The 43,255-nt window shown below is 49.9% G+C and carries 41 protein-coding genes, 1 rRNA gene and 2 pseudogenes; 15 read left to right on the forward strand and 29 right to left on the reverse strand.

Features of this window, described 5'->3' with window-relative positions; genetic code table 11:
* Positions 1-151 precede the first annotated feature (151 nt).
* Positions 152-988: a formate dehydrogenase accessory sulfurtransferase FdhD gene (gene fdhD / locus A7Z29_RS20290; RefSeq protein ID WP_000753605.1), complete on the reverse strand. Its 837-nt coding sequence runs from the start codon at positions 986-988 to the stop codon at positions 152-154.
* A gap of 193 nt (positions 989-1,181) precedes the next feature.
* Here fdhD and fdnG point away from each other — a divergent pair, with 193 nt between their 5' ends.
* Genes fdnG through fdhE form a run of 4 tightly spaced genes read left to right on the forward strand, consistent with a single transcriptional unit; the run spans position 1,182 to position 6,705 of the window.
* Entirely contained in the window at positions 1,182-4,232 is a 3,051-nt protein-coding gene (fdnG, locus tag A7Z29_RS20305) for a formate dehydrogenase-N subunit alpha (RefSeq protein WP_011310337.1), read from the forward strand.
* 12 nt (positions 4,233-4,244) lie between these two features.
* Positions 4,245-5,147, forward strand: a complete 903-nt coding sequence (fdoH, locus tag A7Z29_RS20310; protein ID WP_000331377.1) for a formate dehydrogenase O subunit beta — start codon at positions 4,245-4,247, stop codon at positions 5,145-5,147.
* Positions 5,144-5,779: a formate dehydrogenase cytochrome b556 subunit gene (gene fdoI, locus A7Z29_RS20315; RefSeq protein ID WP_000829031.1), complete on the forward strand. Its 636-nt coding sequence runs from the start codon at positions 5,144-5,146 to the stop codon at positions 5,777-5,779. The genes fdoH and fdoI overlap by 4 nt, the downstream gene beginning before the upstream one ends.
* Positions 5,776-6,705 (forward strand): formate dehydrogenase accessory protein FdhE, encoded by a 930-nt coding sequence (fdhE, locus tag A7Z29_RS20320; protein WP_000027708.1) that lies wholly within the window; start codon positions 5,776-5,778, stop codon positions 6,703-6,705. The genes fdoI and fdhE overlap by 4 nt, the downstream gene beginning before the upstream one ends.
* A 215-nt stretch (positions 6,706-6,920) precedes the next feature.
* Here fdhE and A7Z29_RS20325 read toward each other — a convergent pair whose 3' ends face one another.
* From A7Z29_RS20325 to A7Z29_RS20345, 4 genes are all read right to left on the reverse strand, one after another.
* Complete coding sequence (locus A7Z29_RS20325) at positions 6,921-7,139, reverse strand: ribbon-helix-helix domain-containing protein (protein ID WP_001251287.1); 219 nt, start codon at positions 7,137-7,139, stop codon at positions 6,921-6,923.
* A gap of 419 nt (positions 7,140-7,558) precedes the next feature.
* Positions 7,559-7,837, reverse strand: coding sequence for a hypothetical protein (locus tag A7Z29_RS20335; RefSeq protein ID WP_105290737.1), 279 nt, complete (start codon positions 7,835-7,837; stop codon positions 7,559-7,561).
* A gap of 61 nt (positions 7,838-7,898) precedes the next feature.
* Entirely contained in the window at positions 7,899-8,111 is a 213-nt protein-coding gene (locus A7Z29_RS20340; RefSeq protein WP_085461411.1) for a hypothetical protein, read from the reverse strand.
* 84 nt (positions 8,112-8,195) lie between these two features.
* Complete coding sequence (locus A7Z29_RS20345; RefSeq protein ID WP_000192902.1) at positions 8,196-8,450, reverse strand: helix-turn-helix domain-containing protein; 255 nt, start codon at positions 8,448-8,450, stop codon at positions 8,196-8,198.
* 32 nt (positions 8,451-8,482) lie between these two features.
* Here A7Z29_RS20345 and A7Z29_RS20350 point away from each other — a divergent pair.
* A pseudogene (locus tag A7Z29_RS20350) lies at positions 8,483-8,845 on the forward strand (alpha/beta hydrolase fold domain-containing protein); the annotation flags it as partial.
* A gap of 62 nt (positions 8,846-8,907) precedes the next feature.
* On the opposite strand, the gene fabY reads toward A7Z29_RS20350, so the two are convergent.
* The 10 genes from fabY to yihU form a co-directional block, all read right to left on the reverse strand.
* A complete protein-coding gene (fabY, locus tag A7Z29_RS20355) occupies positions 8,908-9,849 on the reverse strand; it encodes a fatty acid biosynthesis protein FabY (RefSeq protein WP_001297068.1) in 942 nt (313 codons plus the stop codon).
* A gap of 44 nt (positions 9,850-9,893) precedes the next feature.
* Positions 9,894-10,331 (reverse strand): D-aminoacyl-tRNA deacylase, encoded by a 438-nt coding sequence (gene dtd, locus A7Z29_RS20360; RefSeq protein ID WP_000560983.1) that lies wholly within the window; start codon positions 10,329-10,331, stop codon positions 9,894-9,896.
* The gene (locus tag A7Z29_RS20365) at positions 10,328-11,200 is read right to left on the reverse strand and encodes a virulence factor BrkB family protein (RefSeq protein ID WP_000920722.1); all 873 of its coding nucleotides are present in this window, start codon (positions 11,198-11,200) and stop codon (positions 10,328-10,330) included. Before A7Z29_RS20365 ends, dtd begins: the two co-directional genes overlap by 4 nt.
* Positions 11,194-11,793: a glucose-1-phosphatase gene (yihX, locus tag A7Z29_RS20370; protein WP_010348287.1), complete on the reverse strand. Its 600-nt coding sequence runs from the start codon at positions 11,791-11,793 to the stop codon at positions 11,194-11,196. The genes A7Z29_RS20365 and yihX overlap by 7 nt, the downstream gene beginning before the upstream one ends.
* Before the next feature lie 140 nt (positions 11,794-11,933).
* A complete protein-coding gene (locus tag A7Z29_RS20375) occupies positions 11,934-12,821 on the reverse strand; it encodes an aldose 1-epimerase (protein ID WP_010348285.1) in 888 nt (295 codons plus the stop codon).
* Positions 12,811-14,160: an MFS transporter gene (locus A7Z29_RS20380; protein ID WP_001291199.1), complete on the reverse strand. Its 1,350-nt coding sequence runs from the start codon at positions 14,158-14,160 to the stop codon at positions 12,811-12,813. The genes A7Z29_RS20375 and A7Z29_RS20380 overlap by 11 nt, the downstream gene beginning before the upstream one ends.
* Positions 14,161-14,258: 98 nt before the next feature.
* On the reverse strand, positions 14,259-15,692 hold the full coding sequence (locus A7Z29_RS20385; RefSeq protein WP_105290738.1) for an MFS transporter: 1,434 nt from the start codon (positions 15,690-15,692) through the stop codon (positions 14,259-14,261).
* A gap of 69 nt (positions 15,693-15,761) precedes the next feature.
* Positions 15,762-16,772, reverse strand: a complete 1,011-nt coding sequence (locus A7Z29_RS20390; RefSeq protein WP_105290739.1) for a zinc-dependent alcohol dehydrogenase — start codon at positions 16,770-16,772, stop codon at positions 15,762-15,764.
* Between the two features lie 32 nt (positions 16,773-16,804).
* Positions 16,805-17,692 (reverse strand): aldolase, encoded by an 888-nt coding sequence (locus A7Z29_RS20395; protein ID WP_065227994.1) that lies wholly within the window; start codon positions 17,690-17,692, stop codon positions 16,805-16,807.
* A gap of 24 nt (positions 17,693-17,716) precedes the next feature.
* Entirely contained in the window at positions 17,717-18,595 is an 879-nt protein-coding gene (gene yihU / locus A7Z29_RS20400; protein WP_000190781.1) for a sulfolactaldehyde 3-reductase, read from the reverse strand.
* Positions 18,596-18,767: 172 nt separating this feature from the next.
* Between yihU and A7Z29_RS20405 the strand changes: the two genes are divergently transcribed.
* Together A7Z29_RS20405 and A7Z29_RS20410 are read left to right on the forward strand one after the other, a co-directional pair.
* On the forward strand, positions 18,768-19,664 hold the full coding sequence (locus A7Z29_RS20405; RefSeq protein ID WP_010348279.1) for a sugar kinase: 897 nt from the start codon (positions 18,768-18,770) through the stop codon (positions 19,662-19,664).
* A gap of 39 nt (positions 19,665-19,703) precedes the next feature.
* Positions 19,704-20,492: a DeoR/GlpR family DNA-binding transcription regulator gene (locus A7Z29_RS20410; RefSeq protein ID WP_000022286.1), complete on the forward strand. Its 789-nt coding sequence runs from the start codon at positions 19,704-19,706 to the stop codon at positions 20,490-20,492.
* 59 nt (positions 20,493-20,551) lie between these two features.
* Here A7Z29_RS20410 and A7Z29_RS20415 read toward each other — a convergent pair whose 3' ends face one another.
* From A7Z29_RS20415 to typA, 4 genes are all read right to left on the reverse strand, one after another.
* Complete coding sequence (locus A7Z29_RS20415; RefSeq protein WP_000956336.1) at positions 20,552-21,817, reverse strand: MFS transporter; 1,266 nt, start codon at positions 21,815-21,817, stop codon at positions 20,552-20,554.
* Between the two features lie 101 nt (positions 21,818-21,918).
* Positions 21,919-22,899 (reverse strand): sugar phosphate isomerase/epimerase family protein, encoded by a 981-nt coding sequence (locus A7Z29_RS20420; protein ID WP_105290740.1) that lies wholly within the window; start codon positions 22,897-22,899, stop codon positions 21,919-21,921.
* Positions 22,900-22,906: 7 nt separating this feature from the next.
* Positions 22,907-23,617, reverse strand: coding sequence for a GntR family transcriptional regulator (locus A7Z29_RS20425; RefSeq protein WP_000829798.1), 711 nt, complete (start codon positions 23,615-23,617; stop codon positions 22,907-22,909).
* A 216-nt stretch (positions 23,618-23,833) separates the two neighbouring features.
* Positions 23,834-25,657: a ribosome-dependent GTPase TypA gene (gene typA, locus A7Z29_RS20430; RefSeq protein WP_000570663.1), complete on the reverse strand. Its 1,824-nt coding sequence runs from the start codon at positions 25,655-25,657 to the stop codon at positions 23,834-23,836.
* Between the two features lie 372 nt (positions 25,658-26,029).
* Between typA and glnA the strand changes: the two genes are divergently transcribed.
* The 4 genes from glnA to A7Z29_RS20455 all read left to right on the forward strand — a co-directional run bounded on the left by glnA (position 26,030) and on the right by A7Z29_RS20455 (position 30,306).
* A complete protein-coding gene (gene glnA / locus A7Z29_RS20440) occupies positions 26,030-27,439 on the forward strand; it encodes a glutamate--ammonia ligase (protein ID WP_001271717.1) in 1,410 nt (469 codons plus the stop codon).
* Between the two features lie 174 nt (positions 27,440-27,613).
* Positions 27,614-28,663, forward strand: a complete 1,050-nt coding sequence (glnL, locus tag A7Z29_RS20445; protein WP_000190577.1) for a nitrogen regulation protein NR(II) — start codon at positions 27,614-27,616, stop codon at positions 28,661-28,663.
* An 11-nt stretch (positions 28,664-28,674) separates the two neighbouring features.
* Positions 28,675-30,084 (forward strand): nitrogen regulation protein NR(I), encoded by a 1,410-nt coding sequence (gene glnG / locus A7Z29_RS20450; RefSeq protein WP_024165243.1) that lies wholly within the window; start codon positions 28,675-28,677, stop codon positions 30,082-30,084.
* 111 nt (positions 30,085-30,195) lie between these two features.
* Entirely contained in the window at positions 30,196-30,306 is a 111-nt protein-coding gene (locus A7Z29_RS20455) for a YshB family small membrane protein (RefSeq protein ID WP_000893993.1), read from the forward strand.
* A 224-nt stretch (positions 30,307-30,530) separates the two neighbouring features.
* On the opposite strand, the gene hemN is transcribed toward A7Z29_RS20455, so the two are convergent.
* From hemN to A7Z29_RS20470, 3 genes and pseudogenes are all read right to left on the reverse strand, one after another.
* Positions 30,531-31,904 (reverse strand): oxygen-independent coproporphyrinogen III oxidase, encoded by a 1,374-nt coding sequence (gene hemN / locus A7Z29_RS20460; RefSeq protein ID WP_032227015.1) that lies wholly within the window; start codon positions 31,902-31,904, stop codon positions 30,531-30,533.
* A gap of 188 nt (positions 31,905-32,092) precedes the next feature.
* Positions 32,093-32,602 carry a Der GTPase-activating protein YihI gene (yihI, locus tag A7Z29_RS20465; RefSeq protein WP_032227017.1) on the reverse strand — a complete coding sequence of 170 codons (510 nt, stop codon included), beginning with the start codon at positions 32,600-32,602 and terminating at the stop codon, positions 32,093-32,095.
* 118 nt (positions 32,603-32,720) lie between these two features.
* A pseudogene (locus tag A7Z29_RS20470) lies at positions 32,721-32,948 on the reverse strand (hypothetical protein).
* Between the two features lie 234 nt (positions 32,949-33,182).
* Here A7Z29_RS20470 and yihA point away from each other — a divergent pair.
* Positions 33,183-33,815, forward strand: coding sequence for a ribosome biogenesis GTP-binding protein YihA/YsxC (gene yihA / locus A7Z29_RS20475; protein ID WP_000183347.1), 633 nt, complete (start codon positions 33,183-33,185; stop codon positions 33,813-33,815).
* Positions 33,816-33,988: 173 nt separating this feature from the next.
* Here yihA and A7Z29_RS24105 read toward each other — a convergent pair whose 3' ends face one another.
* Together A7Z29_RS24105 and polA are read right to left on the reverse strand one after the other, a co-directional pair.
* Positions 33,989-34,036, reverse strand: coding sequence for a spot 42 RNA, inhibition of DNA synthesis (locus tag A7Z29_RS24105; RefSeq protein WP_071892919.1), 48 nt, complete (start codon positions 34,034-34,036; stop codon positions 33,989-33,991).
* 165 nt (positions 34,037-34,201) lie between these two features.
* A complete protein-coding gene (gene polA, locus A7Z29_RS20480; RefSeq protein ID WP_105290741.1) occupies positions 34,202-36,988 on the reverse strand; it encodes a DNA polymerase I in 2,787 nt (928 codons plus the stop codon).
* Positions 36,989-37,351: 363 nt separating this feature from the next.
* On the opposite strand from polA, the gene A7Z29_RS20490 reads away from it, so the two are divergent.
* Positions 37,352-38,284: an acyltransferase gene (locus tag A7Z29_RS20490; RefSeq protein WP_010348272.1), complete on the forward strand. Its 933-nt coding sequence runs from the start codon at positions 37,352-37,354 to the stop codon at positions 38,282-38,284.
* Positions 38,285-38,323: 39 nt separating this feature from the next.
* On the opposite strand, the gene A7Z29_RS20495 is transcribed toward A7Z29_RS20490, so the two are convergent.
* The 4 genes from A7Z29_RS20495 to A7Z29_RS20510 form a co-directional block, all read right to left on the reverse strand.
* Positions 38,324-39,754 (reverse strand): DUF945 family protein, encoded by a 1,431-nt coding sequence (locus A7Z29_RS20495; RefSeq protein WP_105290742.1) that lies wholly within the window; start codon positions 39,752-39,754, stop codon positions 38,324-38,326.
* Positions 39,755-39,908: 154 nt separating this feature from the next.
* On the reverse strand, positions 39,909-40,535 hold the full coding sequence (gene dsbA / locus A7Z29_RS20500) for a thiol:disulfide interchange protein DsbA (RefSeq protein WP_000725346.1): 627 nt from the start codon (positions 40,533-40,535) through the stop codon (positions 39,909-39,911).
* A 16-nt stretch (positions 40,536-40,551) separates the two neighbouring features.
* Complete coding sequence (srkA, locus tag A7Z29_RS20505; RefSeq protein WP_105290743.1) at positions 40,552-41,538, reverse strand: stress response kinase SrkA; 987 nt, start codon at positions 41,536-41,538, stop codon at positions 40,552-40,554.
* A gap of 76 nt (positions 41,539-41,614) precedes the next feature.
* Positions 41,615-41,884 (reverse strand): YihD family protein, encoded by a 270-nt coding sequence (locus A7Z29_RS20510; protein ID WP_001295263.1) that lies wholly within the window; start codon positions 41,882-41,884, stop codon positions 41,615-41,617.
* A gap of 69 nt (positions 41,885-41,953) precedes the next feature.
* On the opposite strand from A7Z29_RS20510, the gene mobA reads away from it, so the two are divergent.
* Together mobA and mobB are read left to right on the forward strand one after the other, a co-directional pair.
* Positions 41,954-42,538 (forward strand): molybdenum cofactor guanylyltransferase MobA, encoded by a 585-nt coding sequence (gene mobA / locus A7Z29_RS20515; protein ID WP_105290744.1) that lies wholly within the window; start codon positions 41,954-41,956, stop codon positions 42,536-42,538.
* Positions 42,520-43,047, forward strand: a complete 528-nt coding sequence (mobB, locus tag A7Z29_RS20520) for a molybdopterin-guanine dinucleotide biosynthesis protein MobB (protein WP_105290745.1) — start codon at positions 42,520-42,522, stop codon at positions 43,045-43,047. The genes mobA and mobB overlap by 19 nt, the downstream gene beginning before the upstream one ends.
* Positions 43,048-43,149: 102 nt before the next feature.
* On the opposite strand, the gene rrf is transcribed toward mobB, so the two are convergent.
* Positions 43,150-43,255, reverse strand: a 5S ribosomal RNA gene (gene rrf, locus A7Z29_RS20530); the annotation flags it as partial.

The raw sequence follows: 43,255 nt of genomic DNA on the forward strand, positions 1-43,255 counted from the left end.
GGATTAATGCGACTGGAGTATATCGATATAAACCGAAGTTAACGAGATAATTTCTTGTGGTGAAATTATTATTTAAATGCTGAATAACATATTCAGCATTATTTAATAAAAAAATAAAACCGCAATCCAGAATCAGAATTGCGGTACTTCTTTAATTATGAATCAATCGTTGCGGATGAGTATAAATCGTCGCCCGTCCCGGCTTACAAAAACCTACCAGCGTCAGGTTACATCGCTCGGCGACTTCTACGGCAAGCGTTGTCGCGGCAGACACCGCAAACAGAATTTCTACCCCGCACATCGCTGATTTTTGCACCATTTCATAGCTGGCACGGCTGGAAACCAACACCGCCCCCTGCTGCCAACGTTCACCTTCTTGCGCCCGCCGACCTAACAGTTTATCCAGCGCCACATGGCGGCCCACATCTTCATGTCCGCCAGCCAGTTCGCCAGACGGCAACATCCAGGCGGCGACGTGAGTACAGCCGGTCAGTTGCCCCACTGGCTGGAAATCATTGAGATGGCGTAATGCATCATCCAGTTTGTTGAGATCAAACGTTTGGGTGAACGGCAACGGCTGCACTGGCTTACCGATGTCGTTAAGTTGCTCCACGCCACATACGCCACAGCCCGTGCGCCCCGCCAGTGCCCGACGACGCTCTTTCAACCCCATAAAGCGACGGCTGGAAAGCTCAATTTGCACTTCCAGACCATTACACGAGGGAACAACATCCATGCCGAATATATCGCGCGGACTTTCGATAATTCCTTCTGAAAGCGAAAAACCGAGCGCAAACAGTTCAAGGTCTTTGGGCGATGCCATCATCACTACGTGCGAAATGCCGTTGTAGACCAACGCAACGGGAACTTCTTCCGCGACTTCATCAAGCCGGGAACGTTGTAAATCATCACGCTGCCATAACTCAATTTGTCGCATTCCCGTGATATTTGTCACATTTTTGATTTCTTTTTGCTGTGTTTTTTTCACTTTCTCTTAACCAGATAAGAACACACACACCAAGATTATGGTATTCTGTTACAAACCCTTCCTGGATGGAGGGAAATTGAGCCAATTCTGGACCTTTGCGGCCCCTTCCGCAAAGAAAAATAACTCCCACTCCCTGCACACGCAGCAAGCGAATGTAAATGGGACGTGACAATGTCGAAACAAGGAGCAATCCATGCAGGTCAGCAGAAGGCAGTTCTTTAAGATCTGCGCTGGCGGTATGGCAGGCACCACGGCAGCGGCACTGGGTTTTGCACCCAGCGTAGCACTCGCGGAAACCCGGCAGTATAAACTGCTGCGCACCCGCGAAACCCGTAATACCTGCACCTATTGTTCCGTAGGCTGTGGGCTGTTGATGTACAGCCTCGGTGACGGAGCAAAAAACGCCAAAGCATCTATCTTCCATATCGAAGGCGATCCGGATCACCCGGTCAACCGTGGTGCACTTTGTCCGAAAGGCGCTGGCCTGGTGGATTTTATCCACTCCGAAAGCCGTCTGAAGTTCCCGGAATATCGTGCGCCTGGTTCTGATAAATGGCAGCAAATCAGTTGGGAAGAAGCGTTTGATCGCATCGCCAAACTGATGAAAGAAGACCGCGATGCGAACTACATTGCGCAAAACGCCGAAGGCGTGACCGTTAACCGCTGGCTCTCCACCGGAATGTTGTGTGCTTCCGCGTCGAGCAACGAAACCGGCTATTTAACACAAAAATTCTCCCGCGCGCTGGGTATGCTCGCGGTCGACAACCAGGCGCGTGTCTGACACGGACCAACGGTAGCAAGTCTTGCTCCAACATTTGGTCGTGGTGCGATGACCAACCACTGGGTCGACATCAAGAACGCCAACCTTGTCGTGGTGATGGGCGGTAACGCCGCTGAAGCTCACCCGGTAGGATTCCGCTGGGCGATGGAAGCCAAAATTCACAACGGCGCGAAGCTAATTGTGATTGATCCTCGCTTTACGCGCACGGCGGCGGTGGCTGACTACTATGCCCCAATTCGTTCCGGTACTGACATTGCTTTCCTGTCAGGCGTTTTGCTGTACCTGCTGAACAATGAAAAATTCAACCGCGAATACACCGAAGCCTATACCAACGCCAGCCTGATCGTGCGTGAGGATTACGGCTTTGAAGATGGCCTGTTCACCGGCTACGACGCGGAAAAACGTAAGTACGATAAATCTTCCTGGACTTACGAACTGGACGAAAACGGCTTCGCCAAACGCGATACCACGTTGCAACATCCGCGCTGCGTGTGGAACTTGCTGAAACAGCACGTTTCCCGTTATACGCCAGATGTGGTTGAAAACATCTGTGGTACGCCAAAAGACGCGTTCCTGAAAGTCTGCGAATACATCGCAGAAACCAGTGCTCACGATAAAACTGCCTCGTTCCTTTACGCGCTCGGCTGGACGCAACACTCCGTTGGTGCGCAAAACATTCGTACCATGGCGATGATCCAGTTGCTGCTCGGTAATATGGGGATGGCTGGCGGCGGCGTTAACGCCCTGCGCGGTCACTCCAACATTCAGGGGCTGACGGATCTGGGGCTGCTGTCGCAAAGCCTGCCGGGTTACATGACGCTGCCAAGCGAGAAGCAGACCGATCTGCAAACTTACCTTACCGCCAACACGCCGAAACCGCTGCTGGAAGGCCAGGTCAACTACTGGGGCAACTACCCGAAATTCTTCGTCTCAATGATGAAGGCCTTCTTTGGTGATAAAGCGACGGCGGAAAATAGCTGGGGCTTTGACTGGTTGCCGAAGTGGGATAAAGGCTACGACGTCCTGCAATACTTCGAGATGATGAAAGAGGGCAAGGTCAATGGCTATATCTGCCAGGGCTTTAACCCTGTTGCCTCATTCCCGAACAAAAACAAAGTGATCGGCTGTCTGTCAAAACTGAAGTTCCTCGTCACCATCGACCCGCTGAACACTGAAACCTCTAACTTCTGGCAGAACCACGGTGAGCTGAACGAAGTTGACTCGTCGAAGATCCAGACCGAAGTGTTCCGTCTGCCATCGACCTGCTTCGCGGAAGAGAACGGTTCAATCGTTAACTCCGGTCGCTGGTTGCAGTGGCACTGGAAAGGTGCGGACGCCCCAGGGATTGCGCTGACTGATGGCGAGATCCTCTCCGGTATCTTCCTGCGCTTGCGCAAGATGTATGCCGAACAGGGTGGCGCGAACCCGGACCAGGTGCTGAACATGACCTGGAACTACGCCATTCCGCATGAGCCGAAGTCGGAAGAAGTAGCGATGGAGAGCAACGGTAAGGCGCTGGCCGATATTACCGATCCGGCAACCGGTGCGGTTATCGTCAAGAAAGGCCAACAACTTAGCTCGTTCGCCCAACTGCGCGATGACGGTACAACCTCCTGTGGCTGCTGGATTTTCGCCGGTAGCTGGACGCCGGAAGGCAACCAGATGGCACGCCGTGATAACGCCGATCCGTCTGGCCTCGGTAACACGCTGGGCTGGGCATGGGCATGGCCGCTTAACCGCCGCATCCTGTATAACCGCGCCTCCGCAGACCCGCAGGGTAACCCGTGGGATCCGAAGCGTCAGTTGCTGAAATGGGACGGCACTAAGTGGACCGGCTGGGATATTCCGGACTACAGCGCAGCACCTCCTGGCAGTGGCGTCGGGCCGTTTATCATGCAGCAGGAAGGCATGGGGCGTCTGTTTGCCCTCGATAAGATGGCGGAAGGTCCGTTCCCGGAACACTACGAGCCGTTTGAAACGCCGCTGGGGACTAACCCGCTGCATCCAAACGTTATCTCGAACCCGGCTGCGCGTATCTTTAAAGACGACGCCGAAGCATTGGGTAAAGCCGATAAGTTCCCGTATGTCGGAACCACCTATCGTCTGACCGAGCACTTCCACTACTGGACCAAACACGCGCTGTTGAACGCGATTTTGCAGCCAGAGCAGTTTGTGGAAATCGGTGAGTCGCTGGCGAATAAACTTGGCATTGCCCAGGGCGATACCGTGAAAGTCTCCTCCAACCGTGGCTATATCAAAGCCAAAGCGGTGGTGACCAAACGTATTCGCACGCTGAAAGCGAACGGCAAAGATATCGATACCATCGGTATTCCGATTCACTGGGGCTATGAAGGCGTAGCTAAAAAAGGCTTTATTGCCAATACGTTAACGCCATTCGTTGGTGATGCGAACACGCAGACGCCGGAGTTTAAGTCCTTCCTTGTGAATGTGGAAAAGGTGTAACGGAGACGACATATGGCTTATCAATCTCAAGATATCATTCGTCGTTCCGCGACTAACGGTCTGACCCCCGCGCCTCAGGCGCGGGACTTCCAGGAAGAAGTGGCGAAACTCATCGACGTTACCACCTGTATCGGCTGTAAAGCCTGTCAGGTGGCGTGTTCAGAGTGGAACGACATTCGTGATACCGTCGGCAATAACATTGGGGTGTACGACAACCCCAATGATTTAAGCGCCAAATCGTGGACGGTAATGCGCTTCTCGGAAGTGGAGCAGAACGACAAACTGGAATGGCTGATCCGCAAAGACGGCTGTATGCACTGTTCCGACCCTGGCTGCCTGAAAGCGTGCCCGGCGGAAGGGGCAATTATTCAGTATGCCAACGGTATCGTCGACTTCCAGTCCGAGCAGTGCATTGGCTGCGGTTATTGCATTGCGGGCTGTCCGTTCGATATTCCGCGTCTTAACCCGGAAGACAACCGCGTCTACAAATGTACGCTGTGCGTTGACCGCGTGGTAGTTGGGCAAGAACCGGCCTGTGTGAAGACCTGCCCGACGGGCGCGATTCACTTCGGTACGAAAGAGTCGATGAAAACGCTAGCGAGCGAGCGCGTGGCGGAGCTGAAAACCCGTGGTTACGACAATGCGGGTCTGTACGATCCGGCTGGCGTCGGTGGTACACACGTGATGTACGTGCTGCACCATGCTGACAAGCCGAACCTGTATCATGGCTTGCCGGAGAACCCGGAAATCAGCGAAACCGTGAAATTCTGGAAAGGCATCTGGAAACCGCTCGCGGCTGTTGGCTTTGCGGCTACCTTCGCGGCCAGTATCTTCCACTACGTGGGTGTCGGTCCGAACCGTGCGGATGAGGAAGAGAACAATCTGCACGAAGAGAAAGACGAGGAGCGCAAATGAAACGACGTGACACCATCGTGCGCTACACCGCGCCGGAACGTATCAACCACTGGGTAACCGCCTTCTGTTTCATCCTGGCGGCGGTGAGTGGGCTGGGCTTTTTGTTCCCGTCCTTCAACTGGTTGATGCAAATCATGGGCACACCGCAGCTGGCGCGAATTCTGCACCCGTTTGTCGGCGTGGTTATGTTTGCCTCGTTCATCATCATGTTTTTCCGTTACTGGCATCACAACCTAATCAATCGGGATGATATCTTTTGGGCGAAGAATATTCGTAAGATCGTCGTCAACGAGGAAGTAGGTGACACCGGGCGTTATAACTTCGGTCAGAAATGCGTTTTCTGGGCAGCGATTATTTTCCTGGTTCTGCTGCTGGTGAGCGGTGTGATTATCTGGCGTCCTTATTTTGCGCCTGCTTTCTCAATCCCGGTGATCCGATTCGCGTTAATGCTGCATTCATTTGCCGCAGTAGCGTTAATTGTGGTTATCATGGTGCATATCTACGCCGCCCTTTGGGTGAAAGGCACGATTACCGCCATGGTGGAAGGATGGGTTACCAGCGCATGGGCGAAGAAACACCATCCACGCTGGTATCGTGAAGTCCGCAAGACAACGGAAAAGAAAGCTGAATGAGTATTCGCATAATCCCGCAAGATGAGCTGGGTTCGAGCGAGAAACGTACGGCGGATATGATTCCGCCGTTATTGTTCCCTCGGCTCAAGAATTTATACAACCGCCGCGCCGAGCGTCTGCGCGAGCTGGCAGAAAATAATCCGCTGGGTGATTACCTGCGCTTTGCTGCGCTTATCGCCCACGCCCAGGAAGTGGTGCTGTACGACCATCCGCTGGAGATGGATCTGACCGCGCGCATTAAAGAAGCCAGCGCACAGGGTAAGCCACCACTGGATATTCACGTCCTGCCGCGCGATAAGCACTGGCAAAAGCTACTGATGGCGCTGATTGCTGAGCTGAAACCAGAAATGAGCGGTCCGGCGCTGGCCGTGATTGAGAATCTGGAGAAGGCATCAACACAGGAGCTGGAAGATATGGCCAGCGCACTGTTTGCCTCTGATTTCTCGTCCGTCAGCAGCGATAAAGCGCCGTTTATTTGGGCTGCACTGTCGCTCTACTGGGCGCAGATGGCTAATCTGATCCCCGGCAAAGCGCGTGCGGAATATGGCGAACAACGTCAATATTGCCCGGTTTGTGGTTCTATGCCGGTGTCCAGCATGGTGCAAATTGGCACCACTCAGGGTCTGCGTTACCTGCACTGCAACCTGTGTGAAACCGAATGGCACGTAGTGCGCGTAAAATGCAGCAACTGCGAGCAGAGCGGCAAACTGCATTACTGGTCGCTGGATGACGAACAGGCCGCGATTAAAGCCGAAAGCTGCGATGACTGCGGCACTTACCTGAAGATTCTTTATCAGGAAAAAGAGCCGAAAGTTGAAGCCGTGGCAGATGACCTCGCCTCTCTGGTACTGGACGCGCGAATGGAGCAAGAGGGCTACGCCCGTAGTTCCATTAACCCGTTCCTGTTTCCGGGTGAAGGGGAGTAATCTCTGACGTTTTCCGGGTGGCGCTGGTCGCCCGGATTACAGCTCATAGGGTGTGACGACACCTGCTATTCCCGCAAAATCTCTCGTATTTCGCGAGGCGTTTTCCAGATACGATGTAACAGTTGCAGTTATTATAAGTTCAAGTAAAACAGCCTCGTATTAATACCAGAATAAGGGCATCTGGTTTTTTATATTCAAGAATAAAAAAATTTTTGTCATTCCTTATGATCCTTACACTGATCATCAACACCTACTGTCTCACCCCTTTGCCTGCCACCCTTTGCTTTACGCACCGGGAATTGCTGACGCTCCAGATATTGCTCTATCGCTTCGCGCAAAATTGCAGATCGCGAAACCTTACGCCAGCCCCTGAGCTTATTCAGCCGTTTAATTGCCTCTTCTGATAAATGAAGAAAAACCGTATTCATCGCCATTTTCACCACCTTACATATATTTCTCATTAATGTATGTGCGAAAACTACGCCGAAAAATTAATTAACGAAAGCTGATCTTTGCATGTTGTTTTGTTTTTACGAGGCGGTTTCCAAAGATAATGTAACAGTTGCAGTTATTTCAATTGTTACTCAAAAATGGTTTAGTTATAGCCCAGGATGGTTTATTACTTTTAATTAAGCGGGGGCACATCTACAGAAAAGAAACAACAAATAATAAGGATGAATTATGGATGCGATAAATATTTTATATTCAAGAATATTTTTTTGATTGGGTCTTCATTTGCTCCATCAGGATGGTGTACCCGAAAAAAGTCAGTATCTTTACCGCACCACGTTTAAGGTGAAATCTACCATCCATAACTGACCAGTCAGTGCTGCCACCAACTGGTCTTTGATTGCTAGTAGTAGTAAATTTGCGGATAACAGTCCGGGAACCAAACGATTCCGTCCGGATCATCCCCCCGCATCACTCTATAGCATTGGCGTCGATCATCGGCGCGACGACGAAGCGTAGTATAAAGGCGCTTCCATTCATGGTCGCCCGGTGTACTGTAGTTTACCCAACAATCCATTGAAGGATGACGCCATTTGCCTGTAAGTGTCGGGATCCCTGAATGCTTATGCGGTTTCGGTTTACCATTACGATCCCTATCTTTACGCGTATTAAATGTGGACATTTTTAGTCTCCTGTTAAGAGTTCTAAAAATGTGCTTCCTTAAAATAGTTCATCATTTTCCCTTAATTCGCATAGCGTGCTTTTGCACGAATTTCCGATACGCGGGGACCATTATGATAGCGTCGATGCCCACACATCCAACAAGAACAAAGACAGGGAGTACGAAAGCAAACACCTGATGCTTTTAAGCTTCCATCGCCTGCTGTGCAATAACGACGGCGGATTTTTTTTAATCGCGCCATATGATAGCGACGTTCAGCACGATTACGGGTCATAGCAAAACTCCTGAACAGGCGGCACTATGCCGCTTTCATAGGAGCTCTGAATGCTGGTGCTTTCTGTATGGCATAACCATGCCTCTAACGGTTAAGTGCTTGCAGCACATGTTGCGGATCATTGGCAATCGCTCGCAGCAAAGCCTTTGCAGGCCCGGTCGGTGAACGCCGCCCCTGCTCCCAGTTACGCAACGTGTCTACGCTTACGGAAATAAGATCGGCAAATTTAGATTGTGACAACCCTGAAGCGTGGCGTATTTCTTTGATTTTCATAGCATCAATTTCAAAAGTCCGTGAAGGCTGTCGCGTTCCTTCAAGAATTTCATTCATCTGGGTCATGCTGTGAGTCAACCGCTCAAAAGTGCGTTATCCTGCTTGATGCGACTGCGCATTTCGAAAGCTACATACGCAATGGTCACGATTACATCATCACACGCGATACTCTACTGAGTGGCTTTGAGATGAATCTGCCAGATATTGATCGCAAGCATCCTGACGCCAGCCCTCTTTGGCGCGATGATTTTAATGGCTTGCCGCCAGTTCATATAATTACCGCAGAATATGACCCGCTTTGTGATGAAGGCGAGGCGCTGTATCAGAGGATGACAGAGCAAGGCGTGCAATGTACCTGCCAACGCTACCTCGGGGTTATCCACGGATTTTTTCAGTTAGGGGGTATTAGCGAGGCTGCGCGATCGGCACTACGGGATGTTGCCTGGAGAGCGGGAAGGTAACTCCGGACCTGGGCACTGAAAAGGTTTTCAGATTGAAAACCTTTTCAGTGAAGTAAAACGTCCTACTCTTCTTCGTTCCCGCCCTCTTCATAAGGGCCAAATGGCTTAGCGGGAAGAACGATATACGTCCCTTCAAACACCGCACCAGGCGTCTCGTCGCCAAAGATTTCAACCTGCATTTGCACTCGCGCTTTGCGCCCGCGCGCCAGACGGTCGAGATCGCCACTTAACGCACCGAGGTCGGCTACCGCATGAGGTTTACCGCTAATCGGCTTGCTGTAACGAATATGCGCGTCAGCCAGAATAATCGTTCCGCCGAGATGGCGTTCGCGCAGCATCAGCCAGATAAGCCCCCAACCGGTGAGCGTTGCCAGCGAGAATAAACTCCCGGCAAACAGCGTATGATGCGGATTCTGATTGCCGGTTTCCGGCATGGTGGTGATAAATTTTTGCCCGGTATATTGCTGAATGCGCACGCCCATTTTTTCACTTAATGGGATGTGTTCATACCACGCCTGCTGGAGCTGGGCGCACCAGTCGCCGCGATGCAAAATGTCATCCAGAGTAGCGACGGGTTTAATCATCAAAAAATGGCGAATAGGCGTGGTGGTGGGCGTGGTGATCTCCCCCTGATTCACAAACCCCAGCTTGGCAAAAAACTCCACCGCGTCTTCGCGGGCGCTACAGGTCACGCGCTTAACGCCTTCCTGGCGTGCTACCGACTCCAGGGTCATCGCCATCAGCGTCCCTAGCCCTTTGTCCTGCACGTCGGGATGAACGGCCATAAAACGGATGGAGGCTTCGTTATCGGCATTGATATACAGCCGACCTACCGCCACCAGATTACCCTGCTCGTCGACGACCATCTGGTGATGCGCCATCGCATCCCACGCGTCGCGTTCAGAACCTTTCGGTTGATGCAGGGGTTTACGCAACATCTCCCAGCGAAACTGATAGTAACGCTCTAATTCTTCTTCTGTTTGTGGAACCCGAAGGTGATACATAGCGATACTCTCTCTTGTTTCCCGTGACACCCCTGGAAGCTGGCTCATACCTGTAACCAGAATGTCACGGGGCCATCATTGACCAGCGATACCTGCATATCCGCAGCGAAGCGTCCTGTTTGCGTGTTCATCTCTTGCTGACGGCAGCGTTCGACGAAATAGTCATATAACGCCTCTGCGCGATCCGGTGATGCGCCTTTGGAGAAACTTGGGCGCATCCCTCGTTCGGTATCTGCGGCAAGGGTAAACTGGGAAACTACCAGCACACTACCGCCCGCCTGTTGCACGTTGAGATTCATCTTGCCTTCGGCATCGCTGAAGATGCGATAGCCGAGCACACGCTCGCACAGACGGTTTGCTTTCTGTTCGTCGTCATCCTTTTCGACACCCAATAACACCAAAAGTCCCGCGCCAATTTCGCCCGTCACTTCTCCCTCCACGGTGACGCTGGCACGGGTTACGCGTTGAATTAATGCAATCATGGTTCGTCGTCTTCTTCTTGTTCAGCAGCTTGTTTTAGTTTGCGGTATTCCCCGAGAGTGACAGTAATTTCCGCCCCAAGCAAGACGATACACCATGTCCAGTAGACCCAGACAAAGAGAATGGGGATCACTGCCAGTACGCCGTAAATGAGCTGATATGACGGGAACATGGTGATATAAAGCGCGAAACCTTTCTTCCCTGCTTCGAACAGGAGCGCGGCGACAAACGCGCCGACAATCGCGTCGCGGTTAGGTACGCGAATGGTGGGAACAACGCTGTACAGCAGCCAGAAGGAGATCCACGACAACAGCAGCGGAAAAATACGCAGCACATTATCGATAACGGTATTGAGCTCGCTCGCCCAGCGCAGGGAGAGCAGATAGGAGCTAATCGCCAGACTGGCTCCCGCCAGCAGCGGCCCCAGCGTCAAAATCATCCAATACACAGCAAACGAGTAAATTTTGGGACGCACCCGTTTACTGCGCCAGATGGCGTTGAGTGCACTATCGATGGAATACATCAACAATAATGCCGTGACGATCAGCCCACATGCCCCGACGGCGGTCATCTTGTTGGAATTGGCAACAAACTGTTCGATATATTGCTGGATAACATCGCCAGTGGCAGGTAGAAAGTTGGCGAAAATAAAATGACGCAACTGAATGCTGACGTCGGAAAACATGGGAAAAGCGGCGAAAAGCGCAAAAACAACGGCAACCAGCGGCACTAATGAGAGCAACGACACATAGGCAAGGTTACCTGCCAGGGTTGTCATGTTGTCCTCATTAATGCGTTGCCAGAGTAGTTTCAGCCAGGCCCATAGCGGACGGGTACGATGCCTGGCTTTTTCATGGATGGTTTTTAGCATAACACCTTCGCGAAATAGTCCGGGATGGTGGTTTTATCTTTCACCTGAATGCTGGTAATGCCTAGCTGATTAGCCCCTTCTATATTATCGGCGTTGTCATCGAAAAAGACGGTATCGCTGGGTGAAAAACCTTCTGCCTGTAAAACATGCTGGTAGATCCGCGCTTCCGGTTTGCGCATACCCAAATCTTGCGACAGATAGATATGGTCGGCAGCGTTGCGGATTTCCGGGTATTCCTCCGGCCAGAAAGTGGTATGCAGGCGGTTAGTATTGGAAAGCACCACCACGCGATGCCCCTGTTCACGCAGTTTATGCATGATGTCGATCACTTCAGGGCGCAGCGCGACAAACACCGCCTGCCAGCCGTGGGAGAACTGTTCGTAACTTAGCGGTAAGGCCATCTCATGGCACATAGCTTCAGCGAATTCTTCATCGCTAATTTGCCCGCGCTCATGCTGATGAAACGCCTCCCCCATATGAAAACTCTTCTTAAGCGTAGCCAGCGGAATGCGCGTTAAATCGCTCCAGGCTCCCAGCACACGGTTAAAGTCGATATCGACAATCACATTACCTAAATCAAAGATATAGAGCATTTTTGCCTCCTTTCTCGCCACAGGAAATTAACTGTAGCGGGAAAGGATGGGTTTGGCTATGTGGCAATAAGGGTAATCTTGTGATGCTGATTGCGAAAAAGCAGAGTAATTTCACTGGCTTTTTCGCAATAGATGAATGGTTAAGATTCAGGTGTAAATTGCCAACGAGTTTCGATGACCAGCGGCTTATCTGATGTCACCAATTCCGGCGTTAGATTTATTGCGTTAGGTGCCTGAGTAAGCGGATTAACACAGGTGGCATCGGGCTGTTTATCAAATACCACCAGACTGTTTGCAGAAGAGGTCATGGTCATCGTGAGTTTACCAGGCCACAGTAACTTAACCTTCACCCCGTCATAAAAACCAAAACAGTCATCCCAGGGACCAGCTTGAGGAGAGATGCGATTTCCAGTTGGCAGTTCATCACTACCCGCTTCCTCTTGCCAGTCCGCATCAAAAAGCACCTGCAACGATTCTGTATTTTGCGGAGTCAGCTTTTTCGCAAACCACGGATGCCAGCCTGCAGAGGCCGGGAATGTATCGGTATGTGAATGGATTTCCAGTTGCAAAACCAGCGCATCGTTCTCCAGCAAAAAAGTCTGAATCACTTCCCCTTGCCAGGGCCACGGTGAAGCCAGGGGCATACGTAAAGTCAGGGAATCTATTGTTTTGTCGATGATTTCCCACGTTGAGTAACAAGCCATACCATGCAACGCATGTGGTGGTTTATTGGCGGGTAAAGAATAACATTGCCCACCAGCATTCAGCGTCGCATTCCCCAGTCGCCCTGCCCACGGCACCATTGGGAAACAGCCATACTGAAAAGCTCTGCGCTGCGGCTGCCATTGGCGTAATACTTCAGAACCAAATGCCTTTAACGAGGTTATCCTGGCACCATCATGCGGATAAATCTGCAGGTGAATATTGCCTTTTTCCAGCGTCACTAACTCTCCTACAGGCCCAGGCCATGGCGCGTCAAACGCCTGTTGTAGCGCCAGGTAATGCTCGTTTTTTCGTTCAGTTTTCATGAGATTGTTCCCTGATGTAGCGGTAAGAAGCGGTTTCTTGTTCATCGGTCGGCTCAATCAGCCAGACGCAAACAAAGGAAAGAACTGAGACAGCAAATAAAAACAGAGCGACATACCACGGTTTTCCTCCCCCTAGCGCCAGCAAACTTGAGGCGATAAGGGGACTTAGTCCGCCAAGAATCGCGGAAAATTGATAAGCAAAAGAAAGGCCGGTATATCGTACTTTGGTACCGAACATGCGGGTGAAAAGTGTTGGCTGCACGGCAAACATCATCGTCGGACCTAAGTTGTAGCCGAGGATCATACTGCACCAGATGATGAGCGTACTTTTGCTATCCAGTAATAAGAAGAAAGGAAACGCGAACAGGACACAAAATCCTGCTCCCGACAAATACAGACTTTTTTGACCTATACGATCTGATAACCATCCAACCAATGGACAACTGAAAATACCGATCGCCGAGGCAATCAACATACCCGTCAGGGGAATATCTCGCGACAATGCTAATTGGCTGGAAATATAGACAATACCAAAGGCGTTAATAATATTAGAGGAGACACTTTCCGCCAGCCTCGCACCCAGTGCCAATAAAATATTTCGTGGATGTTTTTTGAATAATTCAATCAACGGAGGAACGGACTTTTCTTTATTATTCGTCGTTTTTTGCTTTTGAAAATCCAGCGTTTCTTCGGTATGCAGGCGGATAAACAGCCCAACGATCAACATCACCGCAGAAAGCCAAAACGGAATGCGCCATCCCCAGGAGAGAAACTGCTCCGAAGTAAGAAAATGGTTACAGAGAGCAAAAATACCGGTTGCCAGCATAATACCCACAGACGCAGCCGTTTGCGGGAGTGAACCTAAAAATCCGCGTCGGGATTCGGGCGCTGATTCTATGGTCATCAATGCCGCTCCGCCGTACTCGCCACCAAGACCAAAGCCCTGAATCAAACGCAGCACCATTAATACAAGCGGTGCCCAAATGCCAATTTCCTGATACGTCGGAATAAAACCAATCAAAAATGTGGAGCAACCGACAATAGCCAGCGTCCAGATAAGTGTTATTTTTCGCCCGATTTTATCGCCAAAATGACCAAAGACGATGCCACCTAAAGGACGAGTCAGAAAACCGACACCAAAGGTCGCAAAGGAAGCTATAAGACCTATAAAAGGATCGCTGTCTGGATAAAACAGCGGTGCAAATACCAGTCCTGCTGCCGTGCCAAAAATAAAGAAGTCATACCATTCCATTAACGCGCCTGCGAAACTGCCCATAACGACACGTCTCATGGCTTTACCGGAAAGCCCTTCACGCGGTGCGGGTAACTTTTCAGACATAATTTTCCTCTCCTGGTAGGCGAGAAATCTGGGATACGAACCACTAAACGTGGGCAGTTTGAATTAATGCGCATCGGTTTAAGCCGATGCGCATTAATTTATTTCTTCAATTCAGCCAGAACCTCTGCATCCTCAGCATCAACATTTGCTCCCAAAGGTTCCCAATTAATCAATACGCAGGTCAGGAACCCCAGGAATGGCACAATTGCCAACCAATAAAACGCTTCAGTTTTCAACGTACCCCACAGCATCGGCCAGAAAATGAGTCCTGCAATTGCCCCTGTGCGCATAATAGCGCGGGCAAATCCGACCCCAGTAGGGCGAATAGCGGGAGGATAAGAGAGTGTGGCAATGGTCATGCCCAGCCCACCAGGACCCGCTGAATGGAAGAAAATAATTGATCCCAATAACCCTAACGACAGCCAGGGATTAGTCGTTGCCAGTGCGCCTAACGACAGCAATGCTAAGGTCACAACAGCAAATCCATACATCGACTGTCGGCGAGTACCCAGTCGTTGGAGAATAAACGAGCCGATCATCCCGCCTGTCACCCCACAAAGGGCATTCACGACGGCAGAACCGGTCAACGCGCCAGTAAGCCCGCCACTTATTATTCCCGCCAACGTAAGAGGAAGATAAACACCTACGGCGTTATATTGCCACGCCTGCATGGTTGCCACGACACAACCAAGAATGGTGCGTTTGCGGTAACGATCATTAAATAAGATGCCATACCCACCACTGTATTTATTCTCTGCTTTTTCCGAGAATTTCGCTTCTGTTGTACCCGATGCCGCAACGCGAGCCTGAACACCATAACGTTTTCCCAGAATGTCGCACGCTTCCTGGTAACGCCCGACGCGTGCGGCCCACATTGCGGATTCACCAATAAAGAAGTAACGCAAAATCATGAAGACGACTGCAAAAATAGCTCCGATGAATATTCCGTAACGCCACAATTGTTCTTCAGCGATACCCGACAGAAGCAGCGGCAAAAGCACCAAATAAACAACGGTTGTCGAAACATACCAGGCCATTTGCCAGAGGTTGACCGACGTTCCGGTTTTCTTCGACGTTGAACCACGAAGCTCTGCCACGGCATTGGTTGCCAAAGGGAAGTCGATGCCTAAACCAAAGCCCATGATGACGCGGCACACCAGCACCCACCAGATACTGGGAGCAATAGCTACCGCTGCAGCACCGATGGTGCACAGCCCCATGCCAATAATAAATGCCCGCTTTTGCCCAAAGCGGTTTATTACTCGGTTCGCTAATAAACCGCCAATTAACGCGGCGATTAATACTGATGCATTGACGGTTGCAGCAAGACCCGGCGAAATGCCGAATTGAGCGGCAATGTATTTATTACCAAACCCCACCATCGCCGCCTGGTAGGCATCAATCAATATGCCGCCCAAAGCAATAAAAATAACGCCGATACTGGTGTTGATTGCAGAGTTCTTATTAACAATATCAATTACGTCCTGTGGCCGACTAATTGAATAAGTTGCAGGACTGGTGATTTGACTCATCGCAGTGTCCTTTTTAATTGTTGTAGGGTGGCGCTGACGTGACGCAGCGCCAGACAGAGATTTAGAAAATCATTCCGGCGCAAATTGCAGCATGACCTTTATGGAGTCATTTTGCTGCGCGCGTTCGAATGCCGCCGCTGCATCCTCAATGGCAAATAAGTCGGTAACCAGTTCACTGGTATCAAACCGCCCATCCGCCAGCCATTCGATAACAGCATCGAAATCTTCAGGGATGTACATGCCAGAGTTGAGCAAGTCACGCTCGAAACGTTGCATCATCGGTAATGGTATTTCACGCGGCCCACTTGGTACGCCCATGCACACGACGGTGCCTCCGGCATATACACGGGTACATGCATCGTTAAGCGTGGCCTGCGCTGCAACGACACCAATCGCCCCCGTAAATCGCACATCTGCGGCCAGCTCACCTGGTGCCCAAACTTCTGCTGCGCCCAGCTTTAACGCCAGCGCGCGTTTGGCAGCGTCAGGTTCAATCACGGTAATCTTACCTGCCCCCATAATGCGCAGTGCCTGCACGATGGATAAGCCTATCGTTCCGGCACCAATCACCAGTACGCTTTCCAGAGAAGCTTTCGGCATTCGGTTAACGCAGTGACGAGCACAAGCCGCCGGTTCGGCAAAGGCCAACACTTTTAGCGGTAAAGAGGCTGGTGCGACATGGCAATTACGCGCAGGAACAATGTGTTGTGAGCGAGCAAAGCCCGGTGCGCGAAAACCAGCAACCTGCGGTGGTTCACAAAGATTAAAACGTCCTGCTTTGCAGGCTCGGCATTCCATGCAAGCCATGATGGGATCGACCACAACATGATCGCCCGGCTGTACATTTTTAACGTCGCTGCCAACTTCCGTAACGCGCGCTGCAATTTCATGACCGGGGACGACAGGTGGTTTGGCAAACGGATGACCGCCTTTCAGAACATGCAGATCCGAACCGCATATCCCATAGAACACAGGCGCAATCCGCACTTCGTGCGGTTTAAGTTCCTGGTGTGGTACTTCAACATATTGAGTGGTGACTTTCCCAATATCTGAAAATAAAACCTGGGTAATTTTATCCATTGTTATTCTCCAGAATCGATATCCATAGGGGATTAGCGTTGCGCGATACCTTCATCGACAATTTCAGCCAGCCGTTGCAAGCGTGGAACGGAGACATCGCGCAGCATGGTTTGTGGATCTTGTGCACCAACAACCGACGCCCAAACCGCTCGTCCAGCCAGGAAGCCCGACGCCCCACCTTTCATGGCAATACTTACTGCACGGCCAAAAATATCGGCATCAACGCCAGAAGAAAGAATTACCCACGGCATCTTCATCTGATCGTTAAGTTGCTGACAGGCGGCAAGTAAGGTTTTTTCATCGCCTTTGCCCCCTAATGGCATCTCGGCTTTGTAAAGATCAGCCTCTGTTCCACCAAGCTCTGCGGCGGCGGCGGCAATGGCGCTTTCACGATCAAAGTCCCAACCGCGACGAGGTGGACGCACCACAGGTTCAATAATGCTAACCAGTCCGGCACTACGGCAGCGACGAACAAATTTATCAACCATTGCCAGACGTTCCTCTGCGGGTTCATCTTCACGCCAGAGTACAAGTAATTTCATTGCCTTAGCCCCCATTTCACGGGCTTTATGCGGGTCGACGGACATATCTATTTCAACGCTATCAACCGGGATGCCATTACCTGGGATAAAAAGATCGGCAGCGACAATCAGGCCGCAAGAATTAGCAACAGCGCCCTGCTCGACTATTTGCTCAAGACAAAATTGTTTATCCGCCAGAACGGCAGAAGCATAAGGAGAAAGGATTCGGGTCGCGGCAACTTTAAAATCGGTGAGTACACTGTCGGCGATGGGTTTGGGCTGCCCTGCTGCCGCAAACATCAGGCGCATGGCCTCACGCTGATCGACAGCTAACATGGCGAATCCACCACCTGGGCGGGAGATATCTTTCAGCGTAAATGGGGTGAAGTGGGATGACATAGAAACTCCTGTTAATAGATAAAATTAAAGACCAGCCTGTTGGCGAACCTGATTTAGCAGGGCGCTCCAGTCCTGCCGCCCTTTGCCGTCTTGACTTGCTGCGGCGTAATAACTTTCTGCTGCAATCCCCATATTGAGCGGTGCCCCCGTCTCCCGAGCGACGTCAACTGCAATACGCAGATCTTTCAACGCCAGATCCACCATGAAGGCGGGTGAAAGATCGCCTTTCAGCACTTTGCCAGGCCAGGTGGTCGTAAAATGTCCTTTCCCTGCTGCCGTACCACTCATCACCTTAATTGCGACATCAAGATTTAATCCCAGTGACTCACATAACACAGCGGCCTCGGAGGACAGCGCATTAAGCGCAATGCTCATATAGTTGTTAATTAGCTTCACGCGGATCCCCATTCCTGGGCCGCCAGCCTCGACCAGCTCATTACCCATGCACATGAGAATCGGGCGTGCACGCGCAATCTGCTCATCAGTGCCACCCGCTAAAATCAGCAATGTGCCATCAATCGCATTCACGGACGTTCTGCCCACGGGGGCGTCCATCATACTGATGCCTTTTTCTTGTAATTCCCGTATTAATGCATCGGTCTGTAAGGGATGAATAGTCGACATATCAATCAATAACGCGTCAGATGAAACAGCCTCACAGACGCCTTTTTCCCCCAACAGAACCTGTCGAACAATGTCACCATTGGGAAGCATAGTGATGATAAATTCAGCGCCTGCTGCCGCTTCCGCTGGGGTTTGTGCCGCAGTGGCCCCCTGCGTAACTAGCGCATCGACGGCCTGTGCATTGACATCAAATACCTGCAATGAATGCCCTTTTTGCAATAGATTGTTAGCCATTGGGCTACCCATCTGCCCCAGCCCGAGAAATGCAATGGTTGCCATGAATACTCTCCTGTCTGACATTGACAAAATAATGACAATTGAAAATTCGTTTTCGTCTGTTTTTGAGCATATTTGTAATTTATGTTCAAAAACACGACACGCATCACTAATTTGATCATTTGTGTCATTTAAATTGACCAAAGACGACAAAATTAAACAGGACAAGACAAATATGACCAAAATTGCATGCGTGGGTATCACAGTTCAGGACAGGATTTATTCTTTGCTCACTCTGCCGGATGGCGGCGGGAAATATCAGGCAAATCATTATCTTGAGATTGGTGGCGGCCCGGCAGCAACAGCCGCTGTTGCAATCGCAAAGCTTGGCGTGGAGGTTGATTTCATCGGTCGCGTCGGCGATGACAGTTGTGGAAATACCTTACTTGCAGAACTTGAGGGTTGGGGCGTCAATACCGCATTTTGCCGCCGATATCCTAACGCCCGTTCGTCGCAATCAGCGATCCTCGTTGATCAGCATGGCGAACGGATTATCGTTAATTATCCAAGTCCCGATCTCGGTACTGATGCCGAATGGTTAGAAGCGATCGATTTCTCTCGTTATGATCTGATTCTGGCCGATGTTCGCTGGCATAGCGGTACTGAAAAAGCATTCTCGCTAGCGCGCCTTGCGGGGGTGACAACGCTTTTAGACGCCGATATGACACCGCAGGATATTTCTCCACTTGTCGCGCTTGCCGATCACGCCGTGTTCTCAACACCAGGGCTGAAACGCATGACTGGCCTGCAGTCACCTGAAGAAGGTTTGTTCCAGGCAACGACACAAACAGCAGGTAAAGTGTATGTTACGCTGGGTTCTGAAGGATCGTTGTGGATTGAAGATGATCATTTGTGTCAACAGGAGGCATTTTCTGTCAATGTGGTTGATACCACTGGAGCAGGCGATGTTTTTCACGGCGCACTCGCGGTAGCGTTGGCAGAAAAAATGCCAACAAAAGAGGCTATTCGTTTTGCCAGTGCGGTTGCCGCGATGAAATGTACCCAGCCTGGCGGTCGGGCCGGCATTCCTAATCGTGAGCAAACCGAATCATTTTTGTCACTTTATGCGTAAAATGGTAAACATCTACCGAGGAGGGGCAAGGGAGTATTCATGAGTATCATCGAAGTGACAGGTAATCCACGCCATGACCAACTCGTTCATCTAATCGCAGAACGCGGTTATATGAATATTGAAGAACTGGCACAACTGCTGGATGTTTCAACGCAAACCGTGCGCCGGGATATCCGAAAACTCAGTGAGCAGGGGTTGATCACCCGTCATCATGGAGGGGCCGGGCGCGTCTCCAGCGTCATGAATACCGCTTTTGAGCAACGGGAACTTTCGCTCACCGCCGAGAAACGGGCGATCGCTGAGGCAGTCGCCGATTACCTTCCCGAACGCTGTACCGTCTTTATCACCATCGGTACAACCGTAGAAGCCGTTGCCAGGGCATTACTCAACCGTCGTGATTTACGCATTATCACTAACAGCCTACGTGTGGCACAGATTCTTTATAAGAATCAGGATATTGAAGTGATGGTGCCGGGAGGCACTTTACGCGCTCATAACGGCGGGATTATCGGCCCAGGAGCCGTGGATTTTATTGAAGGCTTCCGCGCAGATTATTTAATCACCAGTATAGGTGCCATTGAACATGACGGCACCCTACTGGAATTTGATGTCAATGAAGCGTTAGTCGCAAGAACGATGATTAAACATGCGCGGAATACATTGTTAGTGGCCGATCATACGAAGTTTGCCGCGTCTGCTGCCGTTTCAATTGGCAATGCACGGAATGTCAGGGCTTTTTTTACTGATGCCCCGCCTCCCAATTCTTTCTGCCAGTTGTTAAGTGAAGAGAATGTTGAACTGGTGGTTGCTGAGCAAGAAGTATCCTGAAATTGAAACTTCGGTTGATACGGTTTTCGTTGGCCGGATTAAGCACATCCGGTCATTAATTAAGCTTCAGCCGCCAGCATCTCTTTCTTACGTTGGCTAATACGCTTAACCAGCATTACGGAAACCACCGCACCACAGAATGCGAAGCAGGCCATAATGCCAAACACGATTTTGTAGCCAATAATCCCCGGATTTAAATCCAGAATGTAGCCATACAGACTGAAGCAGAACATCGCCGGGGCGTAACCAATAAAGCTACCCAACGCCATCGCCGCGCCTGTTTTATTTTCAGCAATTTTTGCTTCGCCGATAGGTGCAAAAAATACGGCTCGCTGTGTAAAGACTATCGCGCCAAAGCCTAATGTACATGCCATCCCTAAATAGACCGGCATACTTTCGTGCGGCAGCATAATCAACAGTACGAGCGCAGCGGTACTGATGATAAAGGTGTAGCATAGATATTTACTCGGCGATTTCAGGATCTTATCTGAAATCATGCCACCAATCGGTCCTCCAATCATTTTCAGACAATATTGGTTAATGATGCCGTAAGCCCCCACCAGCGCAACGGGCAATAGATAGATGTTTTTCAGGAATGGAATGAAGAATGTCAGGCCACAGTAAACCGCGTAAACGAAGAAGACGTTGAAAGCGATAAGCCAGATGGTTTTGTCTCTCAGCACCGAGGTCATACTGGTGTTTTGCGATGCTCCGTCTTCTTTTTTCACCTCAACGGACGGTGCCTCTTCTTTGTCATTCAGGACAAAGAAAATAATAATGCCTACGGCAATCACAATAAGGGAATAGAACCAGATGCCTGCTTTAAAACCCAATAAGCCACTGCCAAACCAGGTAAATACTGCCAACGCAGAAAATGCCACCACGGTATCGACAATGCCACGCCCTGTTTCGAAGAAGCCAAACAACCGACCTTGTTGTTCGCTATTGCCCAATCGACTTACCGACTTGAGCAAGACCGGCCAGTTCATCATGTCGCAAGTAACGCCAAATAGCGCCCAGACAAAGAGGATGCCCCAATACCCCGGCATTGTCGTCAAATAAACACCCAGTAATCCTGTCGCAATGAGTGAGAGTGACATGGTGTATCTGCGCGGTAGTTTATCGGCAAAATAAATAGACAGAAAAAAGCCCACTGTGGTGACAAATGAGTTTACCGACATAGCATTACCAATTTGACCATTGGTCAAATGGAAATATTCCTGCATCGGGATATAAAACGCATCTTTCAGCGACGGTAATTTATAAATTGTACCGCCACACAGTGTTAATAGACTAAATAACGCCCATTTCTTTTTCGTGAGCATAACATCCCCTAAGCGATTTTTAAAATCACTGTTTTAAAGGCAATAAGATACCGACCATTCGTATGGAATGGTTTTATTAACTGCGTATGAGTTAAAACTTATTAGTGGTTCAGAAGATGGTTTGCCTCTTGTTTGATTTGTTGTAGTACGTTACGCACATGATTTATCTGATTAATTGCATCTTCTTTTTCTTTACGTAACCGCGCATCCAGTAAATGATTTTCTGGTAGGGGTGTTTCACTCATCTGGCGATAAGGGATCCACGGATTATCATCTTCGTCTTCAAAGCGGAACGCCGGCGCATAATAATCAACCTCTTCTTCCAGGCCATATGCCGTCACCTGCGGCTCATCATCACCCAGGCAGATAAGGTGCGTTAATAACGCTTTGAAGGGCATATCCCCCTGACCTGAAATACAGGCTTTATGACCCAGGCCACCCTGTTCTTTAACGATCAAGGCATCTTTGATATGGACCTGGGTAATATGCGGTGCCATCGTTTTTAAAGCGTCGATGGGATGCTCATTTGCATTGATCATGTTCGCAAAATCAAACAGTAAGGAAAGAGACTCCATCTCACTTTCTTTGACCAGCGACACCAGCTCATGACTTTTTAAATCTTCATGCTGCTCGATCGTAAAAGTCAGGCCGCTGTCCTGATACGTTTCCCGTACATAGGCAATGTCGTTAGCGATAATCGATAATATGTCGCGCAAATTACCTTCATAACGCGGATAAAAACGTACGGAGGATGCCCCAGTTTTCAACGCGATGGCGACGGCTTCGTCAATAGATTTTTTATCTGAGGCACTGGTTTCAATATGAATATCAAGGTTCAGACGGCGGGCTTTATCCCCAAAGGCAGAGAGTTCTTTATCGTCCATATTACCAAGAGAAAAACGCTCGCCATCCAGAACATGGATTTTGACGCCACGTAGATTATTTTCACTTGCGATATCAAGTAAATCAGCAGGCAACACTCTTTCCAGCCGCATATTTAAATGAAAGGCATAAGCATGTAAATAAAGAGGAAGAGTGTCGACACGTTGTAGAATCTTTCTTGCGTTATTTATTGTCACCATAAAACACCTACAGATTAATGATGAGGTCTACGGCCTCAAATCGCCAATATTCAATATCTATCTGGACAATATTGCCTTGCTGGTCGGCGCGATGCTTTTCAATTAAGATCGCAGGCATACCCGCAGAACCGCCAAGATACTTGCTGATATCGCCCGGCATTCTGACGGGTTTGAAAATCAATTTTTTTACTACCGTCTCTTTTTGGTAGCACTTTTCCCAGACTGCAGAAAATGAGTGGTTTTCAAGTTGTTCAATAAAACCCGGAGCAACTTCAGGATTAATATATGTTTCGTGATAGAAAACTTTATGTCCTTCCAGCGCCCCCCAGCCGGTGATGCGATAGAGTTCAGTTGATGGCGTCACTGCAATCAGTGGCGCGAGCGTCTCGGGAATATCGCTGGTACGGTTTTTCTCGGTAAACCCCCAGGAAGGCTCTCGCCCTTGCTCAATTGCGGCCCGCTGAAAGCTCGCCGACAGCTCCGGACTGTAATTAAATCGCGGCTGGGTCACGAACCACCCCTTACGATCTTTACGGAAGATTTTGGATTCTGCCTCGAGGTTCAACAACGCCTGGCGCAGCGTCATACGTTTAATGCCCAGCAGTTCTCCCAGCTCTCTTTCTGAAGGGAGTTTTCCACCCGGTGTGGTGATGCCATCTTTCAACCACCGATCCAGTTTCTCTTTTGCATTTTCTACGGTGGATTGATTCTCCGCCATTGTTTAATCCTTTTGGTTTAAACCAGATGAAGCATCTTACGCTTACGCCAAAAAAGAAAGCAATTAACGGCGTATGACTTTGCAGATAATTGTGACAAAGCTCTCTATTGACGTAATCACAGACTTATAAGGGAGATACTCGCATTGGTGTGCGCTCACGACAGGTAAAAAAAAACCTGCCATCTCTGGCAGGTTTTTCACGACTAAAAAGAAAAATTAATCTTCTTTCGGGCCACGGTTCGCGCGGCGACGATCGTTTTCCGTCAGGTGACGTTTACGAATACGGATAGAGGTCGGAGTAACTTCTACCAGTTCGTCATCATCAATGAACTCCAGAGCTTGTTCCAGAGTCATGCGGATTGGTGGAACCAGAACAACGGCTTCGTCAGTACCGGAAGCACGCATGTTGGTCAGTTTCTTACCGGTCAGGCAGTTTACAGTCAGGTCGTTAGAACGGCTGTGAATACCGATGATCTGACCTTCGTAAACTTCTGCACCGTGACCGAGGAACAGCTTACCGCGATCCTGCAGACCGAACAGCGCGAACGCTACCGCTTTACCCTGACCGTTAGAGATCAGTACGCCGTTCTGACGCTGACCCACTTCGCCCGGACGCACATCGTCGTAGTGGCTGAAGGTGGAGTACAGCAGACCTGTACCAGAAGTCATGGTCATGAACTCAGAACGGAAGCCAATCAGACCACGGCTTGGGATCACGTAGTCAAGACGTACGCGGCCTTTACCGTCTGGATTCATGTTTTTCAGCTCGCCTTTACGCTCGCCCAGCGCCTGCATTACAGAACCCTGATGCTGTTCTTCAACATCCAGAGTCACGTTTTCGAACGGCTCTTGTTTACGACCGTCGATTTCACGGAAGATAACTTTCGGACGGGATACCGCCAGTTCGAAACCTTCACGACGCATGTTCTCGATAAGAACAGACAGGTGCAGTTCGCCACGACCAGAAACGCGGAACGCATCGGCGTCTTCGGTTTCTTCTACGCGCAGCGCAACGTTGTGTACCAGTTCTTTGTTCAGACGATCCAGGATCTGACGGGAAGTAACGAACTTACCTTCTTTACCGCAGAACGGCGAGGTGTTAACGCAGAAGAACATAGAAACGGTCGGCTCATCAACGGAGAGTGCCGGCAATGCTTCAACGTTTTGCGTGTCGCAAACGGTGTCAGAAATGTTCAGTTCGCCAAGGCCCGTGATCGCCACGATATCGCCAGCTTCCGCCAGATCAGTTTCGATACGCTCCAGACCGAGGTGGCCCAGCACTTTACCGACTTTCGCGTTACGGGTTTTGCCTTCGCTATCGATGATAGTAACCTGCTGGTTCGGCTTCACTTTACCGCGCTTGATGCGGCCAATGCCGATAACACCAACATAGCTGTTGTAATCGAGCTGAGAAATCTGCATCTGGAACGGACCGTCAAGGTCAACGTCCGGCGCAGGAACGTGGTCAACAATCGCCTGATACAGCGGGGTCATGTCTTCCGCCATATCTTCGTGATCCAGACCCGCGATGCCGTTCAGCGCAGAAGCGTAAACGATCGGGAAGTCCAGCTGCTCATCGGTCGCGTCGAGGTTAACGAACAGGTCGAATACCTGATCCACAACCCAGTCAGGACGCGCGCCAGGGCGGTCAACTTTGTTGATAACAACAATCGGCTTCAGGCCGTAAGCAAACGCTTTTTTGGTTACGAAGCGCGTTTGCGGCATCGGGCCGTCAAATGCGTCAACCACCAGCAGCACTGAGTCTACCATGGACATTACACGTTCAACTTCACCACCGAAGTCGGCGTGCCCCGGGGTATCAACGATGTTGATACGGTAATCATTCCATTTGATAGCGGTGTTTTTCGCGAGGATGGTAATCCCACGCTCTTTCTCCAAATCGTTGGAGTCCATCACGCGCTCTTGAGTTTCGGCACGAGAGTCGAACGTACCGGATTGTTGGAGCAGCTTGTCTACCAGGGTGGTTTTACCATGGTCTACGTGCGCGATGATGGCGATATTACGCAATTTTTCGATCACAACTTTGCCTCAGGCATTAGAAATAGCGCGTTATTGTACACGGATTAATCGCACTACAAAACAGGATCACAAACATCCTCCGCAAACAAGTATTGCAGAGTCCCTTTGTGATCGCTTTCACGGAGCATAAAAAGGGTTATCCAAAGGTCATTGCACCAATATGGTGCTTAATGTTTCCATTGAAGCACTATATTGGTGCAACATTCACATCATGGTGCAGCCCTTTTGCACGATGTTAAGCATGATAACGCCTTTTAGGGGCAATTTAAAAGTTGGCACAGATTTCGCTTTATCTTTTTTACGGCGACACGGCCAAAATAATTGCAGATTTCGTTACCACGACGACAATGACCAATCCAGGAGAGTTAAAGTATGTCCGCTGAACACGTACTGACGATGCTGAACGAGCACGAAGTGAAGTTTGTTGATTTGCGCTTCACCGATACCAAAGGTAAAGAACAGCACGTCACTATCCCTGCTCATCAGGTGAATGCTGAATTCTTCGAAGAAGGCAAAATGTTTGACGGCTCCTCGATTGGCGGCTGGAAAGGCATTAACGAATCCGACATGGTGCTGATGCCAGACGCATCCACCGCAGTGATTGACCCGTTCTTCGCCGACTCTACCCTGATTATCCGTTGCGATATCCTTGAACCTGGCACCCTGCAAGGCTATGACCGCGACCCGCGCTCCATCGCGAAGCGCGCCGAAGATTACCTGCGTTCCACTGGCATTGCCGACACCGTACTGTTCGGGCCAGAACCTGAATTCTTCCTGTTCGATGACATCCGTTTCGGATCATCTATCTCCGGTTCCCACGTTGCTATCGACGATATCGAAGGCGCATGGAACTCCTCCACCCAATACGAAGGTGGTAACAAAGGTCACCGTCCGGCAGTGAAAGGCGGTTACTTCCCGGTTCCACCGGTAGACTCTGCTCAGGATATTCGTTCTGAAATGTGTCTGGTGATGGAACAGATGGGTCTGGTGGTTGAAGCGCATCACCACGAAGTAGCGACAGCTGGTCAGAACGAAGTGGCTACCCGCTTCAATACCATGACCAAAAAAGCTGACGAAATTCAGATCTACAAATATGTTGTGCACAACGTGGCGCACCGCTTCGGTAAAACCGCGACCTTTATGCCGAAACCGATGTTCGGTGATAACGGCTCCGGTATGCACTGCCACATGTCGCTGTCTAAAAACGGCGTTAACCTGTTCGCAGGCGATAAATATGCAGGTCTGTCTGAGCAGGCGCTGTACTACATTGGCGGCGTAATCAAACACGCTAAAGCGATTAACGCCCTGGCAAACCCGACCACCAACTCTTATAAGCGTCTGGTCCCGGGCTACGAAGCACCGGTAATGCTGGCTTACTCTGCACGTAACCGTTCTGCGTCTATCCGTATTCCGGTGGTTTCTTCTCCGAAAGCACGTCGTATCGAAGTACGTTTCCCGGACCCGGCGGCTAACCCGTACCTGTGCTTTGCTGCCCTGCTGATGGCCGGTCTTGATGGTATCAAGAACAAGATCCATCCGGGCGAAGCGATGGACAAAAACCTGTATGACCTGCCGCCAGAAGAAGCGAAAGAGATCCCACAGGTTGCAGGCTCTCTGGAAGAAGCACTGAACGAACTGGATCTGGATCGCGAGTTCCTGAAAGCCGGTGGCGTGTTCACTGATGAAGCAATCGATGCGTACATCGCCCTGCGTCGCGAAGAAGATGACCGCGTGCGTATGACTCCGCATCCGGTAGAGTTTGAACTGTACTACAGCGTCTAATAGTTGAAGTTGTACTACCCGGCGCGAACAACGCCGGGATTTAGTTGCCGTGGAAACTTTCAGCCCATCTCTGCATGGGCTTTTTTCTCCGTCAATTCTCTGATGCTTCGCGCTTTTTATCCGTAAAAAGCTATAATGCACTAAAATGGTGCAACCTGTTCAGGAGACTGCTTTATGGCAACAGGCACGCAGCCCGATGCTGGGCAGATCCTCAACTCGCTGATTAACAGTATTTTGTTAATCGATGACAACCTGGCGATCCATTACGCCAACCCCGCCGCGCAACAACTGCTCGCCCAAAGCTCCCGCAAATTGTTCGGTACGCCGTTACCGGAACTGTTGAGCTACTTCTCATTAAATATCGAGCTGATGCAAGAAAGTCTGGAGGCGGGGCAAGGTTTTACCGATAACGAAGTGACGCTGGTCATCGACGGGCGTTCGCATATCCTTTCTGTGACGGCCCAGCGTATGCCGGACGGCATGATCCTGTTGGAGATGGCCCCGATGGATAACCAGCGCCGCTTAAGTCAGGAACAGCTACAGCACGCCCAGCAGGTAGCTGCCCGTGATTTAGTGCGCGGCCTGGCACATGAGATTAAAAATCCGCTTGGCGGTTTACGTGGCGCGGCGCAGCTGCTCAGCAAAGCATTACCTGACCCGTCACTACTCGAATATACCAAAGTGATTATCGAGCAGGCGGACCGGCTGCGTAATCTGGTCGACCGTCTGTTGGGGCCGCAGCTGCCCGGTACGCGCGTTACCGAAAGTATTCACAAAGTGGCTGAACGCGTGGTGACGCTGGTGTCGATGGAACTGCCTGATAACGTGCGGTTGATTCGTGATTACGACCCCAGCCTGCCGGAACTGGCGCACGATCCGGATCAAATTGAACAGGTATTACTGAATATTGTGCGTAATGCGCTACAGGCGCTGGGGCCGGAAGGCGGCGAAATTATTCTGCGTACCCGCACGGCTTTCCAACTGACCTTGCACGGTGAGCGTTATCGGCTGGCAGCGCGGATCGATGTGGAAGATAACGGGCCGGGTATCCCGCCTCACTTACAGGATACGCTGTTTTACCCGATGGTCAGCGGTCGCGAAGGCGGCACCGGGCTTGGCTTATCCATTGCCCGTAATTTGATTGATCAGCATTCAGGCAAAATTGAATTTACCAGTTGGCCAGGTCATACCGAGTTCTCGGTTTACCTGCCTATCAGGAAATAAAGGTGACGTTTATGCAACGAGGGATAGTCTGGGTAGTCGATGACGATAGTTCCATCCGTTGGGTGCTTGAACGTGCGCTCGCTGGGGCGGGTTTAACCTGTACGACGTTTGAGAACGGCGCGGAGGTGCTGGAGGCACTGGCGAGTAAAACGCCGGATGTACTGCTTTCAGACATCCGTATGCCCGGAATGGACGGACTGGCGTTGCTCAAGCAAATTAAACAACGCCATCCAATGCTTCCGGTCATCATTATGACCGCGCACTCGGATCTGGATGCCGCTGTCAGCGCCTATCAACAAGGGGCGTTTGATTATCTGCCCAAACCGTTTGATATCGACGAAGCCGTGGCGCTGGTTGAGCGCGCCATCAGCCATTATCAGGAACAGCAGCAGCCGCGTAATATTCAGCTTAACGGCCCGACGACCGATATCATCGGCGAAGCGCCAGCCATGCAGGACGTGTTCCGTATTATCGGTCGGCTTTCGCGTTCTTCCATTAGTGTGCTGATTAACGGCGAGTCCGGCACCGGTAAAGAGCTGGTCGCTCATGCCCTGCATCGCCACAGTCCGCGTGCCAAAGCGCCGTTTATCGCGCTGAATATGGCGGCTATCCCAAAAGATTTGATCGAATCAGAACTGTTCGGTCACGAGAAAGGCGCGTTTACTGGCGCGAATACTATTCGCCAGGGGCGTTTTGAACAGGCCGATGGCGGCACGTTATTTCTCGACGAAATTGGCGATATGCCGCTGGATGTGCAGACGCGTTTGCTGCGCGTGCTGGCAGACGGTCAGTTTTATCGCGTTGGCGGCTATGCGCCGGTGAAAGTGGATGTGCGTATTATTGCCGCGACTCACCAGAACCTGGAACTGCGCGTGCAGGAAGGCAAGTTCCGTGAGGATCTTTTCCACCGCCTGAACGTTATCCGCGTTCATCTGCCGCCACTGCGTGAGCGTCGGGAAGATATTCCCCGCCTGGCACGCCATTTTTTACAGGTTGCCGCGCGCGAACTGGGCGTAGAAGCGAAGTTGTTGCATCCGGAAACCGAAGCCGCCTTGACGCGTCTGGCGTGGCCGGGGAACGTGCGCCAACTGGAAAACACCTGCCGCTGGTTAACGGTGATGGCCGCCGGACAGGAAGTGTTGATTCAGGATTTGCCCGGCGAACTGTTTGAATCTACGGTTCCGGAAAGTCCTTCCACTATGCAACCGGACAGTTGGGCAACGTTGTTAGCGCAATGGGCAGATCGGGCGCTGCGTTCCGGTCATCAAAACCTGCTTTCTGAAGCGCAGCCAGAGCTGGAGCGGACGTTACTAACTACTGCTTTGCGACATACGCAGGGGCATAAACAAGAAGCAGCGCGACTGCTTGGTTGGGGACGTAACACCCTGACACGTAAGTTAAAAGAGTTGGGGATGGAGTGATTCACGGCTGGTGTGTAAAGATTGATTATTGAGCGCAAATTGCTGTTATTTTGCGCTTTACTGTTCTGATAAGTTCAGTATGATCTTGCCCGGAATACGGGGGAAGTCATTATGCTGGAATCAATAATTAATCTGGTATCGAGTGGCGCAGTTGATAGCCACACACCGCAAACTGCCGTTGCGGCCATCCTGTGTGTCGCGATGATTGGGCTGTTTAGCTGAAGCTCGTTATAGACTGCTGAGTAGCCAATGCGAGCCTGATTGTCTCCCTGGAAGGCAAGAGGGCCAGAGTGAGGGTCATTGTTCGCATCGATGCCGGCATGTTCCCCTCACCCTAACCCTCTCCCCAATGGGGCGAGGGGACAGTTCGCATTCTTTTGTGAGGTTTGTCATCAATCTCATGGCGCTTCGTTTATCATCCTTATAAACGAAGCGCCATTCACTATTTAAATCACCCGTGAGAACTGCTGCATCCGCGCTTTCTGGCGCAGATAAGTATCAAAGCACATGCATATGTTGCGGATCAGCAAGCGGCCTTTTGCCGTCACCTGAATCCCCTTCTCATTGACATCCACCAGCCCATCTTTTGCTAACGGGGCGAGAAGCTTGAGATCTTCCGCAAAGTAATCAGCGAAGTGCAAATCCCACTGTTGTTCAACGGGGGCGTAATCCAGACGGAAATTGCAGATAAGAGACTTAATCACATCGCGGCGAATACAGTCATCGCGCGTTAACGCAATACCGCGCCACAGCGCATTACCCTGTTCATCCACCTGCTGATAGTACTGCTTCAACTCTTTCTGGTTTTGCGCGTAGCAGTCGCCAATCATGCTGATGGCTGAAACGCCCATCCCCAGCAGGTCGGTATCCCCCTGAGTGGTGTAGCCCTGGAAATTACGATGTAGCACGCCTTCACGCTGAGCCACAGCCAGCTCGTCATCCGGGCGGGCAAAGTGATCCATACCAATAAACTGATAACCCGATTGCGTCAGGAAAGCGATGGTTTCCTGCAGGATATCGAGTTTCTGCTGCGGACTCGGCAGGTCAGTATCTTTGATTTTACGCTGAGCAGCAAAAATGGTCGGCAGATGCGCGTAGTTAAAGACGCTCAGACGATCGGGGTTCAGCTCCGCCACGCGTTTCAGGGTAAAGGCGAAACTCTCCGGCGTCTGTTTCGGCAGGCCGTAAATCAGGTCAATGTTGGTGGAGGTAAAGCCAATCTCACGCGCATGGTTAAGCAGCGCAAAGATGAATTCTTCATCCTGCTCGCGATTGACCAGACGCTGTACTTCTTTGTTGAAGTCCTGCACGCCCATGCTCAGGCGATTAAATCCTTCGGAACGTAAATGATCGAGTACATCCAGTTCGATTTCACGCGGATCGACTTCGATCGAGATTTCCGCGTCGGCATTAAACTGGAAGTTTTCCCGCAGCAGCTTCATCAGGCGGCTGATTTGCGCTTTATTCAGGTACGTCGGCGTACCGCCACCCCAGTGCAACTGACTAACGTGACGCCCGGCAAACAGCGGTGCACGATGAACGATTTCTTGCTCCAGCGCGTCCAGATACTGATCGGCCTTGTGCTGCTGGCGTGTGACAATCTTATTGCAACCACAGAAGTAGCAAAGCTTGTGGCAGAACGGAATATGAACGTAGAGAGATAATGGACGCTCAGGGTAGCGCGCCACGGCTTGTAAAAACGCCTGTTCGCCGAAGTCTTCTGAAAACTCCAGCGCGGTCGGGTACGAGGTGTATCGTGGCCCGGAATAGTTATATTTCTGGATCAGGGCCAGATCCCAGTCGATTTGCTGTACAGACATACTCACTCCTTCCGATGGCGTCTCTGGCGGCTACGGCGTACCGGCGGATGCCCGTTTCGGGTCATCAGCCAGTTGCGCAGCCACTTTTGTCGCCGCGACAACCGCCGTAGTTTAACGAATAACCACACCAGATAACATATAACCGGAAGGGTTATCAGCAGAACGGGAAGGCCCACGGTGGCAATCCGTTAGTTGCCCCGCAGCAGACGCATCATGTCTTCTTGCTTCTCGTCTTCTTCCTCTTCTTCATCGTCGTCATAAGAGAGGCCGAGTTTCTGCATCAACTCATCAATACGATCCAGTTTGGCATCAACCCAGGATTGCTCTTCGGCGCTCAGGGTTTCGCCTGCTTCCAGACGTTCCAGCAGCGCATCCAGACGCTCATCCGTTTCCAGTAACTCCAACTCCGCCTGCGGTGAAAGCATAGGTTTCTCACTCTTCGGTTTGTGCTGTTTGGTGACTTTTTCAGTCACGCCCAATGGAATAGGGGTTTTACTACCAATGCGTGGATCTTTCGGTGCGTTCTGGCCTTTGTTGCCTGATGTCGTTTTACCGCCCGCTGCGCGGCTGCCCGGCGCATGACCACGACGTTTTTTCTGGCGCTTGCGGTCACGAGCTTCCTGATCCAGCTCCTCGCGTGTTTTTCTACGCGCTTTTGCGTGACCTTTGCTGCGTGAGTTTGAAGATGATGGTTTCATAATGATTCGTCTTTTTGCCGTTTTATTCAGTATAGATTTGCGGCGGAATCTAACAGAAAGCAAGCAAAGAAAAAAGGCGACAGATTACTCTGTCGCCTTTTTTCCTGACTCATAACCCTTAACGGGTCTTACAATCCTTGCAGGCCGCCAACACACCCTGTTTTTCCATTAGCCAGAACATTCCGTGTTGATTCCATTTCCGTTTAATTACGTCTCCGGACGTTTGTCTTCCTGACAATCCTCTGTCTTCGCCTCCTGGCGCTCCTGACCCTCATCCTGAGTCATCTTCCTGTTAGCGTCCTCGCTCTATGGGTGCTACTTTACGCTTCTGCGCTAAACAAACAATAAACTATCATCAGTATTTTCTCATTTTCAGATTATTGTATAAAACTAATCACATGATTTATTTGACCTATTTGACATGCATCGCAGAATTTTCTCTTCGATTTCGCATAAAGATGATCGGCAATGTCTCACAAAGTATGTGGCTTTTACTTACACCATGCCCCCCGAAAAATCCGTCTTTTATTGTGGTTCAGGTATAATCGCTGAAAAGCTTTGACTGACGGAGACGACCGCTTTGACTAATTTGAATTATCAACAGACGCATTTTGTGATGAGTGCGCCTGATATTCGCCACTTACCTTCCGATACCGGAATCGAAGTGGCTTTTGCAGGCCGTTCCAACGCAGGTAAATCCAGCGCGCTGAACACGCTGACTAACCAGAAAAGCCTGGCTCGTACCTCGAAAACACCAGGGCGCACCCAGCTTATCAACCTGTTTGAAGTGGCTGATGGCAAGCGTCTGGTTGACTTGCCTGGCTACGGTTATGCGGAAGTCCCGGAAGAGATGAAGCGCAAATGGCAACGCGCGCTCGGCGAATACCTCGAAAAACGTCAGAGCCTGCAAGGTCTGGTGGTGCTGATGGATATTCGCCATCCGCTGAAAGATCTCGATCAGCAGATGATTGAGTGGGCGGTGGACAGTAATATCGCCGTGTTGGTGCTACTGACCAAAGCGGACAAACTGGCGAGCGGTGCACGTAAAGCGCAATTGAATATGGTGCGTGAAGCGGTGCTGGCATTTAATGGTGATGTGCAGGTAGAGACCTTCTCTTCGCTGAAGAAACAAGGCGTGGATAAGCTGCGTCAGAAGCTGGATACCTGGTTTAGCGAAATGCAGCCCATCGAAGAGAATCAGGACGGCGAATAATTTTTCTTTCCCCGGTGCCGGATGTAGCTTAAATGCTTTGTCTGGCCAGGGACTTCAAAATATTGCGACTCACGCCGTAAGCCTGATAAGCGTTATGCGCCAGGCAATTCAGATCTTTTCTCTCGCCCAATAAAAAACGCCCCAGTCATTACTGACTGGGGCGGCTAAAAAATTCAGCCAAATCCGATTACGTGAAGTAAAAGGTCTGAAAGATAGAACATCTTACCTCTGTACCCTACGCGAATAACTTTACTCTTTTTTGTTCAGTTCAGAAAGCATTTTTTGTAATTTTTTTTCAGTTGTTGCATAGGAATTTCTAATAGCCATCACAAAACGTGACAGCTTATGTTGCTTACTTACGAAAAAAAGGCTTATTCAGGCGAATCTTAGTGCGCCTGATCCCAGTTTTCACCGCTTCCGACTTCCACCAGCAACGGCACATCCAGACGGGTACAGTTTTCCATCAATTGATGGATTTTCTTTGATACCACATCGAGATCATCTTTATGAACTTCAAATACCAGTTCATCGTGTACCTGCATGATCATACGAACGCGCGGTTGCTCGGCCTGTAACCATGCATCGACGGCAATCATCGCCCGTTTGATGATGTCGGCTGCAGTTCCCTGCATCGGCGCGTTAATTGCTGCACGTTCAGCCGCAGCACGACGCGCACCGTTGCTGGACTTGATATCCGGCAAATAGAGACGGCGTCCGTCCAGCGTTTCAACGTAGCCCTGCTCTTTCGCCTGAGCACGGGTGCGTTCCATATACTCCAGCACGCCAGGGTAGCGTTCGAAGTAAAGATCCATGTACTTCTGCGCTTCTTTGCGCGGAATGTTCAACTGGCGTGCCAGACCGAAAGCACTCATGCCGTAAATCAGACCAAAGTTGATTGCTTTCGCGCTACGGCGTTGCTCGCTGGTGACGGTTTCCAGTGGCAAACCAAACACTTCCGCCGCCGTTGCCCGGTGGATATCTTTTCCTTCCGCGAATGCGGTCAGCAAGCCTTTGTCACGCGAGAGATGCGCCATAATGCGCAGTTCAATCTGCGAGTAGTCCGCTGAGACAATCACATAATCCTCTGGCGCAATAAACGCCTGGCGGATACGACGACCCTCTTCGTTACGCACCGGAATGTTTTGCAGGTTAGGGTCGGTTGACGATAAACGTCCCGTTGCGGTTACTGCCTGGTGATAAGAGGTATGCACACGCCCGGTTTTCGGGTTGATCATCAACGGCAGCTTGTCGGTATAAGTTGATTTCAGCTTCGCCAGACCACGATACTCCAGAATCACTTTTGGCAACGGATAGTCCAGCGCCAGTTCTTCCAGTACCTCTTCCGACGTTGACGGCGCACCACCCGGCGTTTTCTTCAGCGGTTTAATGCCCTGTTTTTCAAAAAGAATAGTTTGCAACTGCTTGGTCGAAGAAAGATTAAATTCTTCACCCGCAATTTCATGCGCTTTCTTTTCCAGCTCCGCCAGGCGCAGAGTGAGCTCTTCAGAATGATTGTGCAGCACTTTCGGGTCGATCTTCACACCGTTGCGTTCGATGCGTGAAAGCACCGGCACCAGCGGCATTTCGATGTTTTCGAAGACGTTCAACGGCCCTTTGTGTTTCTGCAGATCCGGCCACATTTTCAGATGCAATTGTAAGGTGACGTCTGCATCTTCGGCGGCGTAGCGACCGGCCTCTTCCAGGGCAATCTGGTTAAAGGTCAGTTGATTTTTGCCTTTACCGGCAATCTCTTCAAAAGTGATAGTTTTGTGCTTCAACCAACGTTCCGCGAGGCTGTCCATATCGTGACGCCCGGCAACGCTATTGAGAATGTAGGACTCCAGCATGGTATCAAACGCAATCCCACGCAGTTCAATGCCGTAGTTCGCCAGAATACCGCGATCGTATTTCAGGTTTTGCCCGACCTTCAGCGCCTTTTCATCTTCCAGTAGCGGTTTCAACAGTTCGAGCGCGCTCGCGCGGGAGATCTGATCCGGTGCATCAAGGTAATCATGAGCAACCGGAATATAGGCCGCAACGCCAGGCTCGATAGCGAAAGACAACCCCACCAGGTTGGCAGAGATGTTATCGAGGCTGTCAGTTTCGGTATCAAATGCAAATACCGGCGCTTTTTCCAGCTTCGTAATCCATTCTTTCAGCGTATCTTCATCAAGGATAGTGACGTAGTTATCGTAAGAAATCACCGTTGCCACCACTTCTGGCGTTTCGTCGACAACAAGCGTTTCCTGCGGCTTCGCGGCAGGTTTAGCCCCTTTGGCCTGTAACCATTTGCCCGCCTCTACATCAGCAGTCCAGCGTTTGAACTCATACTTTTTGAACAGCCCCAACAACTCTTCAGCCGCCGGTTGCTGCACTTCCAGTTGTTCACAGGTCAGTTCCAGCTCAACATCGGTTTTAATCGTCGCCAGCTGGTAAGAGAGATAAGCCACTTCTTTGTTTTGCTCTAGCTTCGCCGCCATTGTTTTCGCGCCACGGAAGCTTAGGCCAGCAATTTTTTCCGGCTCGGCATACAGCGTATCCAGCCCGCCAAGCCCCTGCAGCAGTGCCTGCGCAGTTTTTTCACCCACGCCCGGTACGCCTGGGATGTTATCGGAGGAGTCGCCCATCAGAGCCAGGAAGTCAATGATCAGTTCTGGCGGTACGCCGTACTTATTCACCACCTCTTCCGGGCCGAGGATGGTGTTTGTCATGGTATTGATAAGCGTAATATTTGGCGTCACCAACTGCGCCATATCTTTGTCGCCAGTGCTGATCAGCACCGGACGCCCGGCTTTTTCGGCTTCGCGCGCCAGAGTGCCGATAACGTCGTCCGCTTCTACGCCAGAAACCGCCAACAGCGGCAGTCCCATCGCTTTAACCATCGCGTGCAGAGGTTCTATTTGTGCTCGCAAATCGTCCGGCATTGGCGGGCGATGTGATTTGTAATGTTCAAACAGTTCATCACGAAAGGTTTTTCCCTTGGCGTCAAAGACCACCGCTGCATGTGTCGGTTTATATTGCATAATTAGACTACGCAGCATGTTGAGGACACCGTACATCGCACCGGTCGGCTCGCCTGCGCTGTTGGTCAGCGGCGGAAACGCGTGATATGCGCGATAAAGATAAGATGAACCATCTACAAGGATAAGTGGATTTTGGGGGATCTGAACCATAATGTCCGTGCCTGTTTATCAGATTATGGGTAAAGGATGCCACAGACAGGATGAAAACATGAGTTTTTCACCGCTTTTCGTGAAAATCTTTTGTAGATCTTCTGGATCGCTCGCAAATCGTCATGTGGATAACTTTGTGCATAAATTATTTACATCGCTTTTAATTTATTATCATGCTTTTTACAGCATGATGTTTATCTTTGTTTTTCATGAGCTTAAAAATAAATCCAGCCCTAACAATTGAAATAATAGGATTTCTTCTAATGTGGATAGATATAAATTATTTTTCTACTTTAGGATCATCCGTTATTTGGGGGGTTTTCTGCTAAAATCTGCGCCTTGCGCGTCTTTGGCGCACTGTCTATGGCTAACTTTTTGAATAAATTAATTATGACGAGAATACTCGCTACGATAACCCTTTTGCTGAGTATCGTATTGACCATTTTGGTTACCATTTTTTGTTCCGTCCCGATCATCATTGCCGGGATCGTAAAACTATTGTTACCTGTGCCAATGATATGGCGAAAAGTTTCACGTTTTTGTGATTTTATGATGTATTGCTGGTGCGAAGGGCTGGCGCTATTACTGCACCTTAATCCACATTTGCGATGGGAAGTTCACGGGCTGGAAGGGTTAAGTAAAAAGAACTGGTATCTGCTAATTTGTAATCACCGTAGCTGGGCAGATATTGTCGTACTGTGCGTGTTGTTTCGTAAGCACATTCCGATGAATAAATATTTCCTTAAACAGCAACTGGCCTGGGTGCCTTTTCTTGGCCTGGCATGTTGGGCGCTGGATATGCCGTTTATGAAGCGTTATTCCCGCGCTTATTTGTTACGTCATCCGGAGCGACGCGGTAAAGATGTAGAAACTACTCGTCGTTCCTGCGAAAAATTTCGCCTGCATCCTACCACTATTGTAAATTTTGTTGAGGGTTCCCGCTTCACTGAAGAGAAACACCAGCAAACCCACTCAACATTTCAAAATCTTCTGCCACCAAAAGCTGCCGGTATTGCGATGGCGCTGAATGTATTAGGTAAACAATTCGATAAATTGCTCAACGTTACGCTGTGTTATCCGGATAATCACCGTCAACCATTCTTCGATATGCTAAGTGGTAAACTGACCAGGATTGTCGTGCATGTGGATTTACAGCCTATTGCTGAAGAATTGCATGGCGACTATATCAGTGACAAAAGCTTTAAACGCCATTTTCAGCAATGGCTGAACTCACTGTGGCATGAAAAAGACAGGCTTCTGACGTCATTGATGTCATCGCAGCGCCAGGATAAGTAGTTTTTCTCGCCTCTGAATTAGCAGAGGCGAGATATTATATTAATGTGCAAAACGTCCGGCACGAGACATAAATTCTTCTTCGCTCATCTCCTGCCCGTTAAAAACAACTTTACCCGGTGTATAACGCAACTGCAGCGAGGCGGTATTGTTGTCAATCGTGATTAACTGAAACATCTGACCTAATGTCATCATCCCGCTGATTTGTTTATCAGCCTGCTTTTGCGCTTTTTCCGCATCCATTCCTTCAGATAAATTAAGCTGTTTTGCGGTTTCTGTGACGACATTAAGCGGTAACTTCACATCAAAATTGAGTGATTTAATATCTTTGTTTGTGGATGATGAAGATTTGGCTGGGTCGGCAATACTGATATCCAGATTGGCATTTAGTTCGCCGAGTGCGTTCTTCCATCTTACCGGTTGTTTAATGGTCGGCTCACTTTTTTGTAATAACGGTAAATACTCTTTGAACAATGCAGCATTCACTTCTTGCAGAGCTGCTTTATCGTTTGCTAGCTCAGGGTGTGCAGTAAGCTGCTTTTGCATCGCAATGTTATACAGGATGATAAATTGGCGCACCGCTGAGGGATCAATAGATTCAGCAATCAATGACCACTCACCACTACCGAGTTGCTGATTCCCTTTTGTTAACTTATCAAGTTCGTAGGTCAGATTGACATTGATATAATCTTTGTCTTTTACGCGATCCAGCCTGGTTTTTGCAACGAAAGCATCGATTTGGGCAACGTCTTCTCCGCGATTGATAATGTTAATCTGATTAAATTTCGACTCGCTTTCACCCACCGGAAATTTCTTTTCTTCTAATCGCGTCAGAGAATTAATGGTAAAACTCTTCGCCGTTACTTTGCTTATTGGCGATAATTTCAGGACAATATCTTCGACGTTGCCTTCAATATCCAGGTTAGACAATGAACTATCATCACCATTAAAAGTAAACTGGCCTTCACCAAAGGAAAACTCTCCATACTCTGCAGGGGCAACATCTAATGTCGTGGAAAATGAGCCACCAAACGCGAATCGCAATTTCGCTTCAACGGGCGATTTATTTTTCGCGGCGATAAATAGCGGTTGTGTCAGTTCATTATTCACTAAGTTCACTTTTGCCGCTGCCAGTGCGGGGATGACATTACCACGCATTAACATTGTGATGGGTAACGGACCGTGCTCAATATCTACATCAAATGCAACTTTCTCGCCTGGTTTGATATTGAGATCGGGTGCACCGTTATCAAATATAATTTGCATCTGAAAATGGGAATTAAAAAAACCTTTTTCAAAATTTTTATAACTTAATGTCATCGCGTAGGCATGTTCACCTTTCTTTTTAGCATCGTTAAAATCTTTAATAAACTTTTCGACACCTGGCTGAATTTGCGTACCTGTGTACCATGTGCCACCACCCCAGATAACGGCTAACGCAACAATGACACCTGTAGCTGACTTACGTATCATATAAATATTCCCTGATAAAACAGCAAAACTTTGAATATCCACTTATACTGAAATAATGTCCAGTAACAGGACGTATTATCAGAATGTATTTATATTTATTAAATAATAAAAAAAGCCCGTGAATATTCACGGGCCTTATGTAATTTACAATGAATTATTTTTTCTCAGACAGATATTTCACAGTATCAGCATACTGCTGAACAAAAACATCCATATTGCTGGTATCCATACCCTGCGGATTCAGCTGATATTTACCGTTAACAAACATCGCCGGAACGCCACGCAATTGCATGTCGGCTGCGGCTTTTTCCTGCTGAGCGACCAGAGATTTCACCACGAAGCTGTTCCACGCTGCGTCGTACTCTTCACTTTTAATACCTGCGTTGATAAACACATCGCGGATATCAGATGCAGAACGAATGGTCTGGGTTTTCTGTACGCCTTCAAACAGCGGAACAGTGACTTTGTCTTCCACGCCCAGCGCCATTGCCACTGCCCATGCCTGAGTCAGTTCTTTGCCCAGATCCCCGCCCATGAAGTTAACGTGGTATTTAGTCATCTTCACGCCTTCCGGCAGTTTTTTCTTCACGTTATCAGAAATATGCAGAACTTCTTCAAACTGATAGCAGTGCGGACAGAAGAAAGAGAAAAACTCCAGCACTTGCGGCGCGCCAGCAACCGGTTTTTCCAGGGTGGTGTACTGCTTACCATCTTCATACTGCGCCGCCGATGCGCTAAACGCTAAAACTAAACCAGCCAGCGCCAGCCAAATCTTTTTCATGATCTACTCTCTCCGATTAATACATAGGTGTTAATTGCAAAGGGGGTTCTTGTAGAACTTTTGCCTGTTCTATAAAAGTCGCCGTCTGTCGCAGCCAGTAATCTTCCCCGGTTAACCACGGGAAATTTTTCGGGAACGCGGGATCAGCCCAACGCCGCATTAGCCAGGCAAGATAATAAACCAAACGCATGGCGCGTAAAGGTTCAATCAGTCCGATTTCAGCGGTATCGAACTCGCTAAACTCTTCATAAGCTTCAATAATAGTTTCCAGTTGCATCCGCTGCTCGGCTTTATCACCATTCAGCAACATCCACAAATCCTGAATAGCCGGACCATTACGTGCATCATCCAGATCGACAAACATCGGACCATCGCGCCAGAGAATGTTCCCGGCATGGCAGTCACCATGTAGCCGCAGAACGGTGAAATCTTCCCGCCAGTGTGCTGTAACAGCGGCGATCAGCTCGTCCGTCGCTTTCAGAAATGCCGCTTTCAACCCGGAAGGGATCAGTGTAGCGTCCTCAAACAGCTTGCGTGGCTCAATAAGATACTCATTCAGGCCGATAGTCGGGCGATGGATAAAAAGCTGTTTGCGCCCCGTCTGGTGCATACGCCCCAGATAACGGCCAACCGCTTCCATCTGATCGATATTATCAGCTTCGAACTGGCGACCACCGACGCTTGAGAAAACGGCGAAATAAAATCCCTGATGATTCAATAAAGTCTGACCATTAAAGGCCACAGGTGCTGCGACCGGCACTTCATCGTTTACCAGCTGCAACGCAAATTGATGTTCTTCAAGAATTTGATCCGCTGTCCAGCGTTCAGGACGATAAAATTTAACGACAAAGCGTCGGCGATCTTCGTCCTGAAATTGATAGACACGGTTTTCATAGCTGTTAAGCGGGGTGAGCCCGGAATCCACCCGGATCCCTTGCTCAAACAGAGCGTCCATGATGGTATCCGGGTGTAGTGTCTGGAAAGTAAAAGCGTTGTTGTTCATCCCATCATCCGGAAAACATTACGAATGATGAAGGATATCATTTCACGATGATTTTGGTCGCGCCGCTTACAAGCTTTTACTCTTTAATTACGCCGCGTGCGCGTAACAGCGCCGTTTTGAAGTCTTCTTCATAATCTTTCTGCAAACCAGGGATCACCGCATCTTTCGCGGAATCACGCATTTTCAGGTGATAGATCAGAATGTCATCCGTCAAATCCGCCAGTTCGCCGTCAAAACCTGACTCTTTCGCCAGTTTCTGCAAAAATTGCAACAAGTTAAGGTCTGGCTCTTTTTGCCAGGCTGGCTGGAGGAGTTCAATAACTTCATTCAGACGTTTACATTTCATAGTGATGCTCCTTACTCTTGAGACAGACACGTTAGCAGGGTCAATCCCACAATAAAAGAGGCGATATCGGTGAATCTGATGACGACGATAACAGGCGTTGTGCTGGCAGGCGGTAAAGCCAGACGAATGGGCGGCGTAGATAAAGGATTGCTTGAATTAAACGGCAAACCATTATGGCAACATGTCGCTGACGCGCTTATGGCGCAGCTCTCTCACGTCGTGGTTAATGCTAATCGTCATCAGGAAATCTATCAGGCAAGCGGTCTGAAAGTGATTGAAGATTCACTGGCGGATTACCCAGGCCCTCTGGCAGGAATGCTTTCAGTAATGCAGCAGGAAGCGGGTGAGTGGTTTTTGTTTTGCCCGTGCGATACGCCTTACATTCCCCATGATTTAGCCGCCCGGCTTAATCATCAGCGCAAAGATGCGCCTGTCGTGTGGGTCCACGACGGTGAACGCGATCACCCGACTATTGCTCTGGTAAACCGCGCAATTGAGCCTTTATTACTAGAATATCTGCAAACAGGAGAACGCCGGGTAATGGCATTTATGCGTCTGGCTGGCGGTCATGCGGTTGATTTCAGCGATCATAAAGATGCATTTGTTAACGTGAATACGCCAGAGGAGCTTGCCCGATGGCAGGAAAAACGATGATACCGTTACTCGCCTTTGCCGCGTGGAGTGGCACTGGAAAAACTACGCTGCTGAAAAAACTGATCCCGGCATTATGCGCCCGAGGGATCCGTCCGGGGCTGATTAAGCATACGCATCATGATATGGATGTTGATAAGCCAGGCAAAGATAGCTATGAGCTGCGCAAGGTTGGCGCGGCACAAACCATCGTTGCCAGCCAGCAACGATGGGCCTTGATGACGGAAACACCAGACGAAGAAGAGCTGGATCTACAGTTTCTCGCAAGTCGAATGGATACCTCAAAGCTGGATTTGATTCTGGTCGAAGGGTTTAAGCATGAAGAGATCGCAAAGATTGTGCTGTTTCGCGATGGGGCCGGACATCGACCGGAAGAATTAGTGATAGACAGGCATGTTATTGCTGTAGCCAGTGATGTGCCGCTTAATCTTGATGTCGCATTACTGGATATTAATGATGTTGAGGGGCTGGCTGATTTTGTGGTGGAGTGGATGCAAAAGCAGAACGGATAAGCAAGAGTAGGCTGGATAAGACGCGCCAGCGTCGCATCCGGCATTTTTTTTGCACCAACGCAAAAAGGCCATCCTTACGGATGGCCTTTCGCTAAATTTGATGCCTGGCAGTTCCCTACTCTCGCATGGGGAGACCCCACACTACCATCGGCGCTACGGCGTTTCACTTCTGAGTTCGGCATGGGGTCAGGTGGGACCACCGCGCTAC

The organism is Escherichia sp. MOD1-EC6842, assembly GCF_002965705.1.
Classification (GTDB): Bacteria; Pseudomonadota; Gammaproteobacteria; order Enterobacterales; family Enterobacteriaceae; genus Escherichia; species Escherichia ruysiae.

Excerpts from the sequence above, each read along its gene's own strand:
- A7Z29_RS20380 (WP_001291199.1), bottom strand. The coding sequence starts at position 14,160 with ATGTCTGAAAAGTTACCCGCACCGCGTGAAGGGCTTTCCGGTAAAGCC.
- A7Z29_RS20335 (WP_105290737.1), bottom strand. The coding sequence starts at position 7,837 with ATGTCCACATTTAATACGCGTAAAGATAGGGATCGTAATGGTAAACCG.
- fdoH (WP_000331377.1), top strand. The coding sequence starts at position 4,245 with ATGGCTTATCAATCTCAAGATATCATTCGTCGTTCCGCGACTAACGGT.
- A7Z29_RS20325 (WP_001251287.1), bottom strand. The coding sequence starts at position 7,139 with ATGGCGATGAATACGGTTTTTCTTCATTTATCAGAAGAGGCAATTAAA.
- A7Z29_RS20340 (WP_085461411.1), bottom strand. The coding sequence starts at position 8,111 with ATGACCCGTAATCGTGCTGAACGTCGCTATCATATGGCGCGATTAAAA.
- mobB (WP_105290745.1), top strand. The coding sequence starts at position 42,520 with ATGGCAGGAAAAACGATGATACCGTTACTCGCCTTTGCCGCGTGGAGT.
- srkA (WP_105290743.1), bottom strand. The coding sequence starts at position 41,538 with ATGAACAACAACGCTTTTACTTTCCAGACACTACACCCGGATACCATC.
- fdoI (WP_000829031.1), top strand. The coding sequence starts at position 5,144 with ATGAAACGACGTGACACCATCGTGCGCTACACCGCGCCGGAACGTATC.
- fdhE (WP_000027708.1), top strand. The coding sequence starts at position 5,776 with ATGAGTATTCGCATAATCCCGCAAGATGAGCTGGGTTCGAGCGAGAAA.
- A7Z29_RS20490 (WP_010348272.1), top strand. The coding sequence starts at position 37,352 with ATGGCTAACTTTTTGAATAAATTAATTATGACGAGAATACTCGCTACG.
- A7Z29_RS20375 (WP_010348285.1), bottom strand. The coding sequence starts at position 12,821 with ATGAAAACTGAACGAAAAAACGAGCATTACCTGGCGCTACAACAGGCG.
- yihU (WP_000190781.1), bottom strand. The coding sequence starts at position 18,595 with ATGGCAACCATTGCATTTCTCGGGCTGGGGCAGATGGGTAGCCCAATG.
- yihX (WP_010348287.1), bottom strand. The coding sequence starts at position 11,793 with ATGCTCTATATCTTTGATTTAGGTAATGTGATTGTCGATATCGACTTT.
- A7Z29_RS20495 (WP_105290742.1), bottom strand. The coding sequence starts at position 39,754 with ATGATACGTAAGTCAGCTACAGGTGTCATTGTTGCGTTAGCCGTTATC.
- A7Z29_RS20415 (WP_000956336.1), bottom strand. The coding sequence starts at position 21,817 with ATGCTCACGAAAAAGAAATGGGCGTTATTTAGTCTATTAACACTGTGT.
- dtd (WP_000560983.1), bottom strand. The coding sequence starts at position 10,331 with ATGATTGCATTAATTCAACGCGTAACCCGTGCCAGCGTCACCGTGGAG.
- glnA (WP_001271717.1), top strand. The coding sequence starts at position 26,030 with ATGTCCGCTGAACACGTACTGACGATGCTGAACGAGCACGAAGTGAAG.
- polA (WP_105290741.1), bottom strand. The coding sequence starts at position 36,988 with ATGGTTCAGATCCCCCAAAATCCACTTATCCTTGTAGATGGTTCATCT.
- A7Z29_RS20425 (WP_000829798.1), bottom strand. The coding sequence starts at position 23,617 with ATGGCGGAGAATCAATCCACCGTAGAAAATGCAAAAGAGAAACTGGAT.
- glnG (WP_024165243.1), top strand. The coding sequence starts at position 28,675 with ATGCAACGAGGGATAGTCTGGGTAGTCGATGACGATAGTTCCATCCGT.
- A7Z29_RS20510 (WP_001295263.1), bottom strand. The coding sequence starts at position 41,884 with ATGAAATGTAAACGTCTGAATGAAGTTATTGAACTCCTCCAGCCAGCC.
- A7Z29_RS20410 (WP_000022286.1), top strand. The coding sequence starts at position 19,704 with ATGAGTATCATCGAAGTGACAGGTAATCCACGCCATGACCAACTCGTT.
- fabY (WP_001297068.1), bottom strand. The coding sequence starts at position 9,849 with ATGTATCACCTTCGGGTTCCACAAACAGAAGAAGAATTAGAGCGTTAC.
- dsbA (WP_000725346.1), bottom strand. The coding sequence starts at position 40,535 with ATGAAAAAGATTTGGCTGGCGCTGGCTGGTTTAGTTTTAGCGTTTAGC.
- A7Z29_RS20420 (WP_105290740.1), bottom strand. The coding sequence starts at position 22,899 with ATGGTGACAATAAATAACGCAAGAAAGATTCTACAACGTGTCGACACT.
- A7Z29_RS20390 (WP_105290739.1), bottom strand. The coding sequence starts at position 16,772 with ATGGATAAAATTACCCAGGTTTTATTTTCAGATATTGGGAAAGTCACC.
- A7Z29_RS20385 (WP_105290738.1), bottom strand. The coding sequence starts at position 15,692 with ATGAGTCAAATCACCAGTCCTGCAACTTATTCAATTAGTCGGCCACAG.
- A7Z29_RS20345 (WP_000192902.1), bottom strand. The coding sequence starts at position 8,450 with ATGACCCAGATGAATGAAATTCTTGAAGGAACGCGACAGCCTTCACGG.
- glnL (WP_000190577.1), top strand. The coding sequence starts at position 27,614 with ATGGCAACAGGCACGCAGCCCGATGCTGGGCAGATCCTCAACTCGCTG.
- A7Z29_RS20405 (WP_010348279.1), top strand. The coding sequence starts at position 18,768 with ATGACCAAAATTGCATGCGTGGGTATCACAGTTCAGGACAGGATTTAT.
- yihI (WP_032227017.1), bottom strand. The coding sequence starts at position 32,602 with ATGAAACCATCATCTTCAAACTCACGCAGCAAAGGTCACGCAAAAGCG.
- A7Z29_RS20395 (WP_065227994.1), bottom strand. The coding sequence starts at position 17,692 with ATGTCATCCCACTTCACCCCATTTACGCTGAAAGATATCTCCCGCCCA.
- A7Z29_RS20455 (WP_000893993.1), top strand. The coding sequence starts at position 30,196 with ATGCTGGAATCAATAATTAATCTGGTATCGAGTGGCGCAGTTGATAGC.
- A7Z29_RS20365 (WP_000920722.1), bottom strand. The coding sequence starts at position 11,200 with ATGCTAAAAACCATCCATGAAAAAGCCAGGCATCGTACCCGTCCGCTA.
- hemN (WP_032227015.1), bottom strand. The coding sequence starts at position 31,904 with ATGTCTGTACAGCAAATCGACTGGGATCTGGCCCTGATCCAGAAATAT.